This is a genomic window from Comamonas humi, from assembly GCF_054782535.1.
In genome coordinates this window covers 1-55574 of sequence record NZ_BAAGSH010000007.1, presented here as the reverse complement: position 1 = coordinate 55574, position 55574 = coordinate 1, and the positions used below count along the sequence as shown (strand labels likewise).

The following is a 55574-nucleotide window of genomic DNA, read 5'->3' as shown; positions in this document are numbered from 1 at the left end:
GCCCACCTGTGGGGCTACAACGGCCAGAGCCCCGGCCCCACGATCGAGGTGGTGGAGGGCGACCGCGTGCGCATCTTCGTCACCAACAAGCTGCCCGAGCACACCAGCGTGCATTGGCACGGCCAGCGCCTGCCCAATGGCATGGACGGCGTGTCCGGCCTGACCCAGCCCGCCATCCCGGCCGGCAAGACCTTTGTCTACGAGTTCGTGGCGCGGCGCCCGGGCACCTTCATGTACCACCCGCATGGCGACGAGATGGTGCAGATGGCCATGGGCATGATGGGCTTCTGGGTCACGCACCCCAAGGCCAAACACCCGCTGATCGACGAGGTGCAGCGCGACTTCTGCTTTCTGATGAGCAGCTACGACATCGAGCCCGGCGCGGCCACGCCCAAGATCGCGGAGATGACGGACTTCAACCTGTGGACCTGGAACAGCCGCGTCTTCCCCGGCATCGATTCGCTGAACGTGCGCCTGAACGACAAGGTGCGCGTGCGCATCGGCAACCTCACCATGACCAACCATCCGATCCACTTGCATGGCCACGAGTTTCTGGTGACCGGCACCGACGGCGGCCCCACCCCCAAGAGCGCGCGCTGGCACGAGGTGAGCACCGATGTGGCCGTGGGCCAGATGCGGCAGATCGAGTTCCTGGCCGACGAGGAGGGCGACTGGGCCTTCCACTGCCATAAGAGCCACCACACCATGAACCCGATGGGCCACGACGTGCCCACGCTCATCGGCGTGGACCACAGCGGCCTGGCCAAAAAGATCAACCAGCTCATCCCCGACTACATGGTCATGGGCGAGCGTGGCATGGCCGACATGGTCGAGATGGAGATGCCCATCCCCGACAACACCTTGCGCATGATGACGGGCGAGGGCCCGTTCGGCTCGGTGGAGATGGGCGGCATGTTCAGCATGGTCAAGGTGCGCCGCGACCAGAAGCCCGGCGACTACGCCAACCCTGGCTGGTACAAGCACCCGCCCGGCACCGTGGCCCACGAATACACCGGCCCGCTGGCCGAGCCGGCACGCTCCAGCGCCGCGGGCGCCCAGTCCATGCCGCGCGCCGGCCAGCCGGCCCGGCCTACCGAGGTGCAGGTGCGCAAGCCCGGCGCCCAAGGTGGGCATGGCGGCCATTGAGTTTTCCCTTTTCCTTTTCCACTGGAGATCAGTCATGACATTCAAGCGATCCACGATCCACAGCCTGGTGGCGGCAGCCGCATTCGCCGTGTCGGGCGCGGCCCTGGCGGCCGGCAGCCATGCGGGCGGCCACGGTCACGGCCATGGCGCGAGCGACGAGACGGCGATCGGCAAGCCCGGCGCGGCGGCCAAGGCCACGCGCACCGTCACGGTTGAGATGAGCGATACCATGCGTTTCACGCCTTCCGACATCCAGGTCAAGCAGGGCGAGACCGTGCGCCTCATCGTCAAGAACACCGGCAAGGTCAGGCATGAGCTGAGCCTGGGCACCGAGAAGGAACTGCTGGAGCACCTGGAGCAGATGAAGAAATTTCCCGACATGGAGCACGACGAGCCCGGCAAGGTCACGCTGGAGCCGGGCAAGCAGGGCGAGATCGTCTGGCAGTTCACCAAGGCGGGCGGCGTGAACTTTGCCTGCCTGATCCCCGGCCACTACGAGGCCGGCATGAAGGGCCTGGTCCAGGTCAGCAAGCGATAAGGAGATCGTGATGCACCGTTTCAAGCAATGGCTTTCCGTCGCGGCGCTGGCGCTGGGGGCGGCGCTGCCCTTGGGCAGCCTGGCCCAGACGGCCGCAGAGCCCAGCCAGGCCGCGGCCCAAACCGCCCCGCAGGCATCGTGGACCGATGGCGAAATCAAGAAGCTCGATCTGGACAATGGCAAGGCCACGATCAAGCACGGCGAGATCAAGAACCTGGACATGCCCGGCATGACCATGGTGTTCACGGCCAAGGACAAGAGCCTGCTGTCCAACCTGAAGCCGGGCGACAAGGTGCGGTTCGTGGTGGTGCAGAAAGCGGGCAAGATGGTGCTCACCGACATCCAGCCCGTGCCCTAGGTTGGTGGAGCGGCGCAGCGCCGGGCCTGCTGCGGTTGCTTCTGAATAGATAGCTGCTTGCGCTTGATGTACCTTGATTTCAATGCCAAATTATTTTGAAATCATCGCTCATCAAGCGCTAGCAGCTATTGTTTTTGAAATGGTGGGCACCGGCATTTCCAGGTGATGGATGGCCCGGAAGGCTCCCGCCCCTCAGCGCCAGTAGCTGGCAATCGTCCGGCGCACCGGGGCCAGCGCGGGGTTGCCGCGCACCCATTGGCGGATGGCGTTGCCCATCGCATGGCCGCCCGCGGCCCACAGTTCCAGTCCCTGGGGCTGCGTCCAGTCCTGCCGGGCCAGCCAGGCCAGCACCTGCGCGATGCCCTGCGGCGATTGGCCGGGGTGCTCCGCGCATAGCCAGTCCACCGAATGCGGCCCCAGCCCGTAGCCTTCAAGCGCCGCGCGCTCGGCCTGCGACTCCACCCAGCACAGCGCGTGTACCTGTCCTTGCGTGGATTCCACAATGCGCGCGGCGGCCGGCAGCGCGCAGGCATCGGCCACCAGCACCAGGCGCTGGGCCTGCGGCAGGCGCCCGCCCGCGGGACTGAGCACCGCGACCGGGTCGCCGGTCCGCGCCGACCGGGCCCATTGGGCGCCGGGCGACAGCTCGGCGCCGCCGTGCTCGCCATGCACGAGCACATCGATGTCCATGCTGCGCGCGGCCGCATCCAGCGCCCGGATGGTGTAGGTGCGGCGCGGCAAGGGCGCTGCGCCTTTGGGCCAATGCAGGCGGCCGTCGGCATCCACGGTGGGCCACGACGGGTTGGTACCCGGGTGCGGCAGCAGCATGCGCACATGCAGGCCGCCTTGCGCGAAGACGGCCGGTGCATCGGCCGGGTGCTGGGCCTGCAGGCGGATGCGGCGCATGCGCGGGCTGATCGCGGTGTTGCTGGCCACGCGCAGGATATGCAGGCCGGGGCTGTGGGCCGGCGCGGACTGCACGCCGGTAGGTTCCTCCCGCCAGTCGACGCGCCATTGCGCCGCGGCCAGCCCTGCCTCGTCGGCAAACTCCTGCAGGTGCTCGCCCAGGGACAGGCGCATCAGCTGGGCCATGCGCGCATCCGCGGCCCGCAGTTCGGCGCGGATCGCCGAGGCGCCTTCGAGTTGCAGGCTCAGGCTGCCGACCTGGTCGAGCAGGAAGCGCACCGAGCCCTCGGGCGCGATCCAGTGGGCCTGCACTTCCTCTTCCTGCAGGTGCACGGCAAACCAGCGGGTGAACACCGCCGCATCCGGCAGGCACAGATGGGCGTGCAGCACGCAGGGGTACGGGTTCTCGTTCATCGGGCCGGCACCGCCGTGGTTTGCTGAGCCCGGCGGTAGGCCGCCAGCAGCTTGAACGTGGCCAGCCAGCTGAACGCGGCCAGCGCGCAGCTCACGCCAAACAGGCCCGAAAAGCCCAGCTGCTTGGCGATGAACCCGCCGGCCATGGAGCTGAGCATGTAGCTGAAGAACTCCGCGCAGGCCAGGATGGTGAAGTCCGTACCGGGCTGGTCGCGGTTCGACACCGACATGAACAGCGCGTAGAGCACGACCATCTCCATGTAGCGCTGCAGGCTGAGTGCCACGGCCAGCACCACCAGCGGCAGGCCGGCGCCCAGCCAGTGCAGCGAGTGCAGCAGGAACAGGCCAAAGACCAGCAGGCGCATACCGCCCAGCGCCAGCAGCACCTCATCGCGGCTGCGCCTGCGCAGCCACAGCGCGGCCAGCGCGCTGCCCACCAGGCCCGCAATGGCCGCGCCCGCGCCGCCCAGCATGCCCACCTGGCTCAGCGACAGGTCGTTGTGCAGCAGGTAGCTGTTTTCCATGGAGCGCTGCATGCCTTCGCTGAGCCGGTAGAGCAGGGCCAGCGCGAGGATGGCCGCCATGCCGGGCCGCCGCAGGAAGTTGCCCAGGCTGGGCCGGGGCCGGCCGGCATCCGCGCCGGCGGGAGCGCCCGGCTCCTGCATCCACGGCAGCGCCAACAGCGGCAGCAGGCACAGCCCCGCCATGAGCAGCAGGGCAGGGCGCCAGCCCCAGTGCTCGATCAGCACCATCGACAGGCTGCCCCCGATCAGCACGCCGCCCGCCACCGAGGCCGCCTGGATGGCATTGCCCCGGCCGAGCTCGTCGCCGCGCAGTTGCTGCGTGGCATAGCCGTCGGTGGCAATGTCCTGCGTGGCCACGGACAGCGCGATCAGCAGGCCGATCGTGAGGAAGGTGGCGATGGGCGCATCGGCGCCGCTGAAGGCCAGCAGCGCGATGCCGCCGGCCGTGGCCAGCTGCGTGCACAGGATCCAGCCGCGCCGGTGGCCCCAGCGCAACGGTCGCCAGCGGTCCACCAGCGGCGCCCAGAGAAACTTGAGCACCAGCGGCAGCATCAGCACCGACAGCAGGCCCACCTGCGGCAGCGGCATGCCGGCCGCGCGCAAGGCCGCCGGCACCGCCATGATCAGCAGATAGCCGGGAATGCCCTGCGCCACGTACAGCGCCACGAGCACGGCCCAGAACCTTGGTGGGCGCATCAATAGTTCACCGCGTAGTTCAGCGTGAAGGTGCGTCCGCGCCCATAGAACGCAAAGGCCTGCGGCGAAACGGCGCCCACGCCGTACAGCGCCATGGCGCGCTGCGACCAGGTGGTGAGGTAGTTGCGGTCCAGCAGGTTCTGGACGCCGAAGTTCAGCGTGCCCACGGGCAGCTTCACGGAGCCCATCAGGTCGACGGTGGTGAAGCCGTCGATGCGCTGTCCGTTGTCGTCCTGGAGGTTGAGCTGGTGCGTGGCCTGCAGGCGCAGCTTCCACGGCGCCGGCGTCCATTGCAGGTAGGCACCGAGCTTGGACGGGCTGGCCGTCATGATGCTTTGCTTGGCCCAATCGCCGTTCTGCTTGACTTGCGAGCGCAGCCACAGCCAGTTGCCGCCGCTGCTCCACTGCGACGCGAAGGCATAGTCCAGCGAGCCTTCCAGCCCGTAGTTGCGGCGCTTTTCATCCAGCACATTGATGGTGACGTTGTTGTTCGCGTTGTTGATCTGCAGGGTCTGGTCCGACCAGGCATAGAACAGGGCCGTCTGCAGCTGCAGCGGTCCGCCGCGGGTCTTCCAGCCCCATTCGAGCTGGCGCGTCTTGATGCCCTTGAGGGGCGAGCCCGCCGGGTCGATGCCGCTCACGAGCTGCCAGTGCGAGCCGTTGAGCCGGTAGTTGCCCTGGCCGTAGTACTTGGCCGGATCGGGCAGCTCGAAGCCTTCCGAATAGCTGAGCCAGGTGCTTTGCGCCGGGCCCAGGTCGTACTTGGCGCCCAGGTTGAACAGGCTCACGTTGTAGCTGTTCTTGCCGCCCGGGATGGCATCTGCGCTGCGGCCCTGGCCGGCCAGCATGCCGAGCTGCTGGCGGTAGCCTACGAAATCGTCCACGCCCAGGCCCATGCGCTGGTAGCGCAGCCCGCCGCTCAGGGTCAGCGCGGGCTGGAGCTTCCATTCGGCCTGCGCGAACAGCGAAGTGGTGTCGACGCGGTAGCCCGGGTAGCGGCCGGTGCTGCCGATGGCTCGGTTGACCAGGCCGCCGGAGGCCAGCGCTTGCGCGGTGTCGAACACCGTGGCCGAGCCGTCGAAAGTTTCGCGGTCCCAGTCGAGGCCATAGCGCAGGCTGAGGGCGCCCCACGACTTGGCCAGCGCCGACTTGAAGCCCCAGACATCGGTGTTCTGGCGCGATGCGGTCACCACCGAGCTCGGGAACGGGGCGAAGTCCATCTTCTCGCTGCGCCAGAAGCCCTGGACATAGAGGTTCTGGTCGCCGAACACCCGTGCCGCATGGTAGTCAGCATTGAGCATGGCGCGCTCGGTTGCCGGCATGACGTCGCTGGAAAAGCCGCTGCGCTGCTCCAGCAGCTCAGGCTTGCCGCCGAGGATGCCGGCGAGGTTCAGGCCCCCATAGAGGTAGGAGCCGCCGCCGAACTTGTTCTGGTAGTACTGGCCGCTCAGCGCGAGGCTTTGCTGCGCATCGAGCTTGAGCTGCAGGTTGCCCATCAGGTCGATGCTGCGCGTGTTCTGGCTGTCGGTCTGCGCGATGTCGGTGCGCACGGGGCGGCCCTGGCCGTCGTAGAAGCTGCCGTTCTGCTGCAGCGCCAGCCCCACGCGGCCTTGCACACGGTCGTTGCCGCCGGCGATGGACTGGGCCAGGCGGTACTGGTGGTCGCGCGAGCCCTGGAAGCCCGAGGTCGCGCCCAGCTCGCTGCTGAACTGCGTGGGGGCGTCCGACGCCTTGCGGGTGACGATGTTGAGCACGCCGCCCGTGGCGCCGCCGCCATAGAGCGCGCTGGCGCCGGCGAGCACCTCGATGCGCTCGATGTTGAAGGGGTCGATCGAATCGAGCTGCCGCGCCGTGCCGCGCGAGCTGTTGAGCGATACACCGTCGACCATGACCAGCAAGGGCCGCCCACGCATGTTCTGGCCGAAGCTGCTGCGTGACTGGCCGCCCAGGTCTATGCCCGGCACGAGCTGGCCTATGGCCTCCGGCAGGCTCATGCCGGCGCTGAGCTGGGTCTTGAGCGCGTCGGCTTCGATGATCTGCGTGGTGCCCGCGAGCTCGCTGCGGATCTGCGGCGCGGCCGACGCGCTGACCTGTTGTTCGGCCAGCGTGGCCTCGGGCTCTGCGGCGCATGCCGCCACCATTCCCAGGGTCCCGGAGGCCATCACCACCCCCTCAAAAAGCCCGAATCTTCTCATTTGGATACTCACCATGAACTTGCGTAAAAACCCCGCCGAGCATACATAAACGAGAATGAGAACTCTTTTCTTTTGAGAACAATTCGCATTCATGCCACATTCCAACCCATCGTTCCTGAGCAGAGAGCAGGTGCTCGCGTCGTGGCACCACTGCATCTGGGCGCATGTGGTCAGCCCGCCGCTGTTCGAGGAATGGGTGCGGCCCTCCCTGCGGGTCCGTCACCTGCATGCCGGCCAATACCTGTGGCGCGCCGGCGAGCGGCCCACGGCCTGGGTCGGGGTGATGCGTGGCGCGGTCAAGCTCTGCGTGCCCACGGAGGACGGCCGCTCGATAGCGCTGTGCGGCTTTGCGGGCAGTTGGTTCGGCGAAGCCAGCCTGCTGCACGAAGGTGCCTGCTTCGATTGCGACGCCGTGGCGCTGCACGACCTGACCATGCTGACGCTGCCTGCCGAGGCATTCCAGCACCTGCTGCGCGAATCGCCCACGTTCAGCCGCTTCCTGTTAGGCCTCATGGCCGAGCGCAATCTGCAATTCATGCGGCTGAATACCGCCCAACAACTCCCGAATATCACCAGCCGCGTGGCGCGGTGCCTGGGAGCGTTGATCACGCCGCTGAACTTTCCGTTTCCGGACGCGGGGCAACTCAACGTCACCCAAAGCGAGCTGGCGGATTTTTGCCGCGTATCCCGCTCGCGCCTCAACGAGGCGCTGCTGGCGCTGGAGCGGGAAGGCCTGCTGGAACTGGGCTACCGGAGCGTGAGGCTCAAGGATGTGGAGCGGCTGCGCGTATATCCCAGGCCATGACAGCATGCGGTGCGCCGCCGCCAGTTGCAACACGATGTATCATCAATCCCTGGCCAGGCGCTGGGTACGCGCCTGCTGATGCATCTGGAATGCGACCTGAAGATTGACGCGGAGCACCTTGACACCATGAACGAGCCGACACCCATCCAGGTGCAGTGCGCCAGCGCAGAGATCGAAGCGGCGCTGGCGGCGTTGGGCCGCACCGAGGATGTGAGGTTCTCACCCTCGGGCAGGCGTGTGGCATTGGTGGAGTTCAAGGCCAACCTGATATGGGTGTTCGAACTGGGAGACTCCCCGCAAGAGGGTCCCGAGCGCATGCTCATCACCCAGCTCACCCGCCTGGAATCGCCCGATCTGTTGTACCCGCATGGCCTGTGCTGGCTGGACGAGGAACGCATCGTGGTGGCTAACCGCGGAGACGCCGTGGAAGTCTTTGCCATGCCACGTCCATCCGGCGAGCCCGCGGTACACCGGGTGTCGGGCCGCTCGCTGCAGACCCTGGCGCTGGGCCTGGAGGAGGGCACGTCGTCGCCGGGTTCGGTGGCCTTGCGGCCGCTGGGCCAGGGGCGGCATGAACTCATCGTCTGCCACAACTATGTCAACCTGCTGTCCCACCACATCATCGGTGGGCCCGACGCGGCCGGCCGGCATTGGTATTCGGGGCCGGCGATTTTGCTGCGCCAGCAGCTGGACATCCCCGATGGCGTGGCGCTCAGCCCCGACGGGCACTGGATCGCCATCAGCAACCACGGCACGAGCGAGGTGCTGATCTATGAAAACACCCCCGACCTGACACCGGAAAGCCCACCCGTCGGCGTGCTGCAGGGCACGCACTACCCGCACGGCCTGTGCTTCACGCCCGATAGCCGGACCCTGCTGGTGGCCGACGCGGGCCAGCCGTTTCTGCATCTGTTCCATGCGGATTCCCAGGGCTGGCGCGGGCCGCGGCCGACCAGCCAGCGCGTACAGGTGGTGGAGCGGCAGGCCTATGAGCGTGACCATGTCAACGCGGCCGAAGGCGGCCCCAAGGGGCTGGACATACGCGCCGATGGCCTGCTGGCGCTGACCTGCAAGGCACGGCCGCTGGCGTTCTGCCGGCTGCCCGAACTGGACGCTACGGTCGCCAGTGCCGCCACCTCGGACACGGTGCCCATGCCGCAGGCGCTGGTCATGGCTTTTGTGGAGCGCCACCTGAAGACCGGCCTGGCTACCGCCGAACTGCTGCAGGCCCAGCGCGAGGCGACGGTGGCGGTGCTCAAGAACAGTTGGTCGTGGCGACTGACGGCGGGCCTGCGCTGGCTGGGGAGCGTGATGGAGCGTCGGGCGCCGTGATCTGGCCTTCGTCACGGGCTGCCAATCTATCTTGTCCCCAGCCTTGAGCGCGTAGCAATCTGGGTAGAGCATCGCTTCTTCCTCGGAAGCAAAAAAGGACCTGCGCATTGCGCAGGTCCTTTGCTCATTCGCGTGATATGCGAGATGCGTCAGCGACGTCGAATGCCGGGCAGCATGAACAGGCCAAGGGCCGCCATGAACGCGGAAGCCAGCATCAAGCCCCATTGCGTGAGTGTGGGCACGGGCGTGGGTGCAGGAGCAGCCATCTTCTCGAACTTCGCCGTGGACGATTTGTTCGCGTTGATGTCCGACAACGTGCAGGAGGCATTCGCGCCAGCCGACGAACAGTCACCCGTCCAGCCGGAGAAACGATAGCCAGGATTGGGCGTTGCCGTGCAGGTGCTCGACTGGCCAGCAGTCACCGTGCCCTGCGAGCAGGACACCGTGCCGCTGCCAGCAGGGCTTGCCGGATCGACCGTGGCTGCCACCGTATAGTCGATCGCCTGGAACTTCGCCACGGAAGCCTTGTTCGCATTGATGTTCGACAGCGTGCAGGCGGCATTCGTGCCTGCCGAAGCGCAATCACCGCTCCAGCCCACAAAGCTGTAGCCCGGATTGGCGGCGGCCGTGCAGGTGCTCGACTGACCGATGGTCACCGAGGCCGGTGAGCAGGATGCCGTGCCGCTGCCGACAGGGCTGGTCGGATCGAGCGTGGCCGCAACCGTATAGTCGATCGCCTGGAACTTCGCCACGGACGACTTGTCCGCATTGATGCTCGACAGCGTGCAGGAGGCATTCGTGCCCGCCGAAGCGCAATCACCGCTCCAGCCCACGAAGCTGTAGCCAGGATTCGCGACAGCCGTGCAGGTGCTCGACTGATCGATGGTCACCGAGGCCGGTGAGCAGGACGCAGTGCCGCTACCGACAGGGCTGGTCGGGTCGACCGTGGCTGCCACGGTGTAGTCAATGGCCTGGAACTTCGCCACGGAAGCCTTGTCTGTATTGATGTTCGACAGCGTGCAGGAGGCGTTCGTGCCCGCCGAAGCGCAATCACCAGTCCATCCCACAAAGCTGTAGCCAGGATTGGCGGCAGCCGTGCAGGTGCTCGACTGACCGATGGTCACCGAACTGGGCGAGCAGGATGCAGTGCCGCTGCCCCCAGGGCTTGCCGGATCGACCGTGGCTGTGACGCTGTAGTCGATCATGGTGAAGGTGATCGGCAGGTCCAGCGGAGCGGTGATGTTGGACACCGTGCACTGGGTTGCGCTGATGGGCGTGCAGCCGTTCGGGAAGGTGAACTTCTCGCCCGGTGCCGGGGCGGCCGTGCAGGTGGTGCCGCCGCCGTCGGTTACCTGGGTTTTGTCGCAGGTGAAGGTGCTTGCACTGCCCGTGGGCTTGTTCACCGTGGTGGTGACCACATACTCGAAGCTGGCCTGCAGCACCACGTCGCTCGTCACGTTGGTGATGGCGCAACTGGCACCCGTGGCCGGATTGCACATGTCGGCGCTGCCGCTGGTCTTCGTCCAGCCGGTGAAGATGTAGCCGGGTCCCGCGGGCGTGGCCGTGCAAGAGTCCGAATCGCCGTAGTTCACCGTGGCAGCCGTGCAGCTTGCCGAGCCTGCTCCGCCGGGAGCGACCGTGGCGGTGACGCTGTAGTCGATCTTGGTGAAGGTGATCGGCACATTCAGCGGCCCGGTGATGTTGGCCACCGTACAGGTGTTGGTGCTGCCTACCTGGGTGCAGCCAGCCGGGAAGGTGAAGGTTTCACCGGGTGCCGGGCTGATCGTGCAGGTCACGGCGCCGCCGGGTGCCACCGGGTTGGGGCTGCAGGCCATGTTGCTGCTGCTGTTGGCCGGCTTCGTGATGTCGGTGGTGACCGCGTATTGGAAGTTGGCTTGCAGTACGACGTCGCTCATCACGTTGGCGATGGCGCAGCTGGCATTCGTCGCCGGATTGCACATGCTGGCGCTGCCGCTGGTTTGCGTCCAGCCGGTGAAGATATAGCCGGGCCCGGCGGGCGCGGCTGTGCAGGTTGCACCCTGGCCCTGATTCACATCCTTGCCGGGCGCAGCGCAGTCGGTGGTGCCGGCTGCAGCAGGCGAGGTGGTCGCCGACACGTGCCAGATGACACTGCCTACCGTGACCTGGCGGACGGTTTCGTCGTAGGACACCACCTGTTCGTTGATGGTGCCGGGGTTTTGCACCGCGGTGACGGTGGCCAGATTCTGCGGAGTCCCCACGGAATCAAAGCTGACGTTGACCGTGATGGGAGGATAGGCCTGGGCGGAATCGCCGCCGTCGGTGCGGGTGCAGCTCAGCGTGCTGTCAGAACAGGTCCAGCCTGCACCGCCGCTGATGGCAGGAGAGCCACTCAGGCTCACGCCAGCGGGGAGCACATCGGCCACGGTGATGGTGCCCAGGGCGGCTGAGGTGCCGACCTTGGTGACCGTCAGGGTGTAGCTGCCGGTTGTGCCCGTGGTGTACGTGGGCTGGTTCGCCGTCTTCGTGATGGTGACGAAGGTGGGCATGGCACTGGCGGTCACGCTGTTGTTGCTCGAGTCCGGATCCGCGGTGGCGGAGCTGATCGACGCACTGTTCAGGTAGGGCGTGCCGTCAGCGATCGATCCACCGGGAGCCTGGACGGTGGCTGCCAGGGTCATGGCCAGAGCGGGCGCCGCATTCACGGCGAGAGGCGTGGTCCGGGTGCAGGTGGCGGTGCGGGTGCCGGAGTTATAAGCGATGGTTCCCCAGCCAGCTGCGCAACTCGAACCGGCCGCGTTGTAGTTCAAGCCCGCGGGCAGTACGTCCGACACCACGACGTTGGCGGCAGCCGAATCAGGGCCTTGGTTGAAGGCGTTGATCGCGAAGGTCACCGTATCGCCGACCTTGATCGGGCTGCCCGAGGTCAGGAGCTTGTTCAGGCCCAGATCGGCAGAGGCCGGAGGCATGCCTGCGCTGGAGGTGTTGTTGCTCGGGTTCGGGTCCTGCGTGTCCGATTTGACGGTGGCCACATTGACCCAGTTCAGGTTCGATCCGTTATTGGTCTGCACATGGATGGTCAACGTGGCGCTTGCTCCGTTGGCCAGGTTGCCGATGGTCCAGACGCCGGTGCCCTGGTTGTACGTGCCGGTGCTCGCAACTGGCGCATTGCCGCCACCCTTGATGGTATAGCCGCTGGGCACCAGATCATTCACCACCACGTTGCTCGCGCCATCCGGCCCGCTATTGGTCACCGTGACGACGAAATCACCGTTGCCAGGGGAGCTCAGGGTGCCGGTTTTCACCACCTTCAAATCCGCTGTCGGAGGCGGCGGATTGTTGCTCACATTGATGGTGACTCCCGCCGTTGCCGAGTCGGCGTTGTAGTGGTAGCTGGAGCCGGAGTAGTCGTAGATCACGCCCTGCGCTGCGTAAGAGCTGCCGGGGGCGGCCAGGACCTTGAACACATAGGTCACGCTCACGCCGCCGCCATACTTGCCGGTACCGGAGCAGGCCAGGTTGGTGTGGTAGGCCACCGCATTGGTGTAGTCGTTGACCCAGCTGCAGCCGTCGGCATAGAGCTTGCGGGTGGCCACAGAGTCGGTGCCCGACTCGGCGGTGTAGGTGCTCTTGACGCTGAGCACCTGGAACAGGTTGGTGGGCAGGGTGAGGAACTGTTCTAGCTGCTCATAGCCCTGCGTGGCCGTCTGGCCCCGCATGGTCAGCTCGTAGATGCCGCCGGAGGTGACGGTAATGCTGCCGCCCTTGGCCACCGCCGTGGTCGAGGCCGCACCGCTGGCTTTGAAGTCATAGCCCAGGATGCTGTTGCGGTTTTGCGCGATCAGCTTTTCTACGTAGAGCTCGCGGTTGACCGGTGTGTTCGCCACTGCCGCATCGGCTGCGGTGGTGAGCGCAATGCGATAGGGCGACCTGGAATTGGTGTCGGCAAGCGTACTGAAGGCGCCCACGACCTGGTTGATCCTGACGTTGAAATACACATCCTGACAGGCATTGGCGGCCAACGCTGGAAGTGCAAGCTCGGTCACGCCATCGATCGAGAGGTCGGGTGCCAGCGATGTGGCGCGCACCGTCGTACTGTCGCGCTCCATCCACTGGAACTTGGCCTTGTACCCGGCTGGCAGCCCGCCGGCAGGCGCACAGACGCGGGCCCCTACGGGGAAGATCTCCGGCCCATTGGTGACATCGTTGCCCTGCAGGCCGATGACATTCCAGGTATTGGGAGTGATGGTCTGTGCGCCCACTGCGCCGCTGCCCGCCAGCGCAGCTGCGCCGAGGACCAAGCCCCCCGCGCCGCGCCAGAGGATTGCGGCCCGTTGGAGCCGTGGTATCCAGCCTTTCATGGCTTTCCTTTCTTGCTTAGTGAGAATTCAGGGGGTCTGCCGGAAGTCGGCTTCGGTCGCACCGTGTGAACTGCCGGCAATGAACGCCAGGCCTTGGCCAAATACGGAATGGACGGGCAAGGGCATGCCGACACTTGCAAGCACCTTGCGGCGCAGCCTCGACAGGTGTGCATCAATGCGCTGGGTGCCGCCGTCGAGGGCAGCGCCTATGCCTATGGCGCGAGCCAGATCGCGCTTGGCCACCAACCCGCCATGGGCCGCAGCCAGGTAGCCCAGGAACTCGAACTCCCTGGAAGTCAGCGCAACGGCTTGCAGATTGGGGGCAATCAGGTGATGGCTGGAGGCATCAAGCTCCCAGCATCGCGGCAAGGGCGAAGGCCTGGACTCTTTCCGAATCAGGCGGGTGTATTGCAGGTGCGCCCAAACGCCATTCACCAGTCGATTCAGATCGACTGGCTTGGTATAGCAAGGGGGGCTGGATGGCGCCCATTGGCTGGCATATGCAAAGCTGTGTTCGGCAACGACGACGATCGGCAGCCCCTCTGCGGCCAAGCGGCGTGCCAGGCGCAGTTCGTCTGCTTGCAAGGCATCGATATCAACGACAAGCAGGTCTGCCTTTTCGCGCAGGCTCTGGATGGAGAAGTCCTTGATCGAGGAGTCGCTCCATGCACTGAATCCGGATTCCCGCAAGGCGTTGCAAAGGTTTTTGCGCAACTTGGGGTCGAGTGCGACCACGGCAGTCACGCCTTTCGTGCTGATGTCTCCCTGCATGGATATACAAATCGAATGTTCTTATTTCACATTTGCTTGATTTATACATCTATATGTTACAAAAAACACATTCAATTACTCACGTTTTCCATACAATCTATTGATGTATTTGGAAAAAATATAACTAGTGTGTCTTGTCGGCGCCACAAGTCCCGTACATCGAGGAGCGAGCAATCTGCTCTTCTACAAGGAAGCTCAATGCGCTGGCCTGTGCTCAGGCTGTCGCTGACGAAATCCATGCTCCACACCGCATGGACAGCGCGCACCAGTTGTAACGGCACGAGCCCGCTCGCAAGGCGCTTGGCCTGCTGGCGTTTGCGGTCGGTAGGAATGGCTGCGTTAGGCAGCCGGTGGATCTTCTTGTGGTTTGCCCTGGGGTATTGCGGCCGCAGCAGCTCGTGGATGCGCTGACAGCCGAAGCGCGGCGCTCCATGATGCTGGCTTGCGCCATTCGAAATGCCCAGGCATGGGCATCATGGTTGCGTAGTACAGTTGCGGCCTGATCCTGCATTCAGGCCGACGCCGCTTCGCGAAGCAGGTCCGTTCAGGCGTCAGGCTGCACAGGCCAGCAGTGAGGCTGCATCATCATGAAGTTCAAGGCCAAGGTCATTCCCTCTGGCAACGCAACCGGCGTTGAGGTGCCGGGGCCAACCCTCGCGCAGCTGAATGCCGGCAGCCGCCCGCTCGTCGCCATCACGATCAACGGCCATCACTGGCGCAGCCGAGTCGCTGCCATGCGAGGGATGTACTTGATTGGCATCAGTGCCGCCAATCGCAAAGCCAGTGCAATATCTGAGGGCGATTGGGTGGAAGTCCGGCTTGAACTCGATCTTGAACCGAGAACGGTCGAGCTGCCAGAGGATGTGGCCTCTGCGCTCAACCAGCAACCGGCGTTGCGCGCAGCCTTCGAGCGCGTGCCGTTTGGCCTGCGGCGCAAGCACATTGCGGACATTGAGGCGGCCAAGGCGCCCGCAACCCGTGTGCGCCGTATCGCCAAACTCTTGAGTGAACTGGAGCAGGCCGAGCACACCAAGCACTCAGGCAGCGGTATCGCCTGAGGATTGGTGCCCACGCCATGGTCGGCCCCCCAGGCGCCAAAGTGCTCGGCGACTGGACGTTCCCCTGGAGAGGCGGCGCAGTGTTGCGCGATCCCGTCTTGCCTCGTTGGGTCGAGGGCGGCGATTCAGCCAACTGATCAGGCCAGCACGTCGCGTATCGACGCATCCTTGCCAAACTGCGCCTTGGCAAAGGGACATAGCGGCAGCACCTTAGTGCCGCTTGCGCGGGCCCAAGCCACTAGCGCATCGAGCAGCTGGTGGCCTACGCCTTCGCCACGTAGCGATTCGTCCACTTCGGTGTGGTCGATGATGACCATGGTGGCATTCGTGCGGCTGTATGTCATCTCGGCAATGCGTTGCCCGAGCTTTTCGACAAAGAATGCTCCTTTGGAATGCTCTTCCTGATGCTGGATGGGGTATTGCATGGTGGTCGGCGTATTTCGGTGTTTGTCGGGGCCTGAGATGGCGGCAGCATAGCCAACCGGATTGGTGAACACAACCCGGTGTGTTCAACGATCCGACCGCTCGACAACGACCTCGCTGACCTGGAGCACCGGCACGATGTCGGTGTAGTTGGCGATGTCGGCCAGGATCTCTGCGCGGTGCTCCTGCATGGCGGCCTGGTAGCCCGCCACCGAATCACAGATGAACGCGCACATCGCCACGAAGGCGGGCGGTGTCCCAGGCGATGTACCGGGTGCTCCGCCAACCAGGCCTTTTTCCACGGTGTAATAAGCGCAGGCACTGCCCAGCCTGGCTTTCACCATCGGCATGTGCCGGTCGCGGTAGTAGGCGTGGTCGAAGCGCGCGCCTTCGGTGTATGGGTACATCACGTTGACCTTGATCATGCGGTTCTCCTTGCCATCATCGGCATCGTCGCCCAGGGATTCTCATGACTGCCGACGCTCATGTCCATCTTGTGGTTGACAGTCCCTGAGGCTCCCGCACCGGTAGACATGCTTCGGGCGCTCATTGACAGCTTAGGCTAAGGCTTGATAGTCGCTTACCCGATTGGTTGTCGGGAAAGGGAATGCTCTCCTGGGGCGTAATGCTCTATTTTGCTACTTTATTTATAGCTGCTTGCGCTTTCCCATAGGGGATCAGCTGCCAATTTCATTGAAATCCTTGTTTCTTTATGACCTGCTCGATTTGCCTGCTATAATTCCAGCTTCGACGCTGCGGAGAGGTGGCAGAGTGGTCGAATGTACCTGACTCGAAATCAGGCGTAGGGGCGACCCTACCGAGGGTTCGAATCCCTCCCTCTCCGCCAATCAGCGTTGGAATGCGGCTGTAGCTCAGCTGGATAGAGTACTTGGCTACGAACCAAGGGGTCGTGGGTTCGATTCCTGCCAGCCGCACCAAACGTCAAGCCTCAGAGTAGAAATGCTCTGAGGCTTTTTCGTTTTTCTTGCAAGAGAAATCCGTTGAAAGCCGGAGTTCAGCCCGCACTGCTTTGAGGGTAGATGTCTACCATGCAGGGCAGATTCAACCGGTCGTTGCAGCAGATGCGCTGAATATCTCCACGGGGTATGGAGGCCGAGCGTCTTGCGCGGTCTCCCATTCAATGGTCCTGCGACAGCGTTGAGCTGGTACTGCGACAGTTTGCTTGATACGCCAGCAGATGGAGTTGTTCGTGCAGCGCTACAACGCCGATGCCAGTCCATTCCAGTGGGGTGCCGCGGCCGATTCGATTCTGCAGAAAATCGAACGGCTTGCGAAACGCATTTCTGCGACAGGACACTAGGCCGCCGATGCGGCGTTCTGCAGAACCCTGTCGAGAATCTGCTTCTCCAGCGCCGCGAACGCGGCATCGCCCTGCGACCGGGGGCGAGGCAGGTCGATGGCTACATCCAGCGCGATGCGGCCGGCCTCGATCAGCACGACGCGGTCGGCCAGCGCCACGGCTTCCTGCACGTCGTGCGTGACTAGCAGCGCGGTGAAGCGGTGGCGCTGCCACAGTTGCTCGATGAGCCGGTGCATCTCGATGCGGGTGAGTGCGTCGAGCGCGCCCAGCGGCTCGTCGAGCAGCAGCAGGCGGGGCTGGTGCACCAGCGCGCGGGCCAGGGCCACGCGCTGGCGCTGGCCGCCGGACAGGCGGGCGGGCCATTCATCGGCGCGCTCGGCCAGGCCCACCTGGGCCAGCATGTCCATTCCCAGCCTGTCGCGGCTGTGTTCCTGATGGCTTTCGGGCAGGCCCAGCGTCACATTGCCGAGCACGCTCTTCCAGGGCAGCAGGCGCGCTTCCTGGAACATGATGCGCGTGTCGGCATGCAGGCCGTGGATCTCCTGGCCGTCGACCGCCAGGCTGCCGGACGAGGCCTGCTCCAGCCCGGCGACCAGCCGCAGCAGCGTGCTCTTGCCGCAGCCGCTGCGGCCGACGATGGCGATGAATTCGCCGGGGGTTATCTGCAGCTGCAACTGCCGCAGGACTTCGCGCGGGCCGTATTGCTTGGTGAGCTGGCGTGCCTGCAGGGCAACGCCGGTAGGGATGCGTTCAGGGGCATTCATGGGGGCTCCTCATTGGTAGCCGGGGTGCCAGCGCAGCCACCAGCGTTCCAGGCCGCGTGCCGACAGGTCGGCCAGCTTGCCCAGCAGGGCATACAGCAGGATGCCGACGAGGACCACGTCGGTCTGCAGGAACTCGCGGGCGTTCATCGTCAGGTAGCCGATGCCCGATTGCGCCGAGATGGTTTCGGCGACGATCAGGATCACCCACATCAGCCCCAGCGAGAAGCGCAGCCCGACCAGGATGGACGGCAGCGCGCCGGGCAGGATCACCTGCAGGTACAGCTGCCGGCGCGTGAGGCCGTAGGTGCGGCCCATCTCGATGAGCTGCGGATCGACGCCACGGATGCCGTGGAAGGTGTTGAGGTAGATCGGGAAGAACACCGACACGGCGATCAGGAACAGCTTGGCCGACTCGTCGATGCCGAACCACAGGATCACCAGCGGAATCAGCGCCAGGGCCGGGATGTTGCGCACCATCTGGATGGACGAATCGAGCAGCGTCTCGAAGAAGCGGATGGAGCCGGTCAGCAGGCCCAGCAGTAGCCCCAGGCCGCCGCCTATCGCCAGCCCCGCCAGCGCGCGCCAGGCGCTGATCTTCACATGCGTCCACAGCTCGCCCGAGAGGGCGAGCTGCCAGGCGGCGCGCACCACGTCCAGCGGCGCGGGCAGCACGCGGGTGGACAGCCAGCCCAGCGACGAGGCCGCCTGCCACAGCACGGCCAGGGCCAGGGGGACGAGCCACGGCACCAGCCAGGGCAGCAGCCCGGAGGCCCAGCGGCGCAGCTCGCGCAGTGCGCCGGGAGCGGTGATGGCCCGCGCCGGCACGGAAGGTAGGGATTGGACTTGTTGGGTCATTGCGCATGCTCCACCAGCCGCGAAGGCGCATCCACGTTCGCCACCACCTCGCCCAGCGGGCCGCTCAGCCCGGTGAGCGCGCCGGCGCCCAGCTGCTGGCGCACGCGGCGCGGCAGCAGCGGGAACACCAGCTCCGCGAAGCGGTGCGCTTCCTCGAGGTGCGGGTAGCCCGAGAAGATGAAGGCGCCGATGCCCAGGTCGGCATACTCCCGGATGCGGTCGGCCACCTGCTGCGGGCTGCCCACCAGCGCCGTGCCCGCGCCGCTGCGCACCAGGCCCACGCCGGCCCACAGGTTGGGGCTGATCTCCAGGGCCTGGCGGCTGCGGCTGGTGCCCTTGGCATGCAGCGCGGCCATGCGGCGCTGGCCTTCAGAATCCATGTGCGCAAAGGCCTGCTGCGCGCGCTGCACTGTGGCGTCGTCCACGCGGCTGATGAGCGCGTCGGCCGCGCGCCAGGCTTCCTCTTCGGTTTCGCGCACGATCACATGCAGACGGATGCCGAACTCGACCTGGCGGCCCAGCGCGGCGGCGCGCTGGCGCACGTCATGGATCTTCTGCGCCACGGCGGCGGGCGGCTCGCCCCAGCTCAGGTAGCGCTCGGTCTGTTCGGCGGCCAGCGCGTGCGCCGCCTCGGACGAGCCGCCGAACCACACTGGCGGATGGGGCCGCTGCACCGGCGGGAACAGCAGCTTGGCGCCCTGGACCTGCAGGTGCTTGCCGTCGTAGTCGAAGGACTGGCCGCGGTGGCTGTGCGCCAGGATCTCGCGCCAGATGCGGATGAACTCCTCCGACTGCTCGTAGCGCGCCGCGTGGTCGAGGAACACGCCGTCGCCCTCCAGCTCGCTGCGGTCGCCGCCGGTGACCAGGTTGACCAGCAGCCGCCCGCCCGAGAGCCGGTCGAACGTGGCCGCCATGCGCGCCGCCAGCGCGGGCTGATGCAGGCCGGGCCGCACGGCGACGAGGAACTTCAGCTGCCGGGTCGCGCCGATCAGGCTCGAGGCGACCACCCAGGGGTCTTCGCACGAGCGGCCCGTGGGGATCAGCACGCCTTCGTAGCCCAGCGCGTCGGCCGCGCCGGCGATCTGCTGCAGATAGGCCAGGTCCACGGTGCGTGCGCCCTCGGCGCTGCCGAGGTAGCGGCTGTCGCCGTGCGTGGGGAGGAACCAGAACACCTGGATGGTCATGATGGAAAGCCTTTTTTTGCGAGGGGGCGGGATCAGGCGATGCCGGCCGCGGCAGCGTCCAGCACGTTGATCTTTCGGGGGATCAGCTTGAGCGCGAGGAAGGTGTCCGCCACCTGCTGCTGCTCGGCCAGCACCGCGCGGGTGATGGCGCTGGCGCCAAACTGCGTGCGGCGGGTGGCCAGGTCCAGCACCGGCTGGGGCAGGCCCAGCAGCCTGGCGAGTTCGGCGGCATAGGCATCGCGGTTGCCCTGGCCCCATTGCTCGACCTTGTCGATCTCCTCGACCAGCACGCGGATCACGTCGGCGTTGCGGCTGGCGTAGTTCAGCGACGAGAAGTAGTAGGCCCGGTTGTTCACCACGCCCGTGGCGTCGGCCAGCACGCGCGCGCCCAGCGTGTGCTCGGCGGCGGCGAGGAAGGGGTCCCAGATCACCCAGGCGTCCACGGAGCCTTTCTCGAAGGCGGCGCGCGCATCGGCGGGCGGCAGGTAGACCAGCTGCAGGTCGCCGTAGGCCAGGCCGTTCTTCTCGGCCAGCCTGGCGATGAAGTAGTGGACATTGCTGCCCTTGTTGAGCGCGATGCGCTTGCCCTTGAGCTCGGCCACCGAGCGGATGGCCGAACCCTGCGGCACCAGCACGGCCTCCGACCGGGGGCGCGCCACCGTCGCCGCCACATAGGCCAGCGGCGCGCCGGCGGCCTGCGCAAAGATGGGCGGGGCCTCGCCCACGTCGCCGAAGTCGATCGAGCCCACGTTCAGCGCCTCGAGCTGCACCGGCCCGGCGGTGAACTCGGTCCAGCTCAGCTTCACGCCCAGCGGAGCCAGGCGCTGCTCCAGCGTGCCCCGGCCCTTGAGCAGGCTGAGCACGCCTTTCTGGTTGCCGATGCGCAGCTCGCGCTTGGCGCCTTGCGCGAAGGCCGGGGCGCCGAGCAGCGCGGGCAGGGCCGCGGCCGTGCTCTGCAGCAGGCGCCGGCGCGAGAGGGTGGGGGTGGATGTCGGTGCAGTCATGCGCAGTCCTCGGTGCAATAGGTTGTTTTTCGGAAATCAGGCGGGATTCAGGGAAGGCGCTGGCCAACACGGCGATGGCTGCGCATGGGCCGGGCCGGCGAACAGCGTGATGGCGGCGACCAGCAGCAGCGCCGCGGCCACCGCGGCCAGGTCGCGCAGCCACTGCCGGCGGCGGGCCGGGGCGGCCTTGCTCACGAGGCCGCCTCCTTCAGCCGCTGCACGCCGCGCACGTCGAAGGCGCCGCCGGTCTGCGCGCGGCTGGTGGTGACGCTGCCCTTGCCCAGCAGCGGGAAGACCAGCTCGGCAAAGCGGATGGACTCCTCCAGGTGCGGGTAGCCCGACAGCACGAAGGTGTCCGCGCCCAGGTCGGCGTATTCCTGCAGGCGCGCCGCCACGGTGGCCGCATCGCCCACCAGCGCCGTGCCCGCGCCGCCGCGCACCAGGCCCACGCCGGCCCACAGGTTCGGCGCCACTTCCAGCCGGTCGCGCCGCCCGCCGTGCAGCGCGGCCATGCGCGCCTGGCCCACCGAATCCATGCGGGCGTAGTTCTGCTGCGCCTTGGCGATGTCCTCGTCGCTGAGCTTGCTGATGAGGCGCTCGGCCTCGGCCCAGGCCTCGTCGTTGGTCTCGCGCACGATGACGTGCAGGCGCACGCCCAGCCGCAGCGTGCGGCCCTGGGCGGCGGCGCGGCGGCGGATGTCGGCGAACTTCTCGGCCACGGCCGCGGGCGGCTCGCCCCAGCTCAGGTAGCCGTCGATGTGCCGGGCCGCCAGGTCGTGGGCCGCGTCGGACGAGCCGCCGAAATACAGCGGCGGGTAGGGCTGCTGCACCGGCGGGAAGAAGTTGCGGCCCTGCCGCACCTGGAAATGCCTGCCGTCGAAATCCACCGTCTCGCCGGACAGCAGGCGGCGCCAGATGGTGAGGAACTCGTCGGCGTAGGCGTAGCGCTCGTCATGCGCCAGGTGCACGCCGTCGGCGGCCAGTTCGGTCGCGTCGCCACCGGGCACCACATTGAGCAGCAGCCGGCCCCGCAGCGCCTGGTCGAGCGTGGCTGCCTGGCGCGCGCTCGATACCGGCGCGCCCAGCGAGGTGCGCAGCGCCACCAGCAGCTTGATGCGCTGGGTGACGGGCACCAGGCTCGAGGCCACGACCCATGGATCGAGGCAGGAGCTGCCGGTGGGGATCAGCAGGCCGTCGTAGCCCAGGTTCTCGCTGGTGGTGGCAATGCTGCGCAGGTAGTCGATGGTGGGCGCGCGGCCGAAGTCGGAGCTGCCCAGGTAGCGCGTATCGCCCGAGGTGGGCAGGAACCAGAAGATGTCCGGCGTGGAAGCGGTGGTCGTCATCGTGCAGGCGTCCTCGTCGGTTTCAGGCGGCCACGGCCAGCGGGCGGATGGTGTCCTGCTGCGCCAGCCGCTGCCGCACGCCCTGCAGCACCGGCGTGGCGAGCTGCACGGCCAGGTCGATGTGCTGGCGCAGCGCATCGCTGACGACCTCGCCGTTGTCGATGTCCTGCGGCGTGGCGTACACGCCGATGGGCAGGGTCAGCGCCGAGAAGAATCCGAACAGCGGGCGCAGCTGATGGTCGAGCACCAGCGAGTGGCGCGCGCTGCCGCCGGTGGCCGCCAGCAACACCGGCGTGCCGTGCAGCGCATGCTGGCCGACCAGGTCGAACAGGTGCTTGAGCAGGCCGGGCAGGCTGGCGCGGAACACCGGCGAGCCGACCACCAGGAAGTCCGCCTGCTCGATGGCCTGCACCGCCTGCAGGCCCTTGGGCGAAAGCGCGTCCTGCGACAGCGCGGCGCCCACATCGGGCAGCAGGTCCACCAGGTCGATGGTCTGCACCTTCAGCGGCAGCTGCTCGGCGAGGCGCTCGTGCAACGCGTCGAGCAGGACGCGGGTGCGCGAAGGTCGACTCAGGCTGCCGTTGACGATGACGGTTTGGAGAATGCGGCTCATGGCGTGGCTTTCAGCGGTGGTGTGGATGCGACCGATTACAAGCACTGCGCGGCAAATGGGGAACGAAAGAAAGCGCATGTGCTTATGCGGTTTGCGCGATTGGCTATCAAAAAAAGGAGCGGCTGGCGCTTGCTGTATGGGCATTTCAATGCTATATCTATTTGAATGTATTGAGAATCAAGCGCAAGAAGCTATTGTTTGTGTAGCGTCTTTGCCGAGCATGCCTGCGCCTTGCTGCCGCGCCGCGCGTGGAAATCTGCATATCCATATCTGAAATCCTTTGTGGCGCCGTGCGGAGGGCGCTGGTGCAATCCAGTCTTCGCAAGGCCGATGCACGGCCTGCACATCCCCAGGACACACCCAGGAAAAGGAATGGATCCGATGCTCTTCTTCAAGCGCTTCAAGACGCTCGTGGCCACCGGCGCCGTCGTGCACGCGGTATTGCTCGCGGCACTGCCCGCGGCCGCGGCCGACCGGCTCAGGATCGCCGTCGTGCCCGGCGCCTACGCCGATTCGATCATTGCCGCCGCGAAGGACGCCAAGGCCCAGGGCATAGAGGTCGAGCCGGTCGAGTTCACCGACTGGACCACGCCCAACGTGGCGGTGAACAGCGGCGACGTGGACATCAACTACTTCCAGCACCAGCCCTTCCTGAGCAACGCGATCCAGAAGAACGGCTATGCGCTGGCCAGCGCGGGCACCGGCATCCTGGCGAACGTGGGGCTGTACTCGCTCAAGCACAAGAACGTGGCCGACGTGCCCAAGGGCGGCAAGATCGGCATCGCCAGCGACCCGGTGAACCAGGGCCGCGGCCTGCTGCTGCTGCAGAAGGCGGGCCTCATCAAGCTCAAGGCCGGCGTGGGCTACCTGGGCAGCCTCAGCGACATCGCCGAGAACCCGAAGGCGCTGCAGTTCGTCGAGGTCGAAGGGCCGCAGCTGGTGCGCATCACCGGCGACGTGGACCTCGCCCAGGGCTACCCGCACTTCATCGTCGCGGCCAAGGCCTTCGATCCCTCCAGCGGGCTGGCGTACTCGGGCATCGAGGACGCGCAGTTCGCCATCCAGTTCGTCGTCAAGAAGGACCGCGTGAACGACCCGGTGGTGCAGAAGTTCATTCGCATCTACCAGAACTCGCAGGCCGTGCGCGACGTGACGCGCAAGGCCTACAACAGCGACGAGCGCCTGTACACGCTGGCGTGGCTGAAGAAGTGAGGAGCGGCGCCATGACACGACATATCCGCATCCCTCGCCGCACCGCCGTGCTGGCCGCAGCCGCGTTGCTGGCGCTGGCGGGCATCGCTCCGCTGGCCCAGGCCGCCGACCGGATCAGGATCGCCTCCACGCCCGGCGCCACCTCCGACGCCATCAAGGCCGCCATCGGCGACGCCCGGGCCCAGGGGCTGGACGTGGAGCTGGTCGAGTTCACCGACTGGACCGTGCCCAACGAGGCGCTGAACAACGGCGACGTGGACCTCAACTTCTTCCAGCACCAGCCCTTCCTGAACAACGCCATCAAGGAGCGCGGCTACAAGCTGCAGTTCATCGGCTACGGCCTGCTGCAGAACATCGGCATCTACTCCGACCGCCATGCGTCGCTGAGCCAGGTGCCCGACAAGGCCAAGGTGGCGATCGCCAGCGACCCGGTGAACCAGGGCCGCGGCCTGCTGCTGCTGCAACAGGCCGGCTTCATCAAGCTGCGCACCGGCAACGCGCCGGGCGCCAGCCTGGCCGATGTGAGCGACAACCCCCGGCAGCTGCGCTTCTACGAAGTGGAGGGGCCGCAGCTCATCCGCTCGCTGCCCGACGTGGATCTGGCCGTGCTCTGGCCCAGCTACTTTGCCGCTGCGGGCCGCAAGGCGCAGGCCAGCCAGGGGCTGCTGTACTCGGGCATCGCCGACCGCTTCTATGCCATGGGCTTCGTCGCGCAGGCGGCGCGCGCCAACGACCCGAAGCTGCGCAAATTCGTCGAGGTGTTCCAGAACTCCGGCACCGTGCGCCAGGCGATCAGCCAGCAGTTCAACAACGACCCCAAGCTGTACACCCTGCCTTGGCTGGGAGCGCAATGATGGCGGCCACCACACTTTTGCCACGCCGCCTGTTTGGTGGCGGCGTCGAACTGCTGCGGCCCGGCGCCGCGCGGCGCGCCGGCGCACCCAGCCAAGCCGTGCAGCCGGCAGCCGCACCGAAGGCCGCCGCAGGTTCGGTGCAGCTGCGCGACCTGGGCAAGGTCTACCGCTCGTCCGCCGGCGAGGTGCCGGCGCTGCAGGGCATCACGCTGGACATCGCGGCCGGCAGCGTCTTCGGCATCATCGGCCGCAGCGGCGCGGGCAAGTCCAGCCTGCTGCGCACCATCAACCGGCTCGAACGCCCGAGCAGCGGCCAGGTGCTGGTCGACGGCGCGGACATCGGCGCGCTGGACGCGGCCGGCCTGGTGCAGCTGCGCCGCCGCGTGGGCATGATCTTCCAGCACTTCAACCTGCTGTCGGCCAAGACGGTCTTCGACAACGTGGCCTTGCCGCTCAAGGTCGCGGGCACGCCCGCGCCGCAGATCGAGCAGCGCGTGGCCGAGCTGCTGGCGCTGGTGGGCCTGCAGGACAAGCGCCACGCCTTTCCCAGCCGCCTGTCGGGCGGGCAGAAGCAGCGCGTGGGCATTGCGCGGGCGCTGGCCACCGGCCCCGAGATCCTGCTATGCGACGAGGCCACGTCGGCACTCGACCCCGAGACCACGCAGTCCATCCTGCAGCTGCTGCGCGACATCAACCGCCGGCTGGGCATCACCATCATCCTGATCACGCACGAGATGAGCGTGATCCGCGAGATTGCCGACCGCGTGCTGGTGCTGGAGCAGGGCCGGATCGCCGAGCTGGGCGAGGTCTGGAAGGTCTTCGGCAACCCGCAGCACGTGGCGACGCGCGCGCTGCTGGCGCCACTGCTGCACGAGCTGCCGCAGGACCTGCGCCAGCGCCTGCTGCCAGAGCCGCCCGCCGGCGGCCGTTTCGAGCAGGTGCTGCAGCTCAGCTACCGCGGCGAGGATGGGCTGGAGCCGGACTTCCCGCGCATCGCGCAGGCGCTGGGCGGCGCGGTGCGCCTGCTGCACGGCGGCATCGACCGCATCCAGGGCCACGCACAGGGCCAGCTGGTGATTGCGCTCGAAGGCGCGGCCGCGCGCGGCGACTGGCGCCACCTGGCCCAGGGCGCCGAGGCTGTTGCACATGACATCAAGGGTTTGGGCTATGTCGTTTGATCTGAGCATTTCCATCGACCGCTACGGCAAGGCACTGGCCGACACGCTGGCCATGGTGTCGGCCTCCGCCGGCATCGCGCTGGTGGTGGGCATCCCGCTGGCGGTGCTGCTGATCGTCACCGCGCCGGGCGGCTTTCTCGAGTCGCCGCGCCTCAACCGTGCCGTGGGCAGCGTGGTCAACGGCTTCCGGGCCACGCCGTTCATCGTGCTGCTGGTGGCGCTGATCCCGTTCACGCGCCTGGTCACGGGCACCACCATCGGCGTGTGGGCGGCCATCGTGCCGCTGGCCATCAGCGCCACGCCGTTCTTCGCGCGCATCGCCGAGGTGAGCCTGCGCGAGGTCGATCCTGGCCTGGTCGAGGCCGCGCAGGCCATAGGCTGCACCAAGTGGGACATCGTGCGCCACGTCTACCTGCCCGAGGCCCTGCCCGGCATCATCGGCGGCTTCACCATCACGCTGGTGGCGCTGATCAGCTCGTCGGCCATGGCCGGCGCCGTGGGCGCGGGCGGGCTGGGCGACCTGGCCATCCGCTACGGCTACCAGCGCTTCGACACGCAGGTGATGCTGATCGTGATCGCCGTGCTGATTGCCCTGGTCACCATCGTGCAGACCACCGGCGACTGGCTGGTGCGCTGGCTGCGCAGCCGCTGAGCGGCCTTCTTCAACCCCATTTTTCTCGAAAGCCAAGCGATGACTTCAGCCGAAGTCGTGGGCGAAGCCTTGCCCACGCCAACCCAACCCGTGCAGCCAAGGCTGCCCCTGCCGCCCCGCGCACCCCACCGCATCGCCAGCGAGGCCGAGGCCTTGCAGACCGCGCAGCGCCTGGCCGCAGACTTCGCCCGCAACGCCGCGCAGCGCGACCGGCTGCGCCTGCTGCCGTGGGACGAGATCGAGCAGTACACCGCCAGCGGCCTGGGCGCGATCACCGTGCCGCGCGAGTACGGTGGCCTGGGCGCCTCGTACGAGACCCTGGCCCAGGTGTTCGCCACCCTCTGCGCGGCCGACCCGTCGCTGGGGCAGATTCCGCAGAACCACTTCGCGCTGGTGCAGAACGTCAAGGACCTCGGCACGCCCGCGCAGCAGCAGCGCTGGTTCGCCGACGTGCTGGGCGGCCACCGCCTGGGCAATGCCGGGCCGGAGCGCCAGTCCCGCGCCCGCGTCATCACCGAGGCCACGGCGCGGCTGCACCGCGATGCCGGCGGCCAGCTGCGCGCCAGCGGCACGCGCTTCTATTCCACCGGCGCGATCTTCGCGCACTGGGTGCCGTTCCGGGCGCAGGACGAGCAGGGCCGCCCGGTGCAGGTCTGGGTGCGGCGCGATGCGCCGGGCGTGACGGTGATCGACGACTGGGACAGCATCGGCCAGCGCACCACCGCCAGCGGCAGCGTGGTATTCGACGACGTGGCGGTCGACGAGGGCAACATCATCGAGGTCTGGCGCTTGGCCGACCGGCCCACGCTCTCCGGTCCGGTCTCGCAACTGATCCAGGCCAGCATCGACGCCGGCATCGCGCGCGGTGCGCTGCGCGATGCGCTGGACTTCGTGCGCGACAAGGCGCGGCCCTGGGTGGACTCGGGCGTGGCCAGCGCCACCCAGGACCCGCACCTGATCCAGGAGGTGGGCGCGCTGCAGGTCGAGGTCGACGCCGCCCACGAGGTGCTGCTGGAGAGCGCGCGCTTGCTCGACGAACTGGCTGCCCGCCCGGTGGACGCCGCCGCCAGCGCCCGCGCATCCGCCGCGGTGGCCGAGGCCAAGATCCTGACCACCGAGGCGGCGCTGAACGCCAGCGAGCAGCTGTTCGCGCTGGCCGGCTCGTCCGCCACCCGCGCCGCCCACAACCTCGACCGCCACTGGCGCAATGCCCGGGTGCACACGCTGCACGACCCGGTGCGCTGGAAATACCACCTGCTGGGCAACTACCTGCTCAACGGCGCCGCGCCGCAGCGCCACCAATGGAACTGAACCCGGCCATGACATCCATCGCACACACCATCCGCACCGAAGCCGAGGCCCTGCAGGCCGCCGAGCAGTTCGCGCAAAGCATCGCCGCCGGCGCGCTGGCGCGCGACCGCGACCGCATCCTGCCCTTCCGCGAGGTGGAGCAGTTCAGCCAGAGCGGGCTCTGGGGCATCACCATTCCACGCGAATACGGCGGCGCGGGCGTCTCCACCGGCGTGCTCACCCGTGCGGTGCTGCGCATCGCGGCGGCGGACGGCAACTTCGGCCACATCCCGCAGAACCACTACTACGCACTCGAAGTGCTGCGCGTGGGCGCGACGCATGAGCAGAAGCAGTTCTTCTACGGCGAGGTGCTTAAGGGCAAGCGCTTCGGCAATGCGCTGGCCGAGATCGGCAAGCAGGACTTCGTGCGCCGCACGCAGCTGCTCAGGGAGGAGGGCGGCTGGTTCGTCGACGGCCGCAAGTTCTACTGCACCGGCTCGCTCTACGCGCACTGGATTCCCACGCTGGTGACGGCGAAGGAGACGACCAGGGAGGGGGGCGGCGAGCGCCTGTACCTGGCCTTCGTGCCGCACGACGCGCCGGGCGTCACGCTGACGGACGACTGGGATGGCTTCGGCCAGCGCGTCACCGGCAGCGGCTTGGTGGAGTTCAACCGCGTGCGGGTGGAGCCCGAGTGGGTGGTGCCGTTCACCGACTCATTCGAGCGGCCCACCACCATCGGCCCCTTCGCGCAGATCATCCATGCCGCGCTCGACCTGGGCATCGGCCGCGGCGCGTTCGAGGCGACTCTGCCCTTCATCCGCGACAACGCCCGGCCGTGGATCGACGCCGGCGTGGACCGCGCCGCGCAGGACCCGCTGCTGCTGCACCAGATCGGCGAGGTGCACGTGCGCCTGCGGGCCGCGGAGGCGCTGCTGGCGCGCGCCGCCCGCTTCGTCGACGCCGCGCAGCGGCAGCCCGACGAAGACAGCGTGGCCCGGGCATCGATCGCCGTTGCCGAGGCCAAGGCGCTGGCCACCAGCGCCAGCGTGCTGGCGGGCAGCAAGCTGTTCGAGCTGGGCGGCACCGGCGCGACGGCGGCCCGCCACGGGCTGGACCGCTACTGGCGCAACGCCCGCACCCACACGCTGCACGACCCGGTGCGCTGGAAATACCACGCCATCGGCAACTACGCCCTCAACGGCGTGCGCCCACCGCGCCACGGCGCGCTGTAAGGACACCCAGGAAACGACCATGCGCCACCAACGACTCTTCAGAAAACTCACCGCCCTTATCGCCACCGCCGTGCTGGCAGGCACGGCCGCCGCCGCGCCGCTCAAGATCGGCGTGGTGCCGGGCATCTTTGCCGATTCGGTCGAACTCGCCGCCAAAGAGGCCCGCAAGCAGGGGCTGGACGTGCAGGTGGTGGAGTTCACTGACTGGGCCACGCCCAACGTCGCGCTCGACGCGGGCGACATCGACCTGAACTACTACCAGAACAGCAACTATCTGGCCAACGCCGTGCGCGACAAGGGCTTCAAGATCAGCAGCGTGCAGGCGGGCATCCTGTCGTACCTGGGGCTGTATTCGCTGCGGCACCCCTCGCTGGCCGACCTGCCCGTGGGCGCCAGGGTGGCGATCGGCAGCGATGCCGTCAACCTGGGCCGCGGGCTTCGCCTGGTGCAGGCCGCGGGGCTGATCAAGCTGCGCCCGGACACCGGCCTGCTCGGCAAGCCCGGCGACATCGTGGACAACCCGAAGAAGCTGCAGTTCGTCGAGGTCGAGGGCCCGCAGCTGGTGCGCGTCACCCCCGATGTCGATCTGGCCGTGGGCTACCCGTATTTCATCCTCGCCTCCAAGGCCTTCGATGCCACCAAGGCGCTGGCGCTGACCAGCTACGAGGACGACTCCTGGGCTATCCAGTTCGTCGCCCGCACGGACAAGGCGGCCGATCCGCGCATCGCTAAATTTCTCGATGTCTACCGCAACTCGCCTGCCGTGCGCAGCGCCATCCACCAGTTCTACCAGGGCGAGCCCAGGCTCTACCGGCTGGCTTGGCTGAAGAAGTGACGACCATGCCCCAGAAGCACAAGCACATCCACGTCAACGCGTTCAACATGAACTGCGTCGGCCACATCCACCATGGCCTGTGGACGCATCCGCGCGACCGCTCCACCGAATACCACACGCTCCGGTACTGGACGGACCTTGCCCGCACGCTGGAGAAGGGCCTGTTCGACGGCCTCTTCATCGCCGACGTGATCGGCTACTACGACGTCTACCAGGGCGGCGTGGACCTGACGCTGCGCGAAGGCATCCAGCTGCCGGTCAACAACCCCTGGCTGCTGGTGTCGGCCATGGCGGCGGTGACCAGGCACCTGGGCTTCGGCCTCACGGCCACGGTGGGCGCGCACAATCCCTACACCTTCGCCCGCGACGTGAGCACGCTCGACCAGCTCACCAACGGCCGCGTAGGCTGGAACATCGTCACCGGCTACGTGGACAGCGGCGCGCGCGGGCTGGGGCGCGATGGCCTGGCCGAGCACGACAGCCGCTACGACCAGGCCGACGACTTCCTGGAGCTGGCCTACAAGCTCTGGGAAGGCAGCTGGGAAGACGGCGCGGTGATCGCCGACAAGGCCCGCCGCCTCCATGCGCTGCCGGGCAAGGTGCATCCAGTCGTCCATGAAGGCCCGTACTACCGCGCCAACGCCATCCACATGAGTGCGCCATCGCCGCAGCGCACGCCGGTGCTGTTCCAGGCGGGTGCGTCGGAGCGCGGCCTGCGCTTTGCCGGGCAGCACGGCGAGGGCATCTTCATCGGTGCGCGCACGCCCGAGGCCGCGCGCCAGGCATCACGCCAGCTGCGCGCCGCCGCCGTGGCCGCGGGCCGCAGGCCGGACGACATCAAGATCTACGCGGGCGCGGCGGTGGTCACCGCGCCCACGCAGGCCGAGGCCGACGAGAAATACGCGGACTACCTCGCACACGCCAATGCCGAGGCGGGCCTGGCCCACTTCGCCGCCAGCACCGGCGTGGACTTTGCCCGCTACGGCCTGGACGAGCCCATCGCCTTCGGCCAGAGCAATGCCATCCAATCCGCCGCGCAGGCGGCCCAGCAGAACGGCTGGACCACGCGCCGCAAGCTGCTGGAGCAGTTCGCGCTCGGCAGCCGCTACCACACCATCGTTGGCGACGCCAACCGCGTGGCCGACGAGATGGCGCGCTGGATCGACGAGGGCGAGATCGACGGCTTCAACCTCACCCGCATCGTCGTGCCCGAGACCTGGGAGGACTTCGCCGCCATCACCGTGCCCGAGCTGCAGAACCGGGGGCGCTATCGCACCTCGTACGAGGAAGGCACGCTGCGCCAGCAGCTTTTCGGGCGCGGCGACCGGCTGCCCGCCAACCATCCGGCGGCGCAGTGGCGCAGGGCCGCCCAGGAACCCCAACCACAACTCGCCGAGGAGCTCGCACCATGAAACACCATGCATTCCTGCTGGCGGCCTGGCTGGGCGCCAGCGCCCTGGCCGCGCCGCTGAAGATTGGCGTCACGCCCGGCTCGCTGGCCGATTCGGTCAACGTCGCGGCGCAGGAGGCGCGCAAGGCCGGTCTGGAGGTGCAGGTCATCGAGTTCACCGACTGGACCGCGCCCAACACCGCGCTGGAGGCGGGCGACATCGACCTGAACTACTTCCAGCACCAGGCTTTCCTCGACAACGCGATCCGCGAGCGCGGCTACCGGATCGAGAGCGTGGGCCTCGGCCTGCTGCCCAACATCGGCCTGTACTCCAAGAAGCACCGGTCGCTGGCGGACATTCCCGACGGCGCCTCGGTGGGCGTGGCGAACGACCCGGTGAACCAGGCGCGCGGCCTGCTGCTGCTGCAATCGGCGGGATTGCTCAAACTGAAGGACGGCTCGGGCGCCAAGGCCAGCGTGGCCGACGTGGTGGACAACCCGCGCAAGCTCAGGCTGGTCGAGGTGGAGGGCCCGCAGCTCGTGCGCGCCATCGACGACCTGGCGCTGGCCCAGGGCTACCCGGCGCATTTCGTCAACGCCGGCCAGCCGGACCTGGCGCGCCGCGCCTTGCGCTACTCGACGGTGGACGACGTGTACTACGCGATCCGCTTCGTGGCGCGCAGCGACCGCAAGGGCGATCCGCGCATCGCGAGGTTCGTGGGGATCTACCAGTCGTCCGATGCCGTGGCCCAGCAGATCGCCAAATCCTTTGCAGGCGATGGCAAGCTGTATTCCCTGCCATGGCGCGCCGCGCCGGTGCCGGGCAGCCGCTGAGCATCCTTGCCGTCGTGGGATTGCAGGCATTTCTGTTGGGGGGCGTTGGTTTTTTGTATGCTTGGCCCCATGAGCAAAGCATTCACCAAGGAAAGCGACGACAGCGACGACGAACTACCCGAGTTGCCGAAAGTGGCTGGCGGCAAGAACTACATGACGCCGCAAGGCTATGCCACGCTGAAGCATGAATTGCTGCACCTGATCGACGACGAGCGTCCGAAGGTGGTCGAGGTCGTGCATTGGGCGGCCAGCAATGGCGATCGCTCGGAGAACGGCGACTATCTGTACGGCAAGAAGCGCCTGCGCGAGATCGACCGGCGCATCCGCTTCCTGACCAAGCGGCTGGAGATTGCAGAGGTGGTGGATCCTGCGATCCACCATGGCAGCGACCAGGTGTTTTTTGGTGCCACCGTGACCTACGTGGACGATCAGGACAAAGAAGAGTCGGTGACGATCGTGGGTATCGATGAAGTGGACTTCAGCAAGGGGCAGATCAGCTGGATTGCCCCGATGGCCCGTGCCTTGATCAAGGCACGGGTCGGAGATGAGGTGCAGCTGCCGACACCCGGTGGGGTACGCACGCTGGAGGTGCTGGAGGTCACCTATCCCAGCAAAGCCTGAGTCAACGGCAAGGCTGCAGGACGGAGACCGTCAGTCCAGCTTGACGCCGGACGAGTCGATGGCCTCCTTCCACTTGTCGATGTCCTTCTGCACAAATTCTGCAAACTTCGCTCCTGCGAGCGAGCTGGGAATGCCGCCCGTCTGTGCCAATTTGTCGCGCAGTTCGTTGTCTTGCATGGCGGTGGCAACGGCGCTCTCGATCTGGGAGGCGACGCCGGCCGGAACGGCGGACGCGACAAAAATTCCTACCCAGGCGCTGGACACCATATTCTTGTAGCCGGCTTCCTCCATGGTGGGGACTTGCGGCAAGGCCGCGACCCTGGCTTCCGAGGTGACGGCCAGCGCGCGCAGCTTCTGCGACTGGATGTGCGGCAAGGCCTGCGTGAGGTTGTCGAACTGGAAACGGGTCTCGCTCGCGAGCAGGGCCAGCGTCGCCGGTGCCGAGCCCTTGTAGGGGACGTGCACGGCCTCGACGCCCGTGCGCAGCTTGAACAACTCGCCCATCAGGTGGCTGGTCTGGCCGGTGCCGGCAGAGCCGAAGGAGGCCTGCTGTGGATGGCGCTTGAGCTCGGCCACCAGGTCGGCCACGCTCTTGTCGCTGCTGCTCGCGTTGACCACCAGCACATTGGGGAACGAAATGACCCCGACCAGGGGCTTGAGCTCGCCCGGCTTGTAGGGCAGGCTGCGGTAGGCGCTGTAGTTGATGGCCTGTGGCCCGACATTGCCCGCCAGCAGCGTGTAGCCGTCGGCCGGAGCGCGCAGGAAGGACTGGGTGCCGATGATGCCGCCGCTGCCCGGCTTGTTGACCACGACGACCGGTTGGCCGATGAGGCTGCCTAGCTTTTGCCCCAGCAGGCGGATGGGATTGTCCACGCTGCCTCCCGGCGGGCCGGGCACGATGATCGTGACAGGGCGGGTAGGCCATTTCTCGTTGGCGGCTCCAGGGCTGGGCTGCGCCGTAGCCCATGAGGATATGCAGAGCAGGCTGCAGAGCGCGGCCGCGGTGGTGGTGTGTTTCATCGTCGTGCTTTCTCGTTGTTCGTTCAGACCTGCCGGGCAAGGTGGTATTCGGAATTGCCCACCAGCATGTCGTTGTTGAAAATGCGCTTGGCGTAGTGGCTGATGGGCGTCTCGTCCTGGAAGCCGATGGCGCCGTGCAACTGCAGTACATCCAGCGCAATGCGCCGGCCCACCACGCCGCACAGGTACTTGAGCTTGCGGGCATCTGCCAGCCCGACGTCAGGCGCGGCATCGTTCGCCTGCTCGAGAACGCTATCCAGGTAGTGGTGCGTCTTGGTCCATTGGCGGTACAGGTCGGCCACCCGGTGCTGCAGCACCTGAAAATCGGAGAGGGGCCGGGAGAACTGCTGGCGCGTGCAGAGGTAGTCCACGGTCTGGCGCAGGGCCTGCCGGCTGGCTGCCACGCTCTCGGCGCATAGTGCCAGCATGGCAAAGCGGCGGGCCTGGCACATGGCCTGCTGGGCTTGCTCTCCCTGGGCGATGAGCTGGCCGCCATGCAAGGCCAACTGCTGGAAGCGCATGGAGAAGGCGGGACGGCCGTCGTGCAGCTGAAAACAGTCCAGCTGCCCTTGCGCAGCGCACTGCATGAGTTGGTCCGCCGTCAGGTGGAAGATGCACAGCTCGCCCGAGCGGCTTTCGGAGGCGCTCACCAGCGCACCAGCGCCGTCCGCCGCACCCATGGTCAGCGCAACCTGTCCGCTCAGCGACCAGACCTTGCCGTCCGTCGTTTCCACCACCGGCAGATTCGCCTCGTCCAGCGGAACGCTCAGATGCGTGGCTCCTTCGCCCAGGCTCTGCAGCAGCGCATCGAGGGTGGGACTGGATGGGAGTGCCAGCAGCAACTGCACCGGCAGGGCGCTTTGCCATAGCACGGGCTCGTTCATCAGCGCTTCACCCAAGGCGCCCAGCACGCGAACGGACTCGGACAGAGGTCGCTCCAGGCCGCCCAGCCGTTCGGGCAGCGGCATGGCCAGAACGCCGAAGCGGGCCAGGTCCGCGAGCACGGTCGGCAGCGCAGCTTCATGGCCGGGCTGCATGCGTCTTTGCCGCAGCTCGAAGGAGTGATGCTTGGCCAGCCAGCTGTTGAGGGAGTCCAGCACCATGGCCAGCTCCGACGAGCCGGAGACCGCGGGCGGGTGGTGCAGCGCGGTCTGCTGGGTCAGCACCGCCTTGGCCACGATGCCCTGCTGCACCTCGGTCGAGCCGCCGGCCAGCGAACTGCCGCGGTAGCGCCAGAAACCCAGTGCGGCATTGCCATCGGCCTGTGCGGCGCTGGCGGCTGCAAGGCCTTGCAGTGCCCCGGGGTTGAAGCGCAGTGCCTGGCAGCCGCGCAGGTCCATGTCGAGCAGGTGGATGTCCTGCAGCAGCTCGATGCCGTCGAGCTTGAGCAGCGAGGCTTCCAGCGCCGGACTGCCGCCGGCTTCGGCCTGCGCAATGGCGGGTGCCCAGCAGGCCTCCAACGCCTCGCCGCGGATGCGCAGGGCGGCGAGGCGGCTGCGCAGCAGCGTGTGCTGCGGGTCGTCCGGTGAATCGGTTTTGGCCAGGCGCTCGGCCATGTCGGAGCCGAGTGCCGCCAGGCCGGCCTTGCACTCGGCCACCCGGGCGACGAACAGGCGTTCGATCACCAGCAGCCCCTTGGCAATGTGCCAGCCCTGGTTGACCTCGCCCACGAGCTGGTCGGCGGGTACACGCACCTCGTCGAAGAAGATCTGCACGTGGAAGGGGGCGCCGTGGATGTACTTGATGGGGCGTACCGTCACGCCGGAGGCGGTGAGGTCCACGAGGAAGACCGAGATACCCTCCTGCTTTCTGGCGGCCTGCGTATTAGTGCGTGCCAGCACGATGGCCCAGTTGGCCCAGTGCCCCAGGCTTTGCCAGATCTTGCTGCCGTTGACGACCCAGCTGCCATCGCCTTGCTTCGTTGCCGTGGTCTTGAGCGAGGCCAGGTCCGAGCCCGCATCCGGTTCGGAATAGCCTTGGGCCCAGTAGTCCTCGAAGCTGAGCATGCGGGGCAGAAAGCGCTGCCGCTGGGCCTCGCTGCCAAAGCGCATCAGCGTGGGGCCGATGGTGTCGATGCCCAGGTTCTCGACATGGGGCGCATCGCTGGCGGCGAGCTCTTCCTTGAAGATGGCCTGCTCGCGCAGCGACCAGCCCGTGCCGCCGTATTGCCGGGGCCAGGACGGGGCGGCCCAACCCTGCTGGTGGAGGATCTTCTGCCAGCGGCAGGCCTGGTCCCGGCTAACCAGGGCATGCGAGCGCACGGCAGCCTGGATATCCGGCGGTACGGCGGTGACCAGGAACTGGCGCACCTGCTGGCGGAAGGCATCGAGGAGGGGGGCGGGGTTGTCTGTCATGCGTGAAGCGGAGTGGGGTGTAGGGGCCTGTGGTGGACGGCTGGCTCGGCTGTCCTTCAGCGGTTGTCGGATGGCCAGTTCGGCGATCGTTTCTCGACGAAGGCGGCCATGCCTTCCCGCGCATCCGCGGTGGCGGCCACATTGCCGAAATGCTCGACGGCCGAGGCCACGCCGCGGCGGTATTCCACGTCGAGCGCTTTGTGGAAGGCCTGGCGTCCGAGCTTCATGACCAGCGGCGACTTGGCGCTGAGCAGCCGGGCCACGGCCCGGGCGCGCTCCAGCACCTGGGCCTCGGGCACGACTTCGTTGACCAGGCCCAGTTGCAGCGCCTCGGCCGCGGCAAAGCTGCGGCCGGTGAACAGCAGCTCGAACGCGCGGTGCTTGCCGATGATGCGTGGCAGATGCGTGTAGTGGATGGCCGGGGTGACGCCGACATCGATCTCGGGGTAGCCGAAGGTGGCGGTGTCGGCGGCGATCAGCATGTCGCACGAGACGGCCAGGGTCATGCCGCCGCCGCGTGCCGTGCCGTTGACCGCGGCGATCGAGGGTTTGCCCAGCCGGGCCTGGGCATCGAACAGGCCGGTGTAGAGCTTGTCGACCAGCGCGAGCTTGTGCTCGAAGCTGGCATCGCCCATCTCGCTCAGGTGCAGGCCGGCGCAGAACCGCCCGGGCACGGCGCTGCCCAGGATGACGGCCTTGACCGCCGGATCTCGCGCGGCCCGCTCCAGGTGCTGCAGCAACTGGTTCATCATGGCCTCGGTGATGGCATTCACGGGCGGGCTGTCCAGCAGGATCTCGGCCACGGATTGCTGGACGGTGTAGGTGACGTTGGGGTTCATGGTGGAGGGGTTTCTATTCGGTGGTGGCGACGACGTGGCTTGCCAGCAGCGCGTCGATCTCGGTATCGGAATAGCGCGCGCTGCGCAGGACCTGCCGCGTGTGCTGGCCCAACAGCGGCGGCGCCGATGCCTGGCCGCGCGGCGCATGGTTGAAGGTGATGGGCAGGTTCACACTTGGCATGGTGCCCAGCGTGGGATGGACGCTTTCGCCCACCACCTGGCGTTGCGTCACCTGCGGATGCTGCAACGCCTGCGCCAGGGTATGGATGGGAGAGCAGGGCACGCCGACCGCCTGCAGCGCCTGTACCCAGTGATCGACAGGGTGCAGGCCGATCTGTTGCTGGACCAGGGCCACGGTCTCGGCAAAGTGCGCGACGCGCGCGGCGTTGGTGGCGAAGCGGGCATCGTCCAGGTAGGACGATAGGCCCGCCACCGGGCAGAAGCGCTGCCACTGGCTGTCGTTGCCCACGCCGACCATCACCGGCCCGTCGCTGGCCTGGAAGACCTGGTACGGCGCCATGGCCGGATGGCCAGTGCCCATGCGCTGTGGCAGCTTGCCGCTGCACCAGTAGTTCTGCGCCAGGTAGCCCATGAAGCCCATGGCCGTGTCCAGCAGCGAGACCTCCACCAGCGCGCCCCGGCCGGTCTGCGTGCGCTCCAGCACGGCGGCCAGCACGCCGCCAAAGGCCAGCATGCCGGTGCCCAGGTCCACTGGGGAGAAGGTGGCGCGTACCATGGGGCCGTCGGGCTCGCCCATCACCGCGACCATGCCGCTGAAGGCCTGCAGCATCACGTCGTAGCCGGGTTCCTGGCCCAGCGGACCGTCCCGGCCATAGCCGGAGATATCGCAGTAGATCAGCCGCGGATTGATGGCGGAGAGCGTGGCGTGATCAACGCCGAGCTTCTCGGCCGTGCCGGCGCCAAAGCCCTGCAGCACGATGTCGGCCTCGGCCACCAGGCGGTGGACGATGGCCCGGCCCTGTGCGCTTTTCAGATCGACAGCCAGGCTCTGCTTGTTGTGGTTGACGGCGAGGAAGGTCGCCGATTGCCCTTCCCGCTGGGGCAGCCACTGGCGGGTATCGTCGCCGCTGCCCAGCGGCTCCACCTTGATGACCTCGGCCCCCAGGTTGCCCAGGTATTGTCCGCACAAGGGGCCTGCCAGTACCTTGCTCAGGTCCACGACCTTCATGCCTTTCAACGGCGTCATTCCATGCTCCAAAGTTGCGTTGTGCGTGCCGGCAGAATGTCAAACCGGGCGGATATCGATCTGCCGGCCCAGCGAGACCCAGTGCTCCGTGTCCTTCAGCACGAAGCCATGCACCTGGTCCGGCGCGATGGCCAGCCCTTCGGCCCCGCGGGCATTCAGCGACGCCACGTAGTCGGGATGGGTGATGCTGCGGTAGAGGGCCGCGCGCAGCTTGTCCACGATCGGCATTGGCGTCTTGGCATGGATCTGCAGCGAGAGCCAGAACCGCAGGTTGACCGCCGGGTAGCCGCATTCCTGCATGGTGGGGATGTCGGGCAACTGCTGCGAACGCCCCGATGAGGTCAGAGCCAAACCCTTGAGCCGCTTGCCCTGGATCGGGCCGAGCGAGGTGGTCATGCTGTCGAACAGGAAATCCACATTGCCGGCCATCACGTCGGCGCTGGCCGGCGCGCTGCCCTTGTAGGGCACGCCGACGGCCTCGATGCCCGCGTTCTTGAGCAGCAGCGATGCGTAGATGTGCGGCGAGCTGCCCGAGCCGAAGGTGGCGTAGCTCAGCTGGCCAGGTTTGCGCCTGGCCAGCTCGACCAGATCGGCCAGCGTGCCCAATTCCAGCTTGGAGGGGTGCACGACCAGCACATTGGGCACGACGGAAACGATGCCCAGCGTCAGGAAATCACGCGTGGGGCTGGAGCGCAGGTTGGGGTATAGCAGCGGATTGATGGCCTGCATGCCCACGGTGTTGAGCAGCACCGTATTGCCGTCCGGCGGGGCATCGGCGACCAGCTGGGTGCCGATGTTGCCACCCGCGCCGGGCTTGTTCTCCACGATCACGTTCTGGTCCAGCTCCCTGGCCAGATGCACGGCAGCCAGCCGGGCGGAGAAATCGCCCGGGCCGCCTGGCGCAAAGGGCACGACGATGCGCAGCGTCCTGTCCGGGCTGGCGCGTGCCAGCGTGTGTGCGCCCCAGAGGGTCAGGCCCATGCCCGTCAAGGCGGATCGGCGGTTCAGCGGCATCCTGGTGTCTCCTGTTGTTGGTGTGGCGAGACTCCAATGTGTTCAAAAATGCTATAACCGTCAAAGACGAAAATTTGATGGTAGATATCAATTTGAGTTATGCCAATGCGGACGGAAACCCTCTCGGCCCGCAAACACCTGCTTTCCCATGTCCATAGACCTGCGCAACCTGCAATGCTTTCTGGCCGTCTGCGCGGCCGGCTCGATCTCGAAGGCCGCCCAGGCCATGTACATTGCCCAGCCCGCCATGAGCATGCACATCAAGGGGCTGGAGGAGAACCTGGGGTTGCGGCTGTTCGAGCGCACGGCGCAGGGCGTCAGGCCCACGGCCGCCGGGCTCCGCCTGGAAAAGCACGCACTGGCGCTGCTGGCGCAGTTCGATACCGCGCTGGACGATGTACGGCGCATGGATGCCACTCCCAGCGGCCCGCTGAACGTGGGCCTGCCGCAGTCCATGGCCAAGCTGCTGACGGTTCCGCTGGTGACTGGCACGCTCGCGCGGTGGCCGCAGGTGCGGCTGCAGGTGGCGGAGCTGAGTACCGGCTACATCCCCCAGTTGCTGCTGCAGGGGCAGATCGATATAGGCATCACTTTCCAGAAGCACGACAGCAGCGGCCTGGTCCATGAGCCGCTGGCCGACGAAGCCCTGGTGCTGATCGCACCGCCGGGCCGCCTGGTGCCCAGAAGCGGCGATGCCCAGGTACTGCCCAAGGTGCGCTTCGGCACGCTGGCGCGCTATCCGCTGATACTGCCGGCGCCCGAGCATGGGCTGCGTATCCTGCTCGACAGGCTGTCCGCCGCGCACCGCCTGCAACTGGTGCCGGTGGCGGAGGTGAATGCCATCCACCAGATCATCGACCTGGTGGCGGGCGGCGTGGGCTGCAGCCTGCTGTCCTATGCCTCGGTGTTCCAGGAGATCCAGAGCGGCAAGCTGTCGGCGGCCGAGATCACCCAGCCTGCCTTGTCGCGCCCCGTCTACATGGTCCGCCGTTCCACCGATACCCCCAGCATGGCGGAGTCAAGCGTCTGCAACCTGCTCAGGGCCATTGCGGCCGAACTGATCGGCAATGGCAGCTGGCCCGCCCAGGGGATGCAGGAGCTGCCGTAGGGCTTACCAGTTGGCCTCGCGCTCGGGGGTGGCGCTGATGCGGTGGATGGACAGGTCCGCGCCGTTGTATTCCTCTTCCAGGCTCAGGCGCAGGCCCACCGTGGCCTTGAGCGCCCCATAGACCAGAGCGCCGCCCAAGGTGGCCCAGAGTACGCCGATCAGCGTGCCAATGATCTGCGCGCCCAGGTGTACGCCGCCCAGCCCGCCCAGCGCCTGTGCACCAAAAATGCCCGCCGCGATGCCGCCCCAGGTGCCGCACAGGCCATGCAGCGGCCACACGCCCAGCACGTCGTCGATCTTCCATTTGTTCTGGGTGAGCGTGAACATGAACACGAAGATGGCGCCGGCCACCGCACCCACCACCAATGCACCAAGCGGGTGCATCAGGTCCGAGCCCGCGCACACCGCCACCAGGCCCGCCAGCGGACCGTTGTGCACGAAGCCTGGGTCGTTCTTGCCCAGCAGCAGCGCGGCCAGCGTGCCGCCCACCATGGCCATGAGCGAATTCACCGCCACCAGGCCGGAAATCTTGTCCAGCGTCTGCGCGCTCATCACATTGAAGCCGAACCAGCCCACCGTGAGGATCCACGCCCCGAGGGCCAGAAAGGGAATGCTCGATGGCGGATGCGCCGAAATCCCCCCGCCCTGGCGGTAGCGGTTGCTGCGCGCGCCCAGCAGCACCACGGCACCCAGGGCGATCCAGCCGCCCACGGCATGCACCACCACGCTGCCGGCGAAATCGTGGAACTCGGCGCCGGTCAGCGACTGGATCCAGGCCTGCACGCCGAAATGCTGGTTCCAGGCAATGCCCTCGAAGAAGGGGTAGACGAAGCCCACGATCACGGCTGTGGCGATCAGCTGCGGCCAGAATTTGGCCCGCTCGGCAATACCACCCGAGATGATGGCGGGGATGGCCGCGGCGAACGTGAGCAGGAAGAAGAACTTGACCAGCGCATAGCCATTCTGTGAGGCCAGTTGTTCGGCGCCCACGAAAAAGCCGGTGCCATAGGCCACCGCGTAGCCGACCACGAAATAGACCACGGTGGAGACCGAGAAGTCGACCAGGATCTTCACCAGCGCATTGACCTGGTTCTTGCGGCGCACGGTGCCCAGTTCCAAAAAGGCGAAACCCGCGTGCATGGCCAGGACCATGACCGCGCCCATCAAAATGAACAGGGCATCGGCGCCCTGTTTTAGTGCTTCCATGAAAGCGCTCCCTTGGGAAATTGCTGTGGTTTGGTGCGAAATTGCGCAGATGTCACGCAACGCACTAAAAGCAAGCAATATCCGCGCCAGCTTGGGGCTGGTGGGCGCTGGGGTACTCTTGGCGTGCCCCAGCATGGGGCGGTTCAGGTTCCTGCGAAGTCCACGGGCACGTGTATCAGCGGGGCGGGCGGTCCGCCGGCTGGTTGAAGAGGGCGTTGAGCTCTGTGCCAGAGGCCGCATCGGCAAAGCCATCGAACGTCCCATGCTCCGCGATCGAGCGTGCCGCATTGAGGAAGCCACCCCAGGCTGCGCGCGCCAAGGCGCCGCCGACGCTGACGCGCCTTACGCCAAGGCCGGCCAGGTCCTGGAGGGTCAGGTCGCTGGCCCAGCCGATCAGCACGTTGACCGGCCTGGGTGCGACCGCTGCAACCACGGCACTGATCTGCTCGCGCGTCCTGATGCCGGGTGCGTACAGGCAATCCGCTCCGGCATCCGCATAGGCCTGCAGGCGCAGTATGGTGTCGTCGAGGTCGGGGCGGCCCACGAAGAAGTTCTCTGCGCGCCCGATCAGCAGGGTGTCTCCGCCAGCCGCGTCAATCGCCGCGCGGGCCGCCCGCATCCGCTGGACCGACTCGGCAATGCCGCGTAGGGGCGCTTGCGGATCGCCGGTGGAATCCTCGATGGAGATGCCTGCCACGCCGGTCTCGACCGCCAGCCGCACGCTCTCGGCTACGCCTTCGGGCGTGCCTGCGAAGCCGCTCTCGAAGTCAGCGTTGATGGGCAGGTCGGTGGCTTCGGCCATGTAGCGCATGTGCGCCAGGGTTTCGGCGCGCGACAGCTGCCCGTCTGCACGCGCACACGACCAGGCGTGGCCCGAGCTGGTGGTCGCCAGGGCCTTGAACCCCAGCCCCGCCAGAACGCGGGCGCTGCCCGCATCCCACGGATTTGGCAGCACGAAGCAGCCCGACTGGTGCATTTCGCGGAAGATGGCACGCTTTTGAGAAACACTGCGATGGGTCATGGAGCCTCCTGGAAGACTGGGATGCTAACCCCGGGCCTGGATGCAGTCTTGCGCCCGGCGATCCCATCCGGCATGCATGCCCTACATGAGCAAGGCGCGCAGCAGGATGCCCGGTGCATCCAGCGGGCCCAGCGTGCGGCGTGTCAGCAGGCTGCCGCCTTGCTGCGCGCGTACCTTGGCCAGCATGGCCAGGCCGCCTTGCACCACCAGCCGTAGCTCCCAGCCGCTGCGCCCGGGCACGGTATGCACCAGCGGCGCGCCGCTGTGCATCAGCGCGTCGGCCCATTGCAGCACGTCGGCGATCAGCGCCTGCATGGCGGGCGAAGGCCGCTGCGCCTGCATGTCGGCCAGCGCCACGCCGAAGCGCTCGCGGTCGGCGTCGCACAGGTAGTAGCGCTGGCGCGGGATGTCCACGCTCAGGTCCTGCCAGAAGTTGATGAGCTGCAGCGCGCTGCAGATGGCGTCGCTCTGCGCCAGCGATTGCGCATCGGCAATGCCGTAGAGGTGCAGCAGCAGGCGCCCCACCGGGTTGGCCGAGCGGCGGCAGTAGTCCAGCAGTTCCGCGCGGTCGCGGTAGGTGGCGCCGGCCTCGGTGCGGGCGATGTCCTGCATGAAGGCGCTGAGCAGGTCGTCCAGCAGCGCCACCGGCAGGCCGAACTGGCGAATCATCGCGGCCAGCGGCACGAACACCGCATCCCACGGCGACTGCGGAGTCTGCCCGGCGGCCACGCGCGCCAGCTCGTCGCGGTAGCGCGATAGCTCGGCCAGCCGCTGTGCGGAGCCGGCATCGCCTTCGTCGGCGATATCGTCCGCTGTGCGGGCGAAGTGGTAGATGGCGGCGATGGGCGGGCGCAGGTGGGCGGGGCACAGCCACGAGGCGACCGGGAAATTCTCGTAGTGCTGGATGGGGGCGGATTCGTTCACAGCGCGGATGCTAGCGCCAAAAATGGCCGAACTGCCGCGGCAGCGGCCCGTGAGCATGTAGAATCGCCCGCTTGTCCGGCAGGACACGTTGCGCGGGTGGCGAAATTGGTAGACGCACCAGGTTTAGGTCCTGACGCCAGCAATGGTGTGGGGGTTCGAGTCCCCCCCCGCGCACCACCATCCATGAAAAACGCCACCCGGCAACGGGTGGCGTTTTTTTCTATTCTGTTTGTCAAAAAATATAGCTGCTAGCGCTTGCTGCATAAGCACTAGAGGCCAATTTCATCATAAATCACCAAAATTGGTCGGCGCATTGCGCTTGACCTGGGGTCGGTGCAGGCGGCGCTTGTTTTCCTTGCCCTTGGGCAGGTCGGGGGCGCGCTGCAGCTGGATGTTGGTGACCAGGCCGGTGCCGTGCGTGGCGTTGCTCATGCGCAGCTTGCCGCCCATGCGCTGCACGGTCTTGTCGACGATGGACAGGCCGAGGCCCGCGCCGGCCGCTGCGGTGCGGGCGGTGTCGCCGCGGAAGAAGGGCTTGGTCAGGTTGGCCAGTTGCTCGGGCAGCACGCCGCGGCCGCGGTCGCGCACCTGGATGAGCACGCTGCGCTCGCTACATTTCACGGTGATGTCGACCTGGGTGTAGTCGGTCTCGGGCGTCTTGCCATAGCGCCGGGCGTTTTCCAGCACGTTGGACAGCACGCGCGACAGCTCAATCTCGTCGGCCATCACCATCAGTTCGCGCGGCACGTCCATGTGGATCTGCAGCTCCTGGTGGTCCTGCACCGCATAGACGCACGACGAAACCACGCCATGCACGTTGACCGGCGTGAGCTTGGCGATGGTGTCGGGGCGGGCGTAGTCGAGAAACTTGTCGATCGTGGCGTCGAGCTGCACGATGTCGGCCACCATGTGCTCGCGGGCCACGTCGTCGAACACGCTCATCTCGGTTTCGAGGCGCAGCCGCGCCAGCGGCGTGCGCAGGTCGTGCGAGATGCCGGCGAGCATCACCGCGCGGTCCTGTTCGAGCTTGGCGAGCCGCTCCGTCATGCGGTTGAAACCGATGTTGACCTCGCGGATCTCGCTGGTCACGGCGTCCTCGTCCAGCTGCGCGGCGAAGTCGCCTTCCTTGAGCCGGTTGGTGGCGCTCGAGAGCTGCTTGAGCGGGCGGTTGATGAGGCCGGCAATGGCCGCCGCGCCCGCCAGCGACAGGCCGGCCGCGGTCAGCACCCAGATCAGCCAGGTCTTGCCGCCCGCCGGCGTGTAGCGCGAGGGCTCGATCAGGAACCAGTTCTGGTCGGCGCCGATGGTGAAGCCGACCCACAGGCCTTCCTGCCCGTTCACGCTTTGCGCCACCACGGTGCCGGGGCCCAGGCGGTGCGTCAGCTCCTGCGTCAATCGCAGGCCTAGCGGCGTGCCGAGGTCGAGCTGCTCGTAGCGGTCGTTCGGCTCGCGTGGGACGATGCGCACGCGCTCCTGGTCGGCCATGGCCTTGATGAGTGCAACCCGCGCGATCGGGTCGGCATGCACCAGGGCTTCGCGGCTGAGGTTGACCAGCGAGGCGATCTGCTGCGCGGTCTGAATGGTACGGGGCTCTAGCTCCAACGCCCTCAGGGTCTGCACCCAGGCGAAGATGCTGCCCGACAGCAGCACGGCCAGCAGAAAGAAGGTGCGCCAGAAAAGGTTGAAGCCCAGCCGCTTGCGCTTGTGCGCGCCAGGGTCCAGCGAACTCGCCACCGTATCGAGCGGCATGAGCCCGGAACCTTCATCGTGGGCGGCGGAGGTGGCCATAACCAAGTGCTCGGAAGGGGGCGCGGCAAGCCTCGCGGCTGGCCACGGCCGGAAAGTTCAAGAAAAAGCGGTCGCTAGTCTACGCGCGTTGGGCCGAGGCCGGCACCCCGCACCATTCAATTGTTGCCATCGGGTACGAAAACGTAGCCTACGCCCCACACGGTCTGGATGTAGCGGGGTGCGGCGGGGTCGATTTCCACCAGCTTGCGCAGGCGCGACACCTGCACGTCCAGGCTGCGGTCGAAGGGCTCGAACTCGCGGCCGCGGGCCAGCAGTGCGAGCTTTTCACGCGACAGTGGCTGGCGCGGATGGCGTACCAGGGTCTTGAGCATGGCGAATTCGCCGGTCGTCAGTGGCAGTTCCTCGCCGTTGCGCGTCAGCACGCGGGTGCCCATGTCGAACACGAAGGGGCCGAAGGTGACGACCTCGTTCTCGCCGGAGGGCGCGCCCGGCGCCTCTTGTGGCGGACGGCGGCGCAGCACGGCGTGGATGCGGGCCAGCAGTTCGCGCGGGTTGAAGGGCTTGCCGATGTAGTCGTCGGCGCCCACTTCCAGGCCGACGATGCGGTCCACGTCCTCGCCCTTGGCGGTGAGCATGATGATGGGCGTGCGGTCGTTGCTGGCGCGCAGGCGGCGGCAGATCGACAGGCCGTCCTCGCCGGGCATCATCAGGTCGAGCACGATCAGGTCCACGGTTTCGCGCAGCAGCAGGCGCTGCAGGCCCTTGCCGTCTTCGGCAATCATGACTTCGAAGCCTTCGTGCGACAGGTAGCGGCGCAGCAGGTCGCGGATGCGGGCGTCGTCATCCACCACCAGGATTTTGTCGACGCGATTCGGGGTAGTCACCATGTTCGGAGTCCTCTGACACGTTGGGAACACGCTGTCCGGGTGTGGCATGCAAAGAGGCAGGCCTGCCGCGGCAGCAAGAATGTGTCTATGTTACGAATTTTTGGCGGCTTGTTCCGTTAAAACCCTATGATTTACATATTCTTTAACAAATGACCGTATTTTTGCTTGCTGATGTAAGTGTTTTGATTGTTTTTGGCGCTTGTTTTGTCAATGTTTCAATGTAATGTTATTTATGCATAATTGAAAAAGGCGGGATGAAGGCTGCAAAAAAAGCCAGTGCGCGGTGTGCGCACTGGCTCGGTGATCGGGGTTGGTGGGGTTTACTGGGCGGCCCAGCCTCCATCCATGTTCCAGGCCACCCCGCGCACATTGCCCGCGGCCGGCGAGCAGAAGAAGACGGCCAGTTCGCCCAGCTCCTCGGGCGTGGTGAACTGCATCGAGGGTTCCTTCTCGCCCAGTAGCTGCTTCTTGGCCTCGTCGTTGCTGATGCCGAGCTGGGCAGCCTTGTCGTCCACCTGCTTTTGCACCAGCGGGGTCAGCACCCAGCCGGGGCAGATGGCGTTGCAGGTGACGCCAGTGGTGGCGTTCTCGAGCGCCGTCACCTTGGTCAGTCCCACGATGCCGTGCTTGGCCGCGACATAGGCCGCCTTGCCGGCGGACGCCACCAGGCCGTGGACCGAGGCCACATTGATGATGCGGCCCCAGTTGGCCTTCTGCATGGCAGGCAGCGCCAGGCGGCTGGTGTGGAAGGCGCTGGAGAGGTTGATGGCGATGATGGCGTCCCAGCGCTCGGGCGGAAAGCTCTCCACGTTAGCCACATGCTGGATGCCGGCGTTGTTCACCAGGATGTCCACCTGGCCGAACTCGCGGGCGGCGTAGGCGAACATGTCCTCGATGTCCGCCGCCTTGCTCATGTCGGCGCTGTGGTAGCCGATGCGCGCGCCCGAGTCGCCCATGGCGTCCTGCACCTGCGCCTTGGGGCCTTCGGCATCGCCGAAGCCATTCAGGATGATGTGGGCGCCTTGGCGGGCGAGCGCCTTGGCTATCCCAAGGCCGATGCCGCTGGTGGAGCCGGTGACCAGGGCTGTTTTTCCTTTGAGCATTCAATATCTCCGATGACGTTACGATAGGATGCAAGATCGTTCCCTGCCGGATCGTATCCGCAAATTGAAACCGCCATGCGACACCCCATGACCCAGCCGACCTTGAACTACGTGACCTGCGCAGGCGCGGCCTCCGCTGCCGCCCAGCGGCCAGATGCCACCCACCGCATGGCGTACTGGGAGTGGAACGGCACCGGCAACCCGCAGCACCCGCATGTGGTGCTGTGCGTGCACGGGCTGACCCGCCAGGGCCGGGATTTCGACGTGCTGGCCCAGCGGTTGTCGCAGCGCATGCGGGTGGTCTGCCCCGACGTGGCCGGGCGCGGGCGCAGCGACTGGCTGGCCGACCCCATGGCCTACCAGGTGCCGCAGTACGCGGCCGACATGCTGGCGCTGCAGCAGCAGTTGCATGCAGCCGGGCCGATTGGGACGCTGGACTGGGTCGGCACCAGCATGGGCGGGCTGATCGGCATGGCCATCACCGGCGAGCCTTCGGTGCAGCCGCTGCTGCCTGTGCCGGTGCGCCGCCTGGTGCTCAACGACGTGGGGCCGGCCATCGAGGCGCCGGCGCTGCAGCGCATCGGCCAGTACGTGGGCAAGAACATGCACTTCGACAGCGAGCAGGCGGCGGCGGACGCGCTGTGGAAGATATCGAGCAGCTTCGGCCCGCACACGCCCGAGCAATGGCTGGCGCTGAGCCGCCCCATGCTGGCGCCCGAGGCGTCCGGCGGCTTTTGCCTGCACTACGACCCGGCCATCGTCCAGGCGCTGCAGGCCATGACGCCGGACTCCGCCGCACTGGGCGAGCAGGTGCTGTGGAAGCTGTACTCGCAGATCACCGCCCAGACCTTGTTGCTGCGCGGTGCGGATTCGGACTTGCTTTCCCGCCAAACGGCCCAAACTATGGGCGAAATCGGGCCCAAGGCCCGGCTCGTGGAGTTCGCCGGCGTGGGGCATGCCCCCACCATCGTGGCACCCGACCAGATTGAGGTGGTCGCAGCATTCCTTGAAGAGACATAAAAAAGCTCGCTCTATGCATACGGTTTCAGCATGAAAAGTCTTTCGGCGGTAGCGCAGCCCATTGCGGGCTCCGACAGAATTCCCGCGGCACCGGTATCGCCGCTGGTGGCGGCCACGGCCCATGCGCTGCCGGAGCAGGAGAACGCGCTGACCCGCGCCCGCGCCTTCGCGCTGCCGCTGATTGCCGACGAGACGCTGGGCACCGGCGAGAACGCGCTGGAGCATGCCGATGCGGTGGCTGCCATCCTGCGGCACATCGGTGGCTCCGAGGCCATGCAGGCCGCTGCCTACCTGGTACACGCCAGCGTGCATTTGAACAAGCCGCGCGAGGTCATTGCTAAGGTGTTCGGCAACAGCTATGCGTCGCTGGCTGTCGAGACCACGGCGCTGATGAAGGTGCAGGAGCAGGCGCGCCAGGCCGAGTCGGACAACCTGGTCGACGACCCGGCCACGCAGACCGAGAACATCCGCAAGATGCTGCTGGCCTTCTCGCGCGACCTGCGCGTGGTGATGCTGCGGCTCACCTCGCGCCTGCAGTCGCTGCGCTGGTATGCGGCGAGCAAGCGGCCGGTGTCGCCCGCCATTGCGCGCGAGAGCCTGCAGGTGTTCGCGCCGCTGGCCAACCGCCTGGGCATCTGGCAGATCAAATGGGAGCTGGAGGACCTGTCCTTCCGTTTCCTGGAGCCGGACACCTACAAGAGAATCGCCAAGCTGCTGGACGAGACCCGGGTGGAGCGCGAGCTGTACCTGGAGAGCCTGCGCGATCGGCTCGAGTCGGACCTGCGCGCGCACAGCATCAGCGCCACGGTGGCGGGGCGCCCCAAGCATATATACAGCATCATCAAGAAGATGCGCGGCAAGTCGCTGGATTTCGAGCAGCTGTTCGACATTCGCGCGCTGCGCGTGGTGGTGCCCACGGTCAAGGACTGCTATGCCGCGCTGTCGCGGGTGCACGAGCAGTTCACGCCGATCGAGTCCGAGTTCGACGACTACATCGCCCGGCCCAAGCCCAATGGCTACCAGTCACTGCACACCGTGGTGCGCGACGCCAACGGCAAGGCCATCGAGATCCAGATCCGCACCCAGGCCATGCACGACAACGCCGAGAACGGCGTGGCGGCGCACTGGGCCTATAAAGAGGCGGGCGCCAAGGGCTATGCCGGCGTGTCGGCCGACAGCGAATACGACGCCAAGATCGCCGTGCTGCGCCAGCTGCTGGCCTGGCGCCGCGACATGGTCGGCCAGACCGAGGACAGCGGCCTGTTCGACGACCACATCTATGTGCTGACGCCCGACGCCGCCGTGATCGAGCTGCCGCAGGGCGCCACGCCGGTGGACTTTGCCTATGCGGTGCACACCGAGCTGGGCCACCGTTGCCGCGGCGCCAAGGTCGACGGCAACATGGTGCCGCTGAACACGCCGCTGCAGAACGGCCAGACCGTCGAGGTGTCCACGGTCAAGGAAGGGCGCCCGTCGCGCGACTGGCTCAATGCCGAGCTGGGCTACCTGGTGAGCAGCCGGGCCAAGGCCAAGGTGCGGGCCTGGTTCAATGCGCAGATCACGCATGAGAACATCAGCCGCGGCCGCGATCTGGTCGAGAAGCTGCTGCAGCGCGAGGGCAAGACCGCCGTGCGGCTCGACGACCTGGCCGGCGAGCTGGGTTTCAAGAGTGCCGATGCGCTGTTCGAGGTGGTGGGCAAGGACGAGCTCTCGCTGCGCGCCATCGAAAACATCCTGCACCCGCCCGCACCCGAGTTCGACCAGGACGAATACCTGCTGAACAAGCCGCGCCGTGCCAGCGAGGGCTCGGGCAAGGGTGGCGTGCTGGTGGTCGGGGTCGATTCGCTGATGACCCTGCTGGCCAAGTGCTGCAAGCCCGCGCCGCCCGATGCCATCGGCGGCTTCGTGACGCGCGGCAAAGGCGTGAGCGTGCACCGCCGCGACTGCAGCAATTTCCGCGAGATGAGCGCGCGCAACCCCGAGCGGGTCATCGACGTGACCTGGGGCGAAGGCCAGGGCGGCAAGCTGGCCGAGGCCGCGGTCTACCCGGTGGACGTGGCGGTGGAGGCCGCCGACCGGCAGGGCCTGCTGCGCGACATCTCGGAAGTCTTTGCGCGCGAGAAGACCAATGTCATCGGCGTGCAGACCCAATCGGTCAAGGGCACGGCATGGATGACCTTCACCGTGGAGATCGCCGGCACCGACCGCCTGTCCAAGGTGCTGGCGCAGGTGGCCACGGTGCAGGGCGTGCGCTCGGCGCGCAGGCGCTGAAGCGGGTTTTTTTGCGAGTTGGTGCAGATATTTGTGCGGGCCCGTTTTTTCAGGCTATAATTTCAGCTTCAACGACAGGCGCATAGCTCAGCTGGTTAGAGCACCACCTTGACATGGTGGGGGTCGTTGGTTCGAGTCCAATTGCGCCTACCAAATTTCCCCTCTGAAACACGAGGGCCATAAACTCCGGTGGGAGATTTATGGGAGATTACCCGGCCTTGAGCCGGGTTTTTTCTTTCTCACGCAGCATCGCCTCCATCTTGGCCTTTTCCCGGCCGCGATCCGCCCCATCGATCCACTTGGCATAGACCGAGAAGAGCATCTTTGCGTTCTTGTGCCCCATCTGCCTGGCGATGTAGGACGGATTTACCCCGGCTGAAAGTGCATTCGTGGCGTAGGTGTGCCGTGTCTGGTACGGGCGCCGCCAGCGGATACCTGCCCGGCGCAGGGCGGGGCGCCAGAACGTATCCCGTTGACTGCGCTCGTCCTTCCATGGCCTTTCGGTGATCGGACTTTCGAAGATGTGCCGCCCCAATTCCTGGTCCAGGGTGTCATTGCTGCCGAGCATCGTCCACGGCTTCATCACCTCCAGCGCCGCAAGGGCGCGCTCCATGAGATCCACATCGCGCACGTTGTAGGTTTTCAGCGGCTTCACTTCTCCCGCCGTCCGTGCGCGCTGCACGCGGATGGTGCCGCTGGAAAGGTCCAGATCCCCCCAGCGCAACTCAATCAGCTCCTCGGGCCGCATGCCTGTCATGAATGCGAACTCGAAGTAAGACCAGGCCCGCAAATCACCCTTCTCGCGAATGTAGTGCAAGACCTTTTCCATCTCGTCCGGGCTCAATGGATCAGGCAGTGAGGCTTGATGCTTGCTGTTCTCGATGCCGTCCATCGGGTCAGCGAGCTGGAGTTCGCGGCCGGCCAGCGTGAACACGCCGCGCAGGGGAATCAGGTAGTTGTTCAACAACTTTGCCGACTTCCAGGGCTGGCTGCCGACTTTCGCTGCTACGACTGCATGGGTCAGCGCCTCCATGGCCGAGTCTTTGCCCAGGAGGGACTGCCAGACTTCGAGCGCATTGCGGTACTGATTCAAGGTGTTCTTGGCCAGGCGACCTTTCGTCTGCAGCCAGAGATTGCACCACTCCTCGAAGTTGTGCGCCGGCTTCGCTTTCTTGGCTTGCGGGGAATCCGGGAAATATTCAGACCACTCGAAGGCGCCGCGCGCAACGGCCTTGCGGACTCGCTCCATGAGCTTCTCCGCATAGCGGATGTTCGCGGGTGTCGGTGGCAGCGCCAGGCGCACGCGCTGCCATTTCCCTTCCAGGGTGAAATTCACCCGGATGGATTTATCACGCGGCTCTACGCCGCTGCCATCACGACCCATTTGCCAAGAAGGCCGCATGGGAAACTGAGCGCCGCCGTAGTTGCCCACTTCAAGCCAGATCCAGAGGTTGCCGAGGGGTGCGAAGCCGAGGACTATTGGGAAGACCCGGTAGAAGTCTGGCCCGAAAACTGGGATTCGCTGCTGCTGTTCATCAGCCTGCAGACCCAGTGGAATGTGGCTGTCGGCATGGGCGGCGGTGGGCGGCTCGGTCTCCGATACGAGGCCACTTACCCACTGCTGGATCGGGTTGCCGAGGGCGATCAGGCGGAATGGAACCGGCTCTTTGCTGAGATCCGGCATATGGAGCGGGCCGTGCTGGCGATTCCAGTGAAGTGAAGTGAACGGCTTCGGGTAACATGCCGCTTGTCTATTTAACGGAGGCGGCATGCAAAAATTTGGATTAATTGTTACCGGGCTGTTGTTTTGTCAGTCTGGATGGGCTGGCGTATCAACTTTGTCGGAAGCGGAGAAGGTTTGTGTGGATAGAAATCCAGAATTCACTTCTCCGATAGATGATGGCTCCAAGACATTCTCTACTGAAGATAGATTTAACATCGCGTTTAGGTATAAGACCTTGAATGTGATTTGCTCAGTTGGCCGCAATTCCGGTGAAATTGAGCAACTAAAGGCCGGAGAGAAAATAATATCTAAAGAGGAGTTGAAGGCTGGAGAACGACGGAAAAATGAAAGTAATTTGCTGGGCGATAGGATCGCAGCTGGGGACTATCAAGATTTCCTTAAGAAGCTAAAGAACAATGTTGCAGATAAATTTAAAGACCCAGATTCAGTGAAATTTAGAGGGCTATTTTTTAGCAATCGAAAAGGTATGCCAACTCTCTGTGGAGAAGTTAATGCAAAGAACTCCTATGGTGCCTATGTCGGATATCGTGGTTTTTATGCGAACTCCGGCGGCGAAGCGATGGCAGCACATGGTGGCGAGGGGTCCGGACTCATTTATGACAACATGTCCAAAGAATTCTGTAACTCTAAATTTATTGATGTAGAGTAACTTGACCACTCTCGGTTAGTTTTGAATTTAAGGCCTGCGATTTCGCAGGCCTTTTTATTGACCAGCTTCGGCTGGTTTTTTCGTTTGTGGGGCCGCCAATGGCAGAGCAAGATCGCAAAGTCAATATCGTTGTTGGTGCCGAGAACCAAGCCAAGGGCACCTTCCAGGAGATCAAGGCCGACGCTGCCGAAATGGCGAACTCGGTCAAAAAATCTGGCGATGAGGCATCCAAGGGTATAGAAGGCATCGGCGATGGGGCCGACAAGGCTGCACAGAAGCTTGCCCGCGCCGAAGGATCGATGGCCCAGGAGCTGCAACGTGCAACGGAAAAGGCCAAGATCGCCGCTCAGGCTGGCGATAGAAGCAGTCGGTCGCTGCGCTGAACACCGCGGACTTCAAGCAGATGGACGAGCGGCTTACCAAGTCGCTCGAAGCCTCCAAAGAAGAACTGGCCATCCAACGCGATGGCCTTTCTCTTATTGGCATGGAAGAAGTGCAGCGCAAGAAGATCGTTGCCCAGCGCAAGATCGCGCTTGAACTCGCCAAGGAAACGGCGGCGATTGACCGCATGAAGTTCGATGATGAGCCGGACGACCTGACCGCTTTCATCCGCAAGCAGGAGCTCAAGGCCAAGGCCCGCGAAAAGGCCGAGACGGACACCCAGACCGCGCTGCTGAAGATCCAGGAGGAGTACGTCAACCAGCAAGTGCAGCAGTACGACGAGATCTTCCGAAAGGGTTTCGCCGACATGCTGAACGGCGGCGAAGATGCCTGGAAGAGCTTTTCGAAGTCACTGGTGACGACGTTCAAAACGACCGTCGCGGATCAGATCTACAAGATGTTCCTGCGGCCCATCGTGGTGAACATCGTTGGGTCGTTCGCAGGCATCCTGGGTCTGGGCGGTGCTGATCGGAAGGGCGGCAGCGCCGGCACCCTGCTGAGTCTGGCGAGCAATGCCAACACGGCACTCAGCCTGTTCAATGGCTCCTGGGGCTCCACGCTGCTGGGCAACTCGTATGCCTACGGCATGCTCACGCCCGGCCTCACTGCCGGCAGCCAGCAGGCAGCCATGCTCGCGGCGCAGACGGGAGACTTCGGCTTTGCCGGCCTGCAGGCCACCCAAAGCGCCGCGGCCTACGCGCCCGGCGCTGCGGTCAACAGCATGTGGTCGCAGGGCGGCATGGGCTGGGCCGGCGTAGCCGTGGCCATCCCCATGATCGCAGCCTATCTGGGCGGCATGTTCAAGGACGAAGTGCAGGTGGGCCAGGGCCTGACTGGCACGCTGGGCGGCGACCTGTACGGCTACCAGTTGCTGCGCGAAAGCGGCGGCCTGTTCGATGGTCCGGACTATCGCTACATCATTGCCGAGAAGGAGATCAAGAAGACCAAGGCAGAGATCGAGGCGCTGAAGAACGATCCGTCGTTAACGGGTGAGAAGGGCGAAGGCGAGCGGGCATACCGCCTGCAGCGCCTGTATACCCGTCTTGACCGCCTGGAGCGTGAATACGGGACGCAGATCGAGGGCACAAAGGGCCCCATCAAGATCCTGCAGGACGCATTCACGAACATGCGCGAGAACACGGCCAGCCAGGCCGACATCCTGCACCTTGATGGAGATTCCATCCGCAAGATGACGGTGGAGCTGGGGCTGGACACCATCCACCCCGACACCGGTGGCAAGGGCCTCGAGCTGACCGGCCTGACGCAGGAGGAAGCGCAGAAGAAGATCCAGGATGCCCTGAACCAGGCCAACGAAGAGTTGGCCCGCTCGGTGCTGGGATCGTGGCAGCAGCAGACCAAGGAGGTCACCAAGCTGGTGTGGGAGCAGGTCTGGGTGCCTGATGACAGTGACGCCGGCGGCTCGTACCAACGGGTTGGCAAGGAGGTCACCGAAACGCTGACCGAACAAGTCTGGGTCATGAGCGAGTACGTCCGCGAGGGCGAAACCGCCGTGCAGGCGCTGGGCCGGCTGTCCGGCAGCTTGTCCGCCGCCAACACGGTGATGGACTTGCTGGGCGATACGCTGTTCGACACGTCGCTGGCCGGGGGCGACCTCGCCTCCGACCTGATGGACGCATTTGGCGGCGCGGACAAGTTCACGGCCGCGACCGGCAACTTCTACGACAAGTTCTACACCGACCAGGAGAAGGTGCAGAACCAGACGCGCCTGCTCAATGCCGAGCTCAAGAAGCTGGGCATTGAAACCATGCCGACCAGCCGTGAAGCGCTGCGCGACTACATCAACAGCCTGGACCTGACGACGGAAGAGGGCCAAAAGCTCTACGCAAGTCTGCTGGGCCTGGTTGGCCAACCTGAGCTTGTCCACGCTGCTGGCCTGCGTACAGGCTGGCGACATGCGCGGCGCGGCCGATCAGCTGCTGCGCTGGGACAAGTCCAACGGCAAGCGCATGCTGGGCCTGTACCGCCGCCGTGTCAGCGAGCGGGCACTGTGGCTGGGCGCCTCGGGTGCGGACGCCATTGCCGCCGGCCAGGCGGTGAGGAGCCTGCCATGATCACCATCGCAATGCTCTGGTACTGGTGGAGGGCTTGGGAATGATCTACACCCATGTTGCAGCCGGCCTGCTGGGCGCGGCCATCGCCGCCAACAGCGCGTGGCAGATCCAGGACTGGCGCCTTGGCGGTCAGATCGAAGCCATGAAGACGGCCCAGGCCACTGCCGCGCTGAAGGCTGAAAAGCTGGCCTGTTGATTTCCACGCAAACCTGACCCACTATTTCCATCGAATCTTGACCCACCCTTGTTCGTGA

At 66.2% G+C, this 55574-nt stretch carries 50 protein-coding genes and 4 tRNA genes (1 of these 54 running past the window's edge); 28 read left to right on the top strand and 26 right to left on the bottom strand.

The genetic code is table 11. From position 1 onward, the window contains the following. The 3 genes in view from ACYVKR_RS07375 to ACYVKR_RS07365 are tightly spaced (at most 34 nt apart) and all read left to right on the top strand, a layout consistent with a single transcriptional unit that may run on beyond the window. Positions 1–1146 carry the 3' portion of a multicopper oxidase family protein gene (locus ACYVKR_RS07375; protein ID WP_460480166.1) on the top strand. The gene continues 276 nt to the left of window position 1, outside the view, so 1146 of the gene's 1422 nt are visible here — the last part of the coding sequence; its start codon lies off the left edge, out of view; the stop codon is at positions 1144–1146. 34 nt (positions 1147–1180) lie between these two features. Then, a complete protein-coding gene (locus tag ACYVKR_RS07370) occupies positions 1181–1684 on the top strand; it encodes a cupredoxin domain-containing protein (RefSeq protein WP_460480165.1) in 504 nt (167 codons plus the stop codon). Between the two features lie 10 nt (positions 1685–1694). Then, positions 1695–2042, top strand: coding sequence for a copper-binding protein (locus ACYVKR_RS07365; protein ID WP_460480164.1), 348 nt, complete (start codon positions 1695–1697; stop codon positions 2040–2042). 192 nt (positions 2043–2234) lie between these two features. Here the strand turns inward: ACYVKR_RS07365 and ACYVKR_RS07360 are convergent, their stop codons facing one another. The 3 genes from ACYVKR_RS07360 to ACYVKR_RS07350 are packed head-to-tail and all read right to left on the bottom strand — an operon-like array spanning position 2235 to position 6744. Continuing rightward, positions 2235–3362 (bottom strand): siderophore-interacting protein, encoded by a 1128-nt coding sequence (locus tag ACYVKR_RS07360; protein ID WP_460480163.1) that lies wholly within the window; start codon positions 3360–3362, stop codon positions 2235–2237. Further along, positions 3359–4582, bottom strand: coding sequence for an MFS transporter (locus ACYVKR_RS07355; RefSeq protein WP_460480162.1), 1224 nt, complete (start codon positions 4580–4582; stop codon positions 3359–3361). The genes ACYVKR_RS07360 and ACYVKR_RS07355 overlap by 4 nt, the downstream gene beginning before the upstream one ends. Beyond that, on the bottom strand, positions 4582–6744 hold the full coding sequence (locus ACYVKR_RS07350) for a TonB-dependent receptor (RefSeq protein WP_460480161.1): 2163 nt from the start codon (positions 6742–6744) through the stop codon (positions 4582–4584). The genes ACYVKR_RS07355 and ACYVKR_RS07350 overlap by 1 nt, the downstream gene beginning before the upstream one ends. Before the next feature lie 124 nt (positions 6745–6868). On the opposite strand from ACYVKR_RS07350, the gene ACYVKR_RS07345 reads away from it, so the two are divergent. Further along, on the top strand, positions 6869–7582 hold the full coding sequence (locus ACYVKR_RS07345) for a Crp/Fnr family transcriptional regulator (RefSeq protein ID WP_460480160.1): 714 nt from the start codon (positions 6869–6871) through the stop codon (positions 7580–7582). A gap of 126 nt (positions 7583–7708) precedes the next feature. Then, complete coding sequence (locus tag ACYVKR_RS07340; protein ID WP_460480159.1) at positions 7709–8914, top strand: hypothetical protein; 1206 nt, start codon at positions 7709–7711, stop codon at positions 8912–8914. 149 nt (positions 8915–9063) lie between these two features. Here ACYVKR_RS07340 and ACYVKR_RS07335 read toward each other — a convergent pair whose 3' ends face one another. Both ACYVKR_RS07335 and ACYVKR_RS07330 read right to left on the bottom strand, forming a co-directional pair. Then, on the bottom strand, positions 9064–13254 hold the full coding sequence (locus ACYVKR_RS07335; RefSeq protein ID WP_460480158.1) for an InlB B-repeat-containing protein: 4191 nt from the start codon (positions 13252–13254) through the stop codon (positions 9064–9066). Positions 13255–13281: 27 nt separating this feature from the next. Continuing rightward, positions 13282–14025 (bottom strand): winged helix-turn-helix domain-containing protein, encoded by a 744-nt coding sequence (locus tag ACYVKR_RS07330; protein WP_460480157.1) that lies wholly within the window; start codon positions 14023–14025, stop codon positions 13282–13284. A gap of 587 nt (positions 14026–14612) precedes the next feature. Between ACYVKR_RS07330 and ACYVKR_RS07325 the strand changes: the two genes are divergently transcribed. Further along, positions 14613–15083: a YdeI/OmpD-associated family protein gene (locus tag ACYVKR_RS07325; protein WP_460480156.1), complete on the top strand. Its 471-nt coding sequence runs from the start codon at positions 14613–14615 to the stop codon at positions 15081–15083. 137 nt (positions 15084–15220) lie between these two features. Here the strand turns inward: ACYVKR_RS07325 and ACYVKR_RS07320 are convergent, their stop codons facing one another. Beyond that, entirely contained in the window at positions 15221–15580 is a 360-nt protein-coding gene (locus ACYVKR_RS07320) for a GNAT family N-acetyltransferase (RefSeq protein WP_460480155.1), read from the bottom strand. Positions 15581–15592: 12 nt separating this feature from the next. Next, entirely contained in the window at positions 15593–15931 is a 339-nt protein-coding gene (locus tag ACYVKR_RS07315; protein WP_460480154.1) for an EthD domain-containing protein, read from the bottom strand. 332 nt (positions 15932–16263) lie between these two features. Here ACYVKR_RS07315 and ACYVKR_RS07310 point away from each other — a divergent pair. Both ACYVKR_RS07310 and ACYVKR_RS07305 read left to right on the top strand, forming a co-directional pair. Then, positions 16264–16353 (top strand) — tRNA-Ser (locus ACYVKR_RS07310). A gap of 14 nt (positions 16354–16367) precedes the next feature. Further along, positions 16368–16444, top strand: a tRNA-Arg gene (locus ACYVKR_RS07305). Between the two features lie 379 nt (positions 16445–16823). Here the strand turns inward: ACYVKR_RS07305 and ACYVKR_RS07300 are convergent. Genes ACYVKR_RS07300 through msuE form a run of 7 tightly spaced genes read right to left on the bottom strand, consistent with a single transcriptional unit; the run spans position 16824 to position 22590 of the window. After that, positions 16824–17591: a P-loop NTPase family protein gene (locus tag ACYVKR_RS07300; RefSeq protein ID WP_460480153.1), complete on the bottom strand. Its 768-nt coding sequence runs from the start codon at positions 17589–17591 to the stop codon at positions 16824–16826. A 9-nt stretch (positions 17592–17600) separates the two neighbouring features. Then, entirely contained in the window at positions 17601–18446 is an 846-nt protein-coding gene (ssuC, locus tag ACYVKR_RS07295; RefSeq protein ID WP_460480152.1) for an ABC transporter permease, read from the bottom strand. Further along, positions 18443–19624 carry an FMNH2-dependent alkanesulfonate monooxygenase gene (ssuD, locus tag ACYVKR_RS07290; protein WP_460480669.1) on the bottom strand — a complete coding sequence of 394 codons (1182 nt, stop codon included), beginning with the start codon at positions 19622–19624 and terminating at the stop codon, positions 18443–18445. The genes ssuC and ssuD (ACYVKR_RS07290) overlap by 4 nt, the downstream gene beginning before the upstream one ends. A gap of 38 nt (positions 19625–19662) precedes the next feature. Then, the gene (locus ACYVKR_RS07285) at positions 19663–20634 is read right to left on the bottom strand and encodes a sulfonate ABC transporter substrate-binding protein (RefSeq protein WP_460480151.1); all 972 of its coding nucleotides are present in this window, start codon (positions 20632–20634) and stop codon (positions 19663–19665) included. Positions 20635–20670: 36 nt separating this feature from the next. Further along, a complete protein-coding gene (locus ACYVKR_RS07280; RefSeq protein WP_460480150.1) occupies positions 20671–20829 on the bottom strand; it encodes a hypothetical protein in 159 nt (52 codons plus the stop codon). Further along, entirely contained in the window at positions 20826–21977 is a 1152-nt protein-coding gene (ssuD, locus tag ACYVKR_RS07275; RefSeq protein ID WP_460480149.1) for an FMNH2-dependent alkanesulfonate monooxygenase, read from the bottom strand. The genes ACYVKR_RS07280 and ssuD (ACYVKR_RS07275) overlap by 4 nt, the downstream gene beginning before the upstream one ends. A 22-nt stretch (positions 21978–21999) precedes the next feature. Further along, positions 22000–22590 (bottom strand): NADPH-dependent FMN reductase family protein, encoded by a 591-nt coding sequence (gene msuE / locus ACYVKR_RS07270; protein ID WP_460480148.1) that lies wholly within the window; start codon positions 22588–22590, stop codon positions 22000–22002. A gap of 381 nt (positions 22591–22971) precedes the next feature. On the opposite strand from msuE, the gene ACYVKR_RS07265 reads away from it, so the two are divergent. The 10 genes from ACYVKR_RS07265 to greB all read left to right on the top strand — a co-directional run bounded on the left by ACYVKR_RS07265 (position 22972) and on the right by greB (position 32691). Continuing rightward, on the top strand, positions 22972–23802 hold the full coding sequence (locus ACYVKR_RS07265; RefSeq protein ID WP_460480668.1) for a MetQ/NlpA family ABC transporter substrate-binding protein: 831 nt from the start codon (positions 22972–22974) through the stop codon (positions 23800–23802). An 11-nt stretch (positions 23803–23813) separates the two neighbouring features. After that, complete coding sequence (locus ACYVKR_RS07260) at positions 23814–24656, top strand: MetQ/NlpA family ABC transporter substrate-binding protein (RefSeq protein WP_460480147.1); 843 nt, start codon at positions 23814–23816, stop codon at positions 24654–24656. Beyond that, on the top strand, positions 24656–25834 hold the full coding sequence (locus ACYVKR_RS07255; protein WP_460480146.1) for a methionine ABC transporter ATP-binding protein: 1179 nt from the start codon (positions 24656–24658) through the stop codon (positions 25832–25834). Before ACYVKR_RS07260 ends, ACYVKR_RS07255 begins: the two co-directional genes overlap by 1 nt. Then, positions 25824–26486 carry a methionine ABC transporter permease gene (locus ACYVKR_RS07250; RefSeq protein ID WP_460480145.1) on the top strand — a complete coding sequence of 221 codons (663 nt, stop codon included), beginning with the start codon at positions 25824–25826 and terminating at the stop codon, positions 26484–26486. Before ACYVKR_RS07255 ends, ACYVKR_RS07250 begins: the two co-directional genes overlap by 11 nt. Before the next feature lie 39 nt (positions 26487–26525). Then, a complete protein-coding gene (locus tag ACYVKR_RS07245) occupies positions 26526–27797 on the top strand; it encodes an SfnB family sulfur acquisition oxidoreductase (RefSeq protein WP_460480144.1) in 1272 nt (423 codons plus the stop codon). Positions 27798–27805: 8 nt separating this feature from the next. Then, complete coding sequence (locus ACYVKR_RS07240; protein WP_460480143.1) at positions 27806–29011, top strand: SfnB family sulfur acquisition oxidoreductase; 1206 nt, start codon at positions 27806–27808, stop codon at positions 29009–29011. A gap of 19 nt (positions 29012–29030) precedes the next feature. After that, positions 29031–29846, top strand: a complete 816-nt coding sequence (locus ACYVKR_RS07235) for a MetQ/NlpA family ABC transporter substrate-binding protein (RefSeq protein WP_460480142.1) — start codon at positions 29031–29033, stop codon at positions 29844–29846. Positions 29847–29851: 5 nt separating this feature from the next. Then, complete coding sequence (locus ACYVKR_RS07230) at positions 29852–31258, top strand: LLM class flavin-dependent oxidoreductase (protein WP_460480141.1); 1407 nt, start codon at positions 29852–29854, stop codon at positions 31256–31258. Continuing rightward, on the top strand, positions 31255–32070 hold the full coding sequence (locus ACYVKR_RS07225; RefSeq protein WP_460480140.1) for a MetQ/NlpA family ABC transporter substrate-binding protein: 816 nt from the start codon (positions 31255–31257) through the stop codon (positions 32068–32070). The genes ACYVKR_RS07230 and ACYVKR_RS07225 overlap by 4 nt, the downstream gene beginning before the upstream one ends. Positions 32071–32139: 69 nt before the next feature. Beyond that, complete coding sequence (greB, locus tag ACYVKR_RS07220) at positions 32140–32691, top strand: transcription elongation factor GreB (RefSeq protein ID WP_460480139.1); 552 nt, start codon at positions 32140–32142, stop codon at positions 32689–32691. Between the two features lie 30 nt (positions 32692–32721). Here greB and ACYVKR_RS07215 read toward each other — a convergent pair whose 3' ends face one another. From ACYVKR_RS07215 to ACYVKR_RS07195, 5 genes are read right to left on the bottom strand one after another with little or no spacing between them, the layout of a single operon-like run. Then, positions 32722–33711 carry a Bug family tripartite tricarboxylate transporter substrate binding protein gene (locus ACYVKR_RS07215; protein WP_460480138.1) on the bottom strand — a complete coding sequence of 330 codons (990 nt, stop codon included), beginning with the start codon at positions 33709–33711 and terminating at the stop codon, positions 32722–32724. A gap of 23 nt (positions 33712–33734) precedes the next feature. After that, positions 33735–36065, bottom strand: coding sequence for an acyl-CoA dehydrogenase family protein (locus ACYVKR_RS07210; RefSeq protein WP_460480137.1), 2331 nt, complete (start codon positions 36063–36065; stop codon positions 33735–33737). A 56-nt stretch (positions 36066–36121) separates the two neighbouring features. Further along, on the bottom strand, positions 36122–36904 hold the full coding sequence (locus ACYVKR_RS07205; protein ID WP_460480136.1) for an enoyl-CoA hydratase/isomerase family protein: 783 nt from the start codon (positions 36902–36904) through the stop codon (positions 36122–36124). A 13-nt stretch (positions 36905–36917) separates the two neighbouring features. Continuing rightward, positions 36918–38111 carry a CaiB/BaiF CoA transferase family protein gene (locus ACYVKR_RS07200; protein ID WP_460480135.1) on the bottom strand — a complete coding sequence of 398 codons (1194 nt, stop codon included), beginning with the start codon at positions 38109–38111 and terminating at the stop codon, positions 36918–36920. Positions 38112–38150: 39 nt separating this feature from the next. After that, positions 38151–39125 carry a Bug family tripartite tricarboxylate transporter substrate binding protein gene (locus tag ACYVKR_RS07195; RefSeq protein ID WP_460480134.1) on the bottom strand — a complete coding sequence of 325 codons (975 nt, stop codon included), beginning with the start codon at positions 39123–39125 and terminating at the stop codon, positions 38151–38153. 148 nt (positions 39126–39273) lie between these two features. Here ACYVKR_RS07195 and ACYVKR_RS07190 point away from each other — a divergent pair, with 148 nt between their 5' ends. Next, positions 39274–40233, top strand: coding sequence for a LysR family transcriptional regulator (locus ACYVKR_RS07190; protein WP_460480133.1), 960 nt, complete (start codon positions 39274–39276; stop codon positions 40231–40233). A gap of 3 nt (positions 40234–40236) precedes the next feature. Here the strand turns inward: ACYVKR_RS07190 and ACYVKR_RS07185 are convergent, their stop codons facing one another. From ACYVKR_RS07185 to hpnC, 3 genes are all read right to left on the bottom strand, one after another. Beyond that, entirely contained in the window at positions 40237–41439 is a 1203-nt protein-coding gene (locus ACYVKR_RS07185) for an ammonium transporter (RefSeq protein ID WP_460480132.1), read from the bottom strand. Between the two features lie 175 nt (positions 41440–41614). Next, positions 41615–42460, bottom strand: a complete 846-nt coding sequence (locus tag ACYVKR_RS07180) for an isocitrate lyase/PEP mutase family protein (RefSeq protein ID WP_460480131.1) — start codon at positions 42458–42460, stop codon at positions 41615–41617. An 81-nt stretch (positions 42461–42541) separates the two neighbouring features. Beyond that, the gene (hpnC, locus tag ACYVKR_RS07175) at positions 42542–43384 is read right to left on the bottom strand and encodes a phytoene/squalene synthase family protein (protein WP_460480130.1); all 843 of its coding nucleotides are present in this window, start codon (positions 43382–43384) and stop codon (positions 42542–42544) included. 90 nt (positions 43385–43474) lie between these two features. On the opposite strand from hpnC, the gene ACYVKR_RS07170 reads away from it, so the two are divergent. Next, positions 43475–43561: transfer RNA gene (locus ACYVKR_RS07170), tRNA-Leu, on the top strand. A gap of 108 nt (positions 43562–43669) precedes the next feature. On the opposite strand, the gene ACYVKR_RS07165 is transcribed toward ACYVKR_RS07170, so the two are convergent. The 3 genes from ACYVKR_RS07165 to ACYVKR_RS07155 form a co-directional block, all read right to left on the bottom strand. After that, positions 43670–45133 carry a sensor histidine kinase gene (locus ACYVKR_RS07165; protein WP_460480667.1) on the bottom strand — a complete coding sequence of 488 codons (1464 nt, stop codon included), beginning with the start codon at positions 45131–45133 and terminating at the stop codon, positions 43670–43672. A gap of 155 nt (positions 45134–45288) precedes the next feature. After that, complete coding sequence (gene ompR / locus ACYVKR_RS07160; RefSeq protein ID WP_460480129.1) at positions 45289–46020, bottom strand: two-component system response regulator OmpR; 732 nt, start codon at positions 46018–46020, stop codon at positions 45289–45291. Between the two features lie 320 nt (positions 46021–46340). Further along, positions 46341–47123, bottom strand: coding sequence for a 3-hydroxybutyrate dehydrogenase (locus ACYVKR_RS07155; RefSeq protein WP_460480128.1), 783 nt, complete (start codon positions 47121–47123; stop codon positions 46341–46343). Between the two features lie 87 nt (positions 47124–47210). On the opposite strand from ACYVKR_RS07155, the gene ACYVKR_RS07150 reads away from it, so the two are divergent. The 3 genes from ACYVKR_RS07150 to ACYVKR_RS07140 all read left to right on the top strand — a co-directional run bounded on the left by ACYVKR_RS07150 (position 47211) and on the right by ACYVKR_RS07140 (position 50567). Further along, positions 47211–48143, top strand: a complete 933-nt coding sequence (locus tag ACYVKR_RS07150) for an alpha/beta fold hydrolase (protein WP_460480127.1) — start codon at positions 47211–47213, stop codon at positions 48141–48143. 30 nt (positions 48144–48173) lie between these two features. Next, on the top strand, positions 48174–50414 hold the full coding sequence (locus ACYVKR_RS07145; RefSeq protein ID WP_460480126.1) for a RelA/SpoT family protein: 2241 nt from the start codon (positions 48174–48176) through the stop codon (positions 50412–50414). Between the two features lie 76 nt (positions 50415–50490). Beyond that, positions 50491–50567: transfer RNA gene (locus tag ACYVKR_RS07140), tRNA-Val, on the top strand. A 55-nt stretch (positions 50568–50622) separates the two neighbouring features. On the opposite strand, the gene ACYVKR_RS07135 is transcribed toward ACYVKR_RS07140, so the two are convergent. Beyond that, on the bottom strand, positions 50623–51798 hold the full coding sequence (locus tag ACYVKR_RS07135; protein ID WP_460480666.1) for a tyrosine-type recombinase/integrase: 1176 nt from the start codon (positions 51796–51798) through the stop codon (positions 50623–50625). Between ACYVKR_RS07135 and ACYVKR_RS07130 the strand changes: the two genes are divergently transcribed. The 5 genes from ACYVKR_RS07130 to ACYVKR_RS07110 all read left to right on the top strand — a co-directional run bounded on the left by ACYVKR_RS07130 (position 51799) and on the right by ACYVKR_RS07110 (position 55516). Further along, positions 51799–52134 (top strand): DUF1799 domain-containing protein, encoded by a 336-nt coding sequence (locus ACYVKR_RS07130; RefSeq protein ID WP_460480125.1) that lies wholly within the window; start codon positions 51799–51801, stop codon positions 52132–52134. Between the two features lie 49 nt (positions 52135–52183). After that, on the top strand, positions 52184–52807 hold the full coding sequence (locus ACYVKR_RS07125; protein ID WP_460480124.1) for a hypothetical protein: 624 nt from the start codon (positions 52184–52186) through the stop codon (positions 52805–52807). 98 nt (positions 52808–52905) lie between these two features. After that, positions 52906–53190, top strand: coding sequence for a hypothetical protein (locus ACYVKR_RS07120; RefSeq protein WP_460480123.1), 285 nt, complete (start codon positions 52906–52908; stop codon positions 53188–53190). A gap of 20 nt (positions 53191–53210) precedes the next feature. After that, entirely contained in the window at positions 53211–55364 is a 2154-nt protein-coding gene (locus ACYVKR_RS07115; RefSeq protein WP_460480122.1) for a hypothetical protein, read from the top strand. Then, positions 55361–55516 (top strand): hypothetical protein, encoded by a 156-nt coding sequence (locus tag ACYVKR_RS07110; protein ID WP_460480121.1) that lies wholly within the window; start codon positions 55361–55363, stop codon positions 55514–55516. Before ACYVKR_RS07115 ends, ACYVKR_RS07110 begins: the two co-directional genes overlap by 4 nt. The last annotated feature ends 58 nt before the right edge of the window (positions 55517–55574 follow it).

Excerpts from the sequence above, each read along its gene's own strand:
- ACYVKR_RS07165 (WP_460480667.1), bottom strand. The coding sequence starts at position 45,133 with ATGCCGCTCGATACGGTGGCGAGTTCGCTGGACCCTGGCGCGCACAAG.
- ACYVKR_RS07230 (WP_460480141.1), top strand. The coding sequence starts at position 29,852 with ATGCCCCAGAAGCACAAGCACATCCACGTCAACGCGTTCAACATGAAC.
- ACYVKR_RS07265 (WP_460480668.1), top strand. The coding sequence starts at position 22,972 with ATGCTCTTCTTCAAGCGCTTCAAGACGCTCGTGGCCACCGGCGCCGTC.
- ACYVKR_RS07145 (WP_460480126.1), top strand. The coding sequence starts at position 48,174 with ATGAAAAGTCTTTCGGCGGTAGCGCAGCCCATTGCGGGCTCCGACAGA.
- ACYVKR_RS07350 (WP_460480161.1), bottom strand. The coding sequence starts at position 6,744 with ATGGCCTCCGGGACCCTGGGAATGGTGGCGGCATGCGCCGCAGAGCCC.
- ACYVKR_RS07365 (WP_460480164.1), top strand. The coding sequence starts at position 1,695 with ATGCACCGTTTCAAGCAATGGCTTTCCGTCGCGGCGCTGGCGCTGGGG.
- ACYVKR_RS07300 (WP_460480153.1), bottom strand. The coding sequence starts at position 17,591 with ATGAATGCCCCTGAACGCATCCCTACCGGCGTTGCCCTGCAGGCACGC.
- greB (WP_460480139.1), top strand. The coding sequence starts at position 32,140 with ATGAGCAAAGCATTCACCAAGGAAAGCGACGACAGCGACGACGAACTA.
- ACYVKR_RS07340 (WP_460480159.1), top strand. The coding sequence starts at position 7,709 with ATGAACGAGCCGACACCCATCCAGGTGCAGTGCGCCAGCGCAGAGATC.
- ACYVKR_RS07190 (WP_460480133.1), top strand. The coding sequence starts at position 39,274 with ATGTCCATAGACCTGCGCAACCTGCAATGCTTTCTGGCCGTCTGCGCG.
- ACYVKR_RS07235 (WP_460480142.1), top strand. The coding sequence starts at position 29,031 with ATGCGCCACCAACGACTCTTCAGAAAACTCACCGCCCTTATCGCCACC.
- ACYVKR_RS07355 (WP_460480162.1), bottom strand. The coding sequence starts at position 4,582 with ATGCGCCCACCAAGGTTCTGGGCCGTGCTCGTGGCGCTGTACGTGGCG.
- ACYVKR_RS07155 (WP_460480128.1), bottom strand. The coding sequence starts at position 47,123 with ATGCTCAAAGGAAAAACAGCCCTGGTCACCGGCTCCACCAGCGGCATC.
- ompR (WP_460480129.1), bottom strand. The coding sequence starts at position 46,020 with ATGGTGACTACCCCGAATCGCGTCGACAAAATCCTGGTGGTGGATGAC.
- ACYVKR_RS07335 (WP_460480158.1), bottom strand. The coding sequence starts at position 13,254 with ATGAAAGGCTGGATACCACGGCTCCAACGGGCCGCAATCCTCTGGCGC.
- ACYVKR_RS07210 (WP_460480137.1), bottom strand. The coding sequence starts at position 36,065 with ATGACAGACAACCCCGCCCCCCTCCTCGATGCCTTCCGCCAGCAGGTG.
- ACYVKR_RS07255 (WP_460480146.1), top strand. The coding sequence starts at position 24,656 with ATGGCGGCCACCACACTTTTGCCACGCCGCCTGTTTGGTGGCGGCGTC.
- ACYVKR_RS07360 (WP_460480163.1), bottom strand. The coding sequence starts at position 3,362 with ATGAACGAGAACCCGTACCCCTGCGTGCTGCACGCCCATCTGTGCCTG.
- ACYVKR_RS07150 (WP_460480127.1), top strand. The coding sequence starts at position 47,211 with ATGACCCAGCCGACCTTGAACTACGTGACCTGCGCAGGCGCGGCCTCC.
- ssuC (WP_460480152.1), bottom strand. The coding sequence starts at position 18,446 with ATGACCCAACAAGTCCAATCCCTACCTTCCGTGCCGGCGCGGGCCATC.
- ssuD (WP_460480149.1), bottom strand. The coding sequence starts at position 21,977 with ATGACGACCACCGCTTCCACGCCGGACATCTTCTGGTTCCTGCCCACC.
- ACYVKR_RS07240 (WP_460480143.1), top strand. The coding sequence starts at position 27,806 with ATGACATCCATCGCACACACCATCCGCACCGAAGCCGAGGCCCTGCAG.
- ACYVKR_RS07180 (WP_460480131.1), bottom strand. The coding sequence starts at position 42,460 with ATGACCCATCGCAGTGTTTCTCAAAAGCGTGCCATCTTCCGCGAAATG.
- ACYVKR_RS07135 (WP_460480666.1), bottom strand. The coding sequence starts at position 51,798 with ATGGGTCGTGATGGCAGCGGCGTAGAGCCGCGTGATAAATCCATCCGG.
- ACYVKR_RS07215 (WP_460480138.1), bottom strand. The coding sequence starts at position 33,711 with ATGAAACACACCACCACCGCGGCCGCGCTCTGCAGCCTGCTCTGCATA.
- ACYVKR_RS07200 (WP_460480135.1), bottom strand. The coding sequence starts at position 38,111 with ATGACGCCGTTGAAAGGCATGAAGGTCGTGGACCTGAGCAAGGTACTG.
- ACYVKR_RS07260 (WP_460480147.1), top strand. The coding sequence starts at position 23,814 with ATGACACGACATATCCGCATCCCTCGCCGCACCGCCGTGCTGGCCGCA.
- ACYVKR_RS07115 (WP_460480122.1), top strand. The coding sequence starts at position 53,211 with ATGGACGAGCGGCTTACCAAGTCGCTCGAAGCCTCCAAAGAAGAACTG.
- ACYVKR_RS07110 (WP_460480121.1), top strand. The coding sequence starts at position 55,361 with ATGATCTACACCCATGTTGCAGCCGGCCTGCTGGGCGCGGCCATCGCC.
- ACYVKR_RS07370 (WP_460480165.1), top strand. The coding sequence starts at position 1,181 with ATGACATTCAAGCGATCCACGATCCACAGCCTGGTGGCGGCAGCCGCA.
- ACYVKR_RS07325 (WP_460480156.1), top strand. The coding sequence starts at position 14,613 with ATGAAGTTCAAGGCCAAGGTCATTCCCTCTGGCAACGCAACCGGCGTT.
- ACYVKR_RS07195 (WP_460480134.1), bottom strand. The coding sequence starts at position 39,125 with ATGCCGCTGAACCGCCGATCCGCCTTGACGGGCATGGGCCTGACCCTC.
- ACYVKR_RS07330 (WP_460480157.1), bottom strand. The coding sequence starts at position 14,025 with ATGCAGGGAGACATCAGCACGAAAGGCGTGACTGCCGTGGTCGCACTC.
- ACYVKR_RS07250 (WP_460480145.1), top strand. The coding sequence starts at position 25,824 with ATGTCGTTTGATCTGAGCATTTCCATCGACCGCTACGGCAAGGCACTG.
- msuE (WP_460480148.1), bottom strand. The coding sequence starts at position 22,590 with ATGAGCCGCATTCTCCAAACCGTCATCGTCAACGGCAGCCTGAGTCGA.
- ACYVKR_RS07315 (WP_460480154.1), bottom strand. The coding sequence starts at position 15,931 with ATGATCAAGGTCAACGTGATGTACCCATACACCGAAGGCGCGCGCTTC.
- ACYVKR_RS07205 (WP_460480136.1), bottom strand. The coding sequence starts at position 36,904 with ATGAACCCCAACGTCACCTACACCGTCCAGCAATCCGTGGCCGAGATC.
- ACYVKR_RS07185 (WP_460480132.1), bottom strand. The coding sequence starts at position 41,439 with ATGGAAGCACTAAAACAGGGCGCCGATGCCCTGTTCATTTTGATGGGC.
- ACYVKR_RS07285 (WP_460480151.1), bottom strand. The coding sequence starts at position 20,634 with ATGACTGCACCGACATCCACCCCCACCCTCTCGCGCCGGCGCCTGCTG.
- ACYVKR_RS07120 (WP_460480123.1), top strand. The coding sequence starts at position 52,906 with ATGGCAGAGCAAGATCGCAAAGTCAATATCGTTGTTGGTGCCGAGAAC.
- ACYVKR_RS07245 (WP_460480144.1), top strand. The coding sequence starts at position 26,526 with ATGACTTCAGCCGAAGTCGTGGGCGAAGCCTTGCCCACGCCAACCCAA.
- ACYVKR_RS07225 (WP_460480140.1), top strand. The coding sequence starts at position 31,255 with ATGAAACACCATGCATTCCTGCTGGCGGCCTGGCTGGGCGCCAGCGCC.
- ACYVKR_RS07125 (WP_460480124.1), top strand. The coding sequence starts at position 52,184 with ATGCAAAAATTTGGATTAATTGTTACCGGGCTGTTGTTTTGTCAGTCT.
- ACYVKR_RS07345 (WP_460480160.1), top strand. The coding sequence starts at position 6,869 with ATGCCACATTCCAACCCATCGTTCCTGAGCAGAGAGCAGGTGCTCGCG.